Origin of the sequence: Acrocarpospora phusangensis (genome assembly GCF_016862995.1) — a bacterium.
Taxonomy (GTDB): Bacteria; Actinomycetota; Actinomycetes; order Streptosporangiales; family Streptosporangiaceae; genus Acrocarpospora; species Acrocarpospora phusangensis.
In genome coordinates, this window is record NZ_BOOA01000049.1 from 1 (window position 1) to 55877 (window position 55877).

The 55877-nt window shown below is 70.0% G+C and carries 56 protein-coding genes; 29 read left to right on the forward strand and 27 right to left on the reverse strand.

The genetic code is table 11. The features are described 5' to 3' along the window. Positions 1-494: 494 nt before the first annotated feature. Together Aph01nite_RS26460 and Aph01nite_RS26465 are read left to right on the forward strand one after the other, a co-directional pair. A complete protein-coding gene (locus tag Aph01nite_RS26460) occupies positions 495-1160 on the forward strand; it encodes a toxin glutamine deamidase domain-containing protein (protein WP_239161996.1) in 666 nt (221 codons plus the stop codon). Positions 1161-1185: 25 nt separating this feature from the next. Further along, entirely contained in the window at positions 1186-1449 is a 264-nt protein-coding gene (locus tag Aph01nite_RS26465) for an SUKH-4 family immunity protein (RefSeq protein ID WP_204043703.1), read from the forward strand. A gap of 430 nt (positions 1450-1879) precedes the next feature. On the opposite strand, the gene Aph01nite_RS26470 is transcribed toward Aph01nite_RS26465, so the two are convergent. Then, positions 1880-2674, reverse strand: a complete 795-nt coding sequence (locus tag Aph01nite_RS26470) for a thioesterase family protein (RefSeq protein ID WP_204043704.1) — start codon at positions 2672-2674, stop codon at positions 1880-1882. 145 nt (positions 2675-2819) lie between these two features. On the opposite strand from Aph01nite_RS26470, the gene Aph01nite_RS26475 reads away from it, so the two are divergent. Together Aph01nite_RS26475 and Aph01nite_RS26480 are read left to right on the forward strand one after the other, a co-directional pair. Further along, entirely contained in the window at positions 2820-3155 is a 336-nt protein-coding gene (locus Aph01nite_RS26475) for a hypothetical protein (RefSeq protein WP_204043705.1), read from the forward strand. 85 nt (positions 3156-3240) lie between these two features. Then, entirely contained in the window at positions 3241-5067 is a 1827-nt protein-coding gene (locus tag Aph01nite_RS26480; RefSeq protein WP_204043706.1) for a DUF3352 domain-containing protein, read from the forward strand. 111 nt (positions 5068-5178) lie between these two features. On the opposite strand, the gene Aph01nite_RS26485 is transcribed toward Aph01nite_RS26480, so the two are convergent. The 5 genes from Aph01nite_RS26485 to clpS form a co-directional block, all read right to left on the reverse strand. Next, positions 5179-6126, reverse strand: a complete 948-nt coding sequence (locus Aph01nite_RS26485; protein WP_204043707.1) for a PLP-dependent cysteine synthase family protein — start codon at positions 6124-6126, stop codon at positions 5179-5181. Between the two features lie 6 nt (positions 6127-6132). Continuing rightward, positions 6133-6405, reverse strand: coding sequence for a MoaD/ThiS family protein (locus tag Aph01nite_RS26490; protein ID WP_204043708.1), 273 nt, complete (start codon positions 6403-6405; stop codon positions 6133-6135). A gap of 145 nt (positions 6406-6550) precedes the next feature. Continuing rightward, the gene (locus tag Aph01nite_RS26495) at positions 6551-6952 is read right to left on the reverse strand and encodes a M67 family metallopeptidase (RefSeq protein ID WP_204043709.1); all 402 of its coding nucleotides are present in this window, start codon (positions 6950-6952) and stop codon (positions 6551-6553) included. 10 nt (positions 6953-6962) lie between these two features. Continuing rightward, the gene (locus tag Aph01nite_RS26500; protein WP_204043710.1) at positions 6963-7487 is read right to left on the reverse strand and encodes a DUF2017 domain-containing protein; all 525 of its coding nucleotides are present in this window, start codon (positions 7485-7487) and stop codon (positions 6963-6965) included. Continuing rightward, entirely contained in the window at positions 7487-7756 is a 270-nt protein-coding gene (gene clpS / locus Aph01nite_RS26505) for an ATP-dependent Clp protease adapter ClpS (protein ID WP_373872327.1), read from the reverse strand. The genes Aph01nite_RS26500 and clpS overlap by 1 nt, the downstream gene beginning before the upstream one ends. Before the next feature lie 57 nt (positions 7757-7813). On the opposite strand from clpS, the gene Aph01nite_RS26510 reads away from it, so the two are divergent. Both Aph01nite_RS26510 and Aph01nite_RS26515 read left to right on the forward strand, forming a co-directional pair. Then, positions 7814-9091, forward strand: a complete 1278-nt coding sequence (locus Aph01nite_RS26510) for a nicotinate phosphoribosyltransferase (RefSeq protein WP_373872328.1) — start codon at positions 7814-7816, stop codon at positions 9089-9091. Between the two features lie 60 nt (positions 9092-9151). Beyond that, positions 9152-9724 carry an isochorismatase family protein gene (locus tag Aph01nite_RS26515; RefSeq protein WP_204043712.1) on the forward strand — a complete coding sequence of 191 codons (573 nt, stop codon included), beginning with the start codon at positions 9152-9154 and terminating at the stop codon, positions 9722-9724. Here Aph01nite_RS26515 and Aph01nite_RS26520 read toward each other — a convergent pair. The 5 genes from Aph01nite_RS26520 to Aph01nite_RS26540 all read right to left on the reverse strand — a co-directional run bounded on the left by Aph01nite_RS26520 (position 9719) and on the right by Aph01nite_RS26540 (position 15224). Next, positions 9719-11467 (reverse strand): DEAD/DEAH box helicase, encoded by a 1749-nt coding sequence (locus Aph01nite_RS26520; protein ID WP_204043713.1) that lies wholly within the window; start codon positions 11465-11467, stop codon positions 9719-9721. The genes Aph01nite_RS26515 and Aph01nite_RS26520 overlap by 6 nt on opposite strands. 194 nt (positions 11468-11661) lie before the next feature. Further along, the gene (locus Aph01nite_RS26525; protein WP_204043714.1) at positions 11662-12327 is read right to left on the reverse strand and encodes a hypothetical protein; all 666 of its coding nucleotides are present in this window, start codon (positions 12325-12327) and stop codon (positions 11662-11664) included. Positions 12328-12395: 68 nt separating this feature from the next. Continuing rightward, positions 12396-13235, reverse strand: a complete 840-nt coding sequence (locus Aph01nite_RS26530; RefSeq protein ID WP_204043715.1) for a zinc metalloprotease — start codon at positions 13233-13235, stop codon at positions 12396-12398. 103 nt (positions 13236-13338) lie between these two features. After that, complete coding sequence (locus Aph01nite_RS26535) at positions 13339-13584, reverse strand: DUF3039 domain-containing protein (protein WP_204043716.1); 246 nt, start codon at positions 13582-13584, stop codon at positions 13339-13341. 74 nt (positions 13585-13658) lie between these two features. Next, on the reverse strand, positions 13659-15224 hold the full coding sequence (locus Aph01nite_RS26540) for a DHA2 family efflux MFS transporter permease subunit (RefSeq protein ID WP_204043717.1): 1566 nt from the start codon (positions 15222-15224) through the stop codon (positions 13659-13661). Positions 15225-15357: 133 nt separating this feature from the next. Between Aph01nite_RS26540 and Aph01nite_RS26545 the strand changes: the two genes are divergently transcribed. Next, positions 15358-15963: a TetR/AcrR family transcriptional regulator gene (locus Aph01nite_RS26545; RefSeq protein ID WP_204043718.1), complete on the forward strand. Its 606-nt coding sequence runs from the start codon at positions 15358-15360 to the stop codon at positions 15961-15963. A gap of 9 nt (positions 15964-15972) precedes the next feature. Here Aph01nite_RS26545 and Aph01nite_RS26550 read toward each other — a convergent pair whose 3' ends face one another. Next, complete coding sequence (locus Aph01nite_RS26550; RefSeq protein WP_204043719.1) at positions 15973-16551, reverse strand: YqgE/AlgH family protein; 579 nt, start codon at positions 16549-16551, stop codon at positions 15973-15975. 118 nt (positions 16552-16669) lie between these two features. Here Aph01nite_RS26550 and Aph01nite_RS26555 point away from each other — a divergent pair, with 118 nt between their 5' ends. Then, positions 16670-17131: a hypothetical protein gene (locus tag Aph01nite_RS26555; protein WP_204043720.1), complete on the forward strand. Its 462-nt coding sequence runs from the start codon at positions 16670-16672 to the stop codon at positions 17129-17131. Here the strand turns inward: Aph01nite_RS26555 and Aph01nite_RS26560 are convergent, their stop codons facing one another. The 4 genes from Aph01nite_RS26560 to Aph01nite_RS26575 all read right to left on the reverse strand — a co-directional run bounded on the left by Aph01nite_RS26560 (position 17132) and on the right by Aph01nite_RS26575 (position 21822). Continuing rightward, positions 17132-18541 (reverse strand): NAD-dependent malic enzyme, encoded by a 1410-nt coding sequence (locus Aph01nite_RS26560; protein ID WP_204043721.1) that lies wholly within the window; start codon positions 18539-18541, stop codon positions 17132-17134. It lies immediately after the preceding gene. A gap of 76 nt (positions 18542-18617) precedes the next feature. Continuing rightward, entirely contained in the window at positions 18618-19547 is a 930-nt protein-coding gene (locus Aph01nite_RS26565; protein ID WP_204043722.1) for a tetratricopeptide repeat protein, read from the reverse strand. Between the two features lie 57 nt (positions 19548-19604). After that, on the reverse strand, positions 19605-21263 hold the full coding sequence (icmA, locus tag Aph01nite_RS26570) for a coenzyme B12-dependent isobutyryl-CoA mutase large subunit (RefSeq protein WP_204043723.1): 1659 nt from the start codon (positions 21261-21263) through the stop codon (positions 19605-19607). Between the two features lie 43 nt (positions 21264-21306). Beyond that, positions 21307-21822, reverse strand: a complete 516-nt coding sequence (locus Aph01nite_RS26575; protein ID WP_204043724.1) for a MarR family winged helix-turn-helix transcriptional regulator — start codon at positions 21820-21822, stop codon at positions 21307-21309. Positions 21823-22060: 238 nt separating this feature from the next. On the opposite strand from Aph01nite_RS26575, the gene Aph01nite_RS26580 reads away from it, so the two are divergent. Together Aph01nite_RS26580 and Aph01nite_RS26585 are read left to right on the forward strand one after the other, a co-directional pair. Further along, positions 22061-23377 (forward strand): hypothetical protein, encoded by a 1317-nt coding sequence (locus Aph01nite_RS26580; RefSeq protein ID WP_204043725.1) that lies wholly within the window; start codon positions 22061-22063, stop codon positions 23375-23377. 31 nt (positions 23378-23408) lie between these two features. Beyond that, entirely contained in the window at positions 23409-24092 is a 684-nt protein-coding gene (locus tag Aph01nite_RS26585) for a DUF4230 domain-containing protein (protein ID WP_239161997.1), read from the forward strand. Here Aph01nite_RS26585 and Aph01nite_RS26590 read toward each other — a convergent pair. The 3 genes from Aph01nite_RS26590 to Aph01nite_RS26600 are packed head-to-tail and all read right to left on the reverse strand — an operon-like array spanning position 24089 to position 27126. Then, entirely contained in the window at positions 24089-24958 is an 870-nt protein-coding gene (locus Aph01nite_RS26590) for a sulfotransferase family protein (RefSeq protein WP_204043726.1), read from the reverse strand. The genes Aph01nite_RS26585 and Aph01nite_RS26590 overlap by 4 nt on opposite strands. Positions 24959-25012: 54 nt before the next feature. Next, complete coding sequence (gene meaB, locus Aph01nite_RS26595; protein ID WP_204043727.1) at positions 25013-25945, reverse strand: methylmalonyl Co-A mutase-associated GTPase MeaB; 933 nt, start codon at positions 25943-25945, stop codon at positions 25013-25015. Further along, positions 25942-27126 (reverse strand): acetyl-CoA C-acetyltransferase, encoded by a 1185-nt coding sequence (locus Aph01nite_RS26600; RefSeq protein WP_204043728.1) that lies wholly within the window; start codon positions 27124-27126, stop codon positions 25942-25944. The genes meaB and Aph01nite_RS26600 overlap by 4 nt, the downstream gene beginning before the upstream one ends. A gap of 96 nt (positions 27127-27222) precedes the next feature. On the opposite strand from Aph01nite_RS26600, the gene mce reads away from it, so the two are divergent. Together mce and Aph01nite_RS26610 are read left to right on the forward strand one after the other, a co-directional pair. Then, entirely contained in the window at positions 27223-27645 is a 423-nt protein-coding gene (mce, locus tag Aph01nite_RS26605) for a methylmalonyl-CoA epimerase (protein WP_204043773.1), read from the forward strand. Positions 27646-27831: 186 nt separating this feature from the next. Further along, positions 27832-29118 (forward strand): DivIVA domain-containing protein, encoded by a 1287-nt coding sequence (locus Aph01nite_RS26610; protein ID WP_204043729.1) that lies wholly within the window; start codon positions 27832-27834, stop codon positions 29116-29118. A 127-nt stretch (positions 29119-29245) separates the two neighbouring features. Here Aph01nite_RS26610 and Aph01nite_RS26615 read toward each other — a convergent pair whose 3' ends face one another. From Aph01nite_RS26615 to Aph01nite_RS26630, 4 genes are all read right to left on the reverse strand, one after another. Continuing rightward, the gene (locus Aph01nite_RS26615; protein WP_204043730.1) at positions 29246-30196 is read right to left on the reverse strand and encodes a LuxR C-terminal-related transcriptional regulator; all 951 of its coding nucleotides are present in this window, start codon (positions 30194-30196) and stop codon (positions 29246-29248) included. A 238-nt stretch (positions 30197-30434) separates the two neighbouring features. Beyond that, complete coding sequence (locus tag Aph01nite_RS26620; protein ID WP_204043731.1) at positions 30435-31181, reverse strand: cation diffusion facilitator family transporter; 747 nt, start codon at positions 31179-31181, stop codon at positions 30435-30437. Next, on the reverse strand, positions 31181-31516 hold the full coding sequence (gene cmtR, locus Aph01nite_RS26625; protein WP_275419292.1) for a Cd(II)/Pb(II)-sensing metalloregulatory transcriptional regulator CmtR: 336 nt from the start codon (positions 31514-31516) through the stop codon (positions 31181-31183). Before cmtR ends, Aph01nite_RS26620 begins: the two co-directional genes overlap by 1 nt. A 344-nt stretch (positions 31517-31860) precedes the next feature. Beyond that, positions 31861-32586, reverse strand: a complete 726-nt coding sequence (locus Aph01nite_RS26630; RefSeq protein ID WP_239161998.1) for an alpha/beta fold hydrolase — start codon at positions 32584-32586, stop codon at positions 31861-31863. A 196-nt stretch (positions 32587-32782) separates the two neighbouring features. On the opposite strand from Aph01nite_RS26630, the gene Aph01nite_RS26635 reads away from it, so the two are divergent. Further along, positions 32783-33529, forward strand: coding sequence for a hypothetical protein (locus Aph01nite_RS26635; RefSeq protein WP_204043733.1), 747 nt, complete (start codon positions 32783-32785; stop codon positions 33527-33529). Here Aph01nite_RS26635 and Aph01nite_RS26640 read toward each other — a convergent pair. The 3 genes from Aph01nite_RS26640 to nucS all read right to left on the reverse strand — a co-directional run bounded on the left by Aph01nite_RS26640 (position 33526) and on the right by nucS (position 36622). Then, positions 33526-33873: a hypothetical protein gene (locus Aph01nite_RS26640; RefSeq protein WP_204043734.1), complete on the reverse strand. Its 348-nt coding sequence runs from the start codon at positions 33871-33873 to the stop codon at positions 33526-33528. The two genes, Aph01nite_RS26635 and Aph01nite_RS26640, sit on opposite strands and share 4 nt — an antisense overlap. Further along, the gene (locus Aph01nite_RS26645; RefSeq protein ID WP_204043735.1) at positions 33870-35444 is read right to left on the reverse strand and encodes an AbeC-like domain-containing protein; all 1575 of its coding nucleotides are present in this window, start codon (positions 35442-35444) and stop codon (positions 33870-33872) included. Before Aph01nite_RS26645 ends, Aph01nite_RS26640 begins: the two co-directional genes overlap by 4 nt. A gap of 515 nt (positions 35445-35959) precedes the next feature. Beyond that, positions 35960-36622, reverse strand: a complete 663-nt coding sequence (nucS, locus tag Aph01nite_RS26650) for an endonuclease NucS (RefSeq protein ID WP_204043736.1) — start codon at positions 36620-36622, stop codon at positions 35960-35962. Positions 36623-36702: 80 nt separating this feature from the next. Between nucS and Aph01nite_RS26655 the strand changes: the two genes are divergently transcribed. The 10 genes from Aph01nite_RS26655 (at position 36703) to Aph01nite_RS26700 (ending at position 46123) form a co-directional block, all read left to right on the forward strand. Then, positions 36703-38181 carry a 3-hydroxyacyl-CoA dehydrogenase family protein gene (locus tag Aph01nite_RS26655; protein ID WP_275419293.1) on the forward strand — a complete coding sequence of 493 codons (1479 nt, stop codon included), beginning with the start codon at positions 36703-36705 and terminating at the stop codon, positions 38179-38181. Positions 38182-38207: 26 nt separating this feature from the next. Then, a complete protein-coding gene (locus Aph01nite_RS26660) occupies positions 38208-38510 on the forward strand; it encodes an Rv1322 family protein (RefSeq protein WP_204043737.1) in 303 nt (100 codons plus the stop codon). Between the two features lie 11 nt (positions 38511-38521). Further along, on the forward strand, positions 38522-39235 hold the full coding sequence (locus tag Aph01nite_RS26665) for an alpha/beta hydrolase (RefSeq protein ID WP_204043738.1): 714 nt from the start codon (positions 38522-38524) through the stop codon (positions 39233-39235). A gap of 7 nt (positions 39236-39242) precedes the next feature. Next, positions 39243-40001 carry an SDR family NAD(P)-dependent oxidoreductase gene (locus Aph01nite_RS26670; protein ID WP_204043739.1) on the forward strand — a complete coding sequence of 253 codons (759 nt, stop codon included), beginning with the start codon at positions 39243-39245 and terminating at the stop codon, positions 39999-40001. Between the two features lie 81 nt (positions 40002-40082). Next, complete coding sequence (locus Aph01nite_RS26675; protein ID WP_204043740.1) at positions 40083-40916, forward strand: ABC transporter ATP-binding protein; 834 nt, start codon at positions 40083-40085, stop codon at positions 40914-40916. Beyond that, a complete protein-coding gene (locus Aph01nite_RS26680; RefSeq protein WP_204043741.1) occupies positions 40909-41706 on the forward strand; it encodes an ABC transporter permease in 798 nt (265 codons plus the stop codon). Before Aph01nite_RS26675 ends, Aph01nite_RS26680 begins: the two co-directional genes overlap by 8 nt. Next, complete coding sequence (locus Aph01nite_RS26685; protein WP_204043742.1) at positions 41664-42884, forward strand: sensor histidine kinase; 1221 nt, start codon at positions 41664-41666, stop codon at positions 42882-42884. Before Aph01nite_RS26680 ends, Aph01nite_RS26685 begins: the two co-directional genes overlap by 43 nt. Further along, positions 42881-43498, forward strand: a complete 618-nt coding sequence (locus Aph01nite_RS26690) for a response regulator (protein WP_204043743.1) — start codon at positions 42881-42883, stop codon at positions 43496-43498. The genes Aph01nite_RS26685 and Aph01nite_RS26690 overlap by 4 nt, the downstream gene beginning before the upstream one ends. 80 nt (positions 43499-43578) lie before the next feature. Next, complete coding sequence (locus Aph01nite_RS26695) at positions 43579-44790, forward strand: FxsB family cyclophane-forming radical SAM/SPASM peptide maturase (RefSeq protein WP_204043744.1); 1212 nt, start codon at positions 43579-43581, stop codon at positions 44788-44790. A 10-nt stretch (positions 44791-44800) separates the two neighbouring features. Further along, positions 44801-46123, forward strand: coding sequence for an HEXXH motif domain-containing protein (locus Aph01nite_RS26700; protein WP_204043745.1), 1323 nt, complete (start codon positions 44801-44803; stop codon positions 46121-46123). Between the two features lies 1 nt (position 46124). Here the strand turns inward: Aph01nite_RS26700 and fxsT are convergent, their stop codons facing one another. Further along, a complete protein-coding gene (fxsT, locus tag Aph01nite_RS26705; protein WP_204043746.1) occupies positions 46125-48656 on the reverse strand; it encodes an FxSxx-COOH system tetratricopeptide repeat protein in 2532 nt (843 codons plus the stop codon). Between the two features lie 188 nt (positions 48657-48844). Here fxsT and Aph01nite_RS26710 point away from each other — a divergent pair, with 188 nt between their 5' ends. The 6 genes from Aph01nite_RS26710 to Aph01nite_RS26735 all read left to right on the forward strand — a co-directional run bounded on the left by Aph01nite_RS26710 (position 48845) and on the right by Aph01nite_RS26735 (position 55765). Then, the gene (locus Aph01nite_RS26710) at positions 48845-49003 is read left to right on the forward strand and encodes an FxSxx-COOH-like cyclophane-containing RiPP peptide (protein WP_204043747.1); all 159 of its coding nucleotides are present in this window, start codon (positions 48845-48847) and stop codon (positions 49001-49003) included. A 123-nt stretch (positions 49004-49126) separates the two neighbouring features. Continuing rightward, positions 49127-50005: an SIR2 family NAD-dependent protein deacylase gene (locus Aph01nite_RS26715; protein ID WP_204043748.1), complete on the forward strand. Its 879-nt coding sequence runs from the start codon at positions 49127-49129 to the stop codon at positions 50003-50005. Then, positions 50005-52029: an nSTAND1 domain-containing NTPase gene (locus tag Aph01nite_RS26720; RefSeq protein WP_204043749.1), complete on the forward strand. Its 2025-nt coding sequence runs from the start codon at positions 50005-50007 to the stop codon at positions 52027-52029. Before Aph01nite_RS26715 ends, Aph01nite_RS26720 begins: the two co-directional genes overlap by 1 nt. A 201-nt stretch (positions 52030-52230) precedes the next feature. Continuing rightward, the gene (locus Aph01nite_RS26725; protein WP_204043750.1) at positions 52231-53541 is read left to right on the forward strand and encodes an MFS transporter; all 1311 of its coding nucleotides are present in this window, start codon (positions 52231-52233) and stop codon (positions 53539-53541) included. Between the two features lie 56 nt (positions 53542-53597). Continuing rightward, entirely contained in the window at positions 53598-55079 is a 1482-nt protein-coding gene (locus Aph01nite_RS26730; protein WP_204043751.1) for an aldehyde dehydrogenase family protein, read from the forward strand. A gap of 104 nt (positions 55080-55183) precedes the next feature. Next, positions 55184-55765 carry a TetR/AcrR family transcriptional regulator gene (locus Aph01nite_RS26735; protein ID WP_204043752.1) on the forward strand — a complete coding sequence of 194 codons (582 nt, stop codon included), beginning with the start codon at positions 55184-55186 and terminating at the stop codon, positions 55763-55765. The last annotated feature ends 112 nt before the right edge of the window (positions 55766-55877 follow it).

The window sequence follows — 55877 nt, forward strand, 5'->3', positions numbered from 1 at the left end:
ATCTTGCCGTTGCGCAGTGGTCAAGGGCGGGCGGAAGTCCCGCTAGCCCGCTAGCCGCCGCGCAGCGGCAAAAGGGTGGGTGGGTGGGAGATCCACCGCAGCACGGGCAGATGAGAGAACCGCCGCAAGTACAAGCGAGTGGGAAGCGCCGCAAACACGGGCGAGTGGGAGAAGGGCCGTAAAGGATAGGCAGGTGGGAGAAGCATCGTGAGGCGGAGATTTGGGGTGGAGGGTGTGGTTGCGGGGGTGGATGAGGGGTGGTGGGTCTGGGGTTGGCTAGTTGGGGGCATGATTTGGGAAACTCCGCTTACCAGACTTGGGGGGCCTCTACCATCGATAACCTGAGGGGGAGGGGCCTGCAGTTGGTTTTCAGGGGAATGGCCGATCGTCAGTCCCGGTGGCGGCTTCCGTCCGGCGTTTACAACCCCGTCGTTTCGGGTGACGGCCGCCGATGGCGTGATTACGAACAAGCCGCCGAGACACCGGCCCCGACTTTGGACGAACGTCCGCCCCGCCCTCGCAGTCCCGCCTTCCCCGAACCCGGCAACGACTGGTTCGACCGCGGCTGCCGCCCACCCCGCCTCGACGAGGCCAGGCCGTACGGGACCGAGGGGGGCCTGGCCCGCCCCGACCCGCAGACACAGCAGGACCTGCTGGAAGCGGCGGTCGGCCGTTTCCCCGACCCTCGGGGCACCTGGATCCGCCTGATCAACGCGGAGGGCCCGACGGAGGACCCCTTCCGCTCCACCAACGCGATCGACTGCGCGCTGGCCGTACTCTCCACCTGGCACGGCGAACCCTCGGTGGCGGCCCCCCGGCTGCCGGAGTACGACCGCGTGGGCAAGCCCGTACTCTCGGGCGAGACCGGCGGCGTGGCCAGGGCGGAACAGTGGATGGGCCACCGGTTCGAGTACCTGGGCCAGGGCCGCCGAGCCTATCTGTCGATCGCCCAGCGCCTGATCACCGGCGGCCACGGCGCCGCCGCGATGCTCATCACCCGCTGGCCCAACGGCGGCAGCCACGCCTGGAACGCCGTCAACTCACGCGGCGAGGTCCTCTGGATCGACGCCCAGCGCGGCCACATGGCCGTCGAACCCCCCTACGAGAACGTCACCGGCGTCTTCTGCGTCATCATCGACCACACGGGCCAGCGGATTTGACCCACCCACACCCGGAGCTTCCGCGATGACCCCCGAGAGCGCACGAGCCCTGGCCGAGGAGTACTTCAACGGCGGCCGCCCCAACCCCGTCGACGTCGCCCTCTACGTCTTCGACGCCGGCTTCGTCGCCTGGACCCGCGACTCCACCCCCGAGGACCCCACCGTCTTACCCACCACGGTCGGCGGCGGCTGCATCATCATCGACCGCCACACCGGCGACGTCTGCGTCCGCCCCCTCCTCTCCCCCGAACACGTCGCCGCCCAATGGCCGGACCGCACCCCCCGCTGACCCCTGCGCCGGCCAGCAAATCCCACCACTGAACCTTCAACCACGCCCAACACGCACCAACCAGCGAAACTGAGCAACCAGACGACCGGTGAGGCCCCACCGCTGAACCCTGCGGCCGATACGCACCAACCAGCGAGACCGGCCGCACCAGTGGAGTCCCGCCGCTCAACCCTCAGCCACGCCCGCCTCGCGTCAACCGGCGGGACCGAGAGCGCCTGAAAGAGCGGCCCCGAGGCACCCGCCTCTCACCGTTTATCCGGCACCGTTAACGCAGGTGCCACTGCTCACCGCACCGGCGCCAAGAGTGACCGGCTTAGGGGCCCAAGCATCCAAACGACCGGTGAAGTCCCGCCGCTGAATCTTCAGCCGCGGCCGACACGCGCAAACTGGCGGGACTGAGAAACCGAACGGCGGGCTCGTTGTTGGGGGCTCAGGGGCGGCCGACGCGGGCTAGTTGGCGGGATTGGGCGACCAGGCGGCCGGTGGAGTCGTGGACTTCTACGTCTTCGTCGAACCAGTCGTCGGAGATGAGGCGGCCGGAGGCGCGGACGGTGAGCCAGCCGGGGGCGGGGAGGGCGCGCAGGTGCCAGGTCAGTTCGACGGTGGGGGCCCAGCCGCGCAGGCCGGCGGAGAAGGCGACCGGGGGGAGGGCGTCGACGGCGAGGGCGAGGATGTAGGGGTCGGGCGGCTGGGGTTCGGTGAGGCGGAAGTAGGCGCGGGATTCGGGGTGGCGGGTGGGGGTGCCGGTGAGCCAGCCGATGGTCGGGGGGTCGAAGCGCAGGTCGGTCTGGGCGTTGAGGTTCATGCCGGATTCGGGCTTGGGCGCGGGAAGCGCGACGCAGTCGGCGAGTGGGGGCATCGGGGTCGCGGCAGGGGTCGTGTAGAAGGGCTCGGAGTCCGGGGTGAGGGTGGCCGTGGCGATCAGGGCGCCAAGGTAGGGGTCGCCGTTCTGGGTGAGGACGGCCTGGGTGACCGTGGTCGTACGCCCGGATTTGAGGGGGGTGAGGTGGACGAGGGCGGGTCCGGGACGGGCGGAGCGGAGGAACTGCACGCTGGTGGAGACCGGGTGCTCGTGCGGTGAGGCGTCGACGACGGCGCGGAGCAGGGCGGCCATCAGGTAGCCGCCGTTGAGCGGGCCGCCGATGGAGTAACCGTCGTCCAGGCACAGCTCGTATGTCGTGGCGTCCACCCGCGTGGCCCTGGTCGCCTCGTCGAACTTGGTCACGTATACCCCTCATGACACGACCGAATGTTGTTCTGGTGGATACCTTAGGCCATATCCCTTCTTGGCCGGGCCATTGGCCACCATTAGCCACCCGAACAGGGAAAACGCGGCATCCACGGGCAGACTCCCAATGGGGGGATGATCTATGTTGAGTGCCCGCGGCCTGGTCGGCCAGTCGGTCTGGGATGTGCGCGGAGTCTGGGTCGGCCACGTCGTCGACGTGAAGATGATCCGTCAGCGCACGGGCTGGTTCCGCAAACCGGAAGAGCCGGAATCGGCCGGTCTGCTCGTCTCGTGCGTCCGCGCCCCACTCCTGATGGGCATCCACCGGGACGCCAACGGCAAACTCACCGGCCTCCTGCAGAACCTCACCAGCCTCCTGTACGCCCGGAGCAAAGTAGTCCCCTGGGACCTCATCGAGTCCAGCGACACCGGCGAAATACACCTCAAAGGACCAGCTACCGACCTGAAACGGGACTAACGTCAAGCACACTGCAAGCGAATCGCAGGCAATGTGGCATATTTTCAAGCTCGCCGAGATTAGACCTCTTATGTGAGTTGAGAAGATGCCTGCCGAGAACCCCCCCGGCCACCCGTTCCCCGCGAACCAGGACCCGGATCGGACTGTCCACTACCGCACCCCTCAGCCGACGTACGGGCAGCCTTACGGACAGCCGGAGGGCGACCAGCCGACACGCGTGGCGTACCCCGGATCCGGGCAGGATGACCCGACCCGGATGCAGTACCCGAGCCAGCAGCCCCAGTACGACCAGCAGTACGGGCAGCAGTACCAGCAGCAGCCGCAGTACGGCGACCAGACCCGGGTCGACTACCCGAGCCAGCAGCAGTACGGCCAGCAGCCCCAGTACGGCCAGCAGTGGCAGCAGCCCGAGGAGCTGGCCTACGGCCTCCCGCCGGTGCAGCTCGGCCCCGAGCCCAAGCGCGGCGGCATCGGCCGCGGCTGGATCATCGCGCTGATCGCCGCGGTCCTCGCCGGCGTCGTCGGCGGTGGCGGCTTCTACCTGGTCAACGCGCTGAGCGGCGGCGGCACCCAGCCGCACGAGGTGTTACCCGGCAGCGCGTTCGCGTACGTGCGCCTGGACCTCGACCCCGCGGCGAACCAGAAGCTGGCGCTGTTCACGATCGCCCGCAAGTTCAACGCCACCAAGGACGTCTTCAGCGCCGACGACCCGCGCAAGGTGCTGTTCGACACGCTCGCCGAGAGCAGCCCCGACTTCAAGAACGTCGACTACGCCAAGGACGTCGAGCCGTGGCTCGGCAGCCGCGTCGGCCTGGCCTTCTCCCAGACGGCCAAGCCGGACGGCGGGGACGAGCCCCTCGGCGTCGCCGTGGCGATCCAGACCAGCGACGAGAGCGCCACGCGCGCCTTCATCGAGAAGATGGACGGCGACTCGCAGGACAAGACCGGCTACGTCTTCCGAGACGGCTACGTGATCCTCGCCCAGAGCCAGAAGGAGGCCGACAAGTACGCCGACGCCCCCACCCTGGCCCAGAACCCCGACTTCTCCGGCGACATGGCCGCCCTGGGCGAGCCCGGCGTGCTGTCCTTCTGGGCGAGCGCCAAGTCCGTGCTGGAGTCCGGCCTGCCCACCGGGGTGGACCAGGCGCTGGTCGACCGCATCAAGGACGGCCGCTTCGCCGGCGCCCTCCGCTTCGACGGCGACTACGCCGAGATCGCCGGCATCAGCCGCGGCATCGACACCACCGTCGCCGGTGACGTGGAGGCGTCCCGGATCGGCGAGCTGCCGGACAGCACGGCCGCCGCGCTGTCGGTCTCCGGCATGGGCGACATGCTGAGCAAGCAGTGGACCGAGATCCTTGAGGCCACCAACGCGGCCGGTCCCGAGGGCCAGTCCTTCAACCAGTTCCTCAACCAGGCCCAGCAGCAGTTCGGCCTGACCCTGCCCGACGACCTGGCCGTCCTGCTCGGCAAGAACCTGACCGTCGCGGTGGACGAGAACGGCCTCGACGGCGACCTGCCCAACATCGGCACGGTCCTGTCGACCGACCCGGCCAAGGCGCAGGCGGTGCTGGAGAAGCTCGAACTGGCCTTCGCCAACAGCGGCGCCCCGGTCCAGCTCATCAAGAAGGCCGGCGACGGCAAGCTCGTGGTCGCCACCACCGAGGAGTACGCGGGCAAGCTGGCCGCCACCGGCACGCTCAAGGACAGCGAGACCTTCCAGCTCGCGGTCCCGAACGCCGAGGACTCCGCCTTCGCCCTGTACGCGGACCTGGACAAGATCGAGAAGCTCTACCTGAACTCGCTCAGCGGCGAGGAGCGGGCCAACCTGGAGGCCCTGCGCGCGGTCGGCATGAGCGCGCAGTACTCGGGCAGCGAGGTCGGCTTCAACCTCCGCCTGATCTTCAACTAGAACCACCCTCGGTGTCCGGCCGGGTGACCCACCCACCGCCCCGGCCGGGCGCCATAAGAAACGCCCGTCTCCCCTGAGAGTTGGAGACGGGCGTTTCGTTCGACACTCTACTTATGCCCAGAGCTGTCCTTCCAGCCGGTCCTCGGCTTCGTCCAGCGTCCCCTCGTACGCGCCGGTCGACAGGTACTTCCAGCCGCCGTCCGCGACGATGAACACGATGTCCGCCCGCTCTCCGGCCTGTACGGCCTTGCGGGCCATGCCCAGCGCCGCGTGCAGCGCGCAGCCGGTGGAGATGCCCGCGAAGATGCCCTCGGCGGCCAGCAGCTCGCGGGTGCGGGCCAGCGCGTCCGCCGAGGTCACCGAGTAGCGGGTGGTGAGCACGGTCTCGTCGTAGAGCTCGGGGATGAAGCCCTCGTCGACGTTGCGCAGGCCGTACACGAGTTCGCCGTAGCGGGGTTCGGCGGCCACGATGCGCACGCCGGGCACGTGCTCCCGGAGGTAGCGGCCGACGCCCATGAGGGTGCCGGTGGTGCCGAGCCCGGCCACGAAATGCGTGATCGTGGGTAGATCCTCCAGGATTTCGGGCGCGGTGGACTCGTAGTGGGAGCGCCAGTTGGCCGGGTTCCCGTACTGGTAGAGCATGATCCAGTCGGGGTTCTCGGCGGCCAGGCCCTTGGCCACGCGCACGGCCTCGTTGGAGCCGCCGGCCGCGGGCGAGGAGATGATCTCCGCCCCCCACATGCGCAGCAGCTGCCGCCGCTCCTCCGAGGTGTTCTCCGGCATCACGCAGATCAGCCGGTACCCCTTCAGCCGCGCCGACATGGCCAGCGAGATCCCGGTGTTCCCGGAGGTGGGCTCCAGGATCGTGCAGCCGGGGCTCAGCAGCCCGTCCTTCTCCGCCTGCTCGATCATCCACAGCGCGGGCCGGTCCTTGATCGACCCGGTCGGGTTGCGGTCCTCGAGTTTCGCCCAGATCCGCACCTCCGCCGAGGGCGACAACCGGGGCAATCCCACCAGAGGCGTACGGCCGACCGAGTCGATCAGCGAGTCGAAACGCATGGCGGCTCAGCCACCGGCGACGGCGGGAAGCACGGTCACCGTGTCGCCGTCGGACACCGGGGTGCCGAGACCGCCGAGGAAACGCACGTCCTCGTCGTTGAGGTAGACGTTGACGAAGCGGCGAAGCTTGCCGGCGTCCACCAGACGGGCCTGCAGCCCCGGATGCCGGGATTCCAGGTCGCCGATCAGCTCTTCCAGCGTGGCGCCGGAGGCGTCGACGGCCTTGGCGCCGTCGGTGTAGGTGCGCAGGATGGTCGGAATGCGAACCTCGATGGCCATCTCGGGTCAATCTCCTTGATCAGTCGTCGTTGTGTGGAACACAGGGAAACGCGCGCGGATTCCTGTGTCAGCGACAGTCGTAGACGACGTCCGATCGAGAATGCGCGAAGAGGAACTTCTGCACCGCCGAGAACATGGCCCCAGTTTAACCTTCCGGCTCCAGGATCTTGACTTCCTCCTCCTCGATGACACCGTCCACGATCCGGAAAGATCGGAACTGGTCGAACTCGGTGGAGTAGAGCACATAGTGCGCGTACGGCTCGGAGGCGTAGCTGACGTCGGTGCGCGAGGGATAGGCCTCGGTGGCCGTGTGCGAGTGGTAGATCACGACCGGTTCCTCGTCCCGGTCGTCCATGTCCCGCCAGACCCGGAACTGCTCCATCGAGTCGAACCGGTAGAAGGTGGGCGAGCGTTCCGCGTTCTCCATCCGGACGAAACGCTCCGGCACCCCGTCCCGGCCGGCGATGACGCCACAGGCCTCGTCCGGGTGGTCCTCGCGGGCGTGCGCCACGATCTGATCGACCAGCTCCCGTGAGATCGTCAACATGCCGGCAAAGCTACCAAAGGGCCCGTACGAGCGTGTCCTGGAGGTAGGTGAGCCAGTCGTAGGTCACGAAGGCCGGATACCGCGGGTCCTCCTCGGACATGCGCGCGATCTCCTCGTGCACCTCCTCGGTGACCTCCAGGCGGACCCCGAGCATGAGCCGGACGTCGTTCAGCGCCCGCATCCAAGCCGCCGCCTGCTCGGCGGTGAGCTCCACCTCGCCGCCCACGGCGGTGTCGATCAGCGTGGTCGCGTCGGCCCGCTTGGCGTCGCGCAGCGTGGCCTCGGTGTAGCGCCGGAACTCCCCCGCCGCCTCCTCGTCCTCGTACGCCGAGGGGAACAGCCGGGCCAGCACCGGATCACTGGGGACCTCGGCCGTGGCGCCGATGCCGAGCGCGCGTTCCAGCGGGTCGTCGCCGGTGGCACCCGGTTCGACCAGGCCCAGCACGAGCCCGACCAGGGAGCGCAGCACGGACGCCTCGGCCGCGTCCAGCCGGATGGACACGCCGGTCTCGGTCGGCTTGAACCCGGTGCTCATCAGGAGTCCCGCTGGACGGTGGCCCACAGGCCGTACGAGTGGAGGATCTGCACGTCGCGCTCCATCTCCTCGCGGGTGCCGCTGGACACCACGGCCCGGCCCTTGTGGTGCACGTCCAGCATGAGCTTCTCCGCCTTCTCCCGGGTGAAGCCGAAGACGCTCTGGAAGACAAACGTCACATAGGACATCAGGTTGACCGGGTCATTCCAGACGATGGTCAGCCATGGCAGATCCGGCCGCACGTCGATTGCCGGACGCTCGACCTCCATTGGAGCGGTGCTACCCACATTTCCAATCCTGCCCTACCTCGGTCGTACTCTCGACTCGTGGAGATGACCATGAACACCGCGTTGCTCACCGACCACTACGAATTGACCATGCTCCAGGCGGCGCTGACCGGGGGAACCGCCCATCGGCGCGCGGTTTTCGAGGTCTTCGCCCGGCGACTGCCCGCGGGACGGCGATACGGGCTGGTCGCGGGCACCGGACGCATCCTTGACGCAATCGAGAACTTCCGGTTCGGCACGCGTGAGCTGGAGTTTCTCCGCGATGTGGTAGACCGGCGCACCCATGACTTCCTCGCTGGATTCCGGTTTTCCGGGGATATATACGGCTATCGGGAAGGTGAGACCTACTTCCCGGGATCGCCGATCCTGGTGGTCGAGGGCACGTTCGCCGAGGCCGTCCTGCTGGAGACGGTCGTGCTGTCGATCCTCAACCACGACTGCGCCATCGCCTCGGCCGCCGGGCGGATGACGCACGCGGCCGGCGACCGGCCGATCATCGAGATGGGCTCCCGCCGCACCCACGAGCAGGCCGCCGTGGCCGCCGCCCGCGCCGCCTACCTGTGCGGGTTCGGCTCCACGTCCAACCTGATGGCCGGCCTGCGGTACGGGGTGCCCACCGCGGGCACCGCCGCCCACGCCTTCACCCTCCTGCACGACTCGGAGCGGGCGGCCTTCGGCTCCCAGCTGGCGTCCCTGGGCAACGGCACGACCCTGCTCGTGGACACCTACGACGTGGCGGAGGCCGTACGGACGGCGGTGGAGCTGGCCGGGCCCGAGCTGGGCGCCGTACGCATCGACTCGGGGGACCTGGGCCCGGTCGCCGTGGAGGTGCGGAACCTGCTCGACTCGCTGGGCGCGCACCGGACCCGGATCATCGTCACCGGCGACCTGGACGAGTTCGCCATCGCCGGCCTGGCCTCCGCCCCCGTCGACGGGTACGGCGTCGGCACCTCGCTGGTGACCGGCTCGGGCGCCCCCACCGCCAACCTCGTCTACAAGCTCGTGACCAGGGACGACGCCACCGGCACGGCCCGGCCTGTGGCCAAGAGGTCCGTCGGCAAGCCGAGCAAGGGCGGGCGCAAATGGGCCTACCGGGAGCTGCGCGACGGAACCGCCACCGCCGAACTGGTCACCCTCGCCCCCGCCGAGGACGCCGGCCGCCCCCTGCTCACCCCGCTCGTACGCGACGGCGAGATCGTCGGCCGGGAGCCACTCGCGGACGCCCGTGCCCGGGTTCGCGCATCCTTGACCGAACTGCCGCCAATCGCACACAGTCTCTCGCCCGGGGATCCGTCAATCCCTACTATCTTTAAGTGATCGTGGGAGAGCGGCGCCTGAGGACGACGCCGGTCTCCCACGATCTCCTAGTCTGAAAGCATGCCTACTGCGCTAGTCATCGTGGACGTGCAGAACGACTTCTGCGAGGGCGGCAGTCTGCCCGTGAGCGGCGGCGCCGACGTGGCCGCGGCCATCACCGCCCATCTGCAAGCCCACTCCTACGACCACATCGTCGCCACCCGGGACTATCACATCGATCCCGGGCCACACTTCTCCGGCACTCCCGACTACGTCAACACCTGGCCCGCGCACTGCGTGGCCGAGACGCCCGGAGCCGACTTCCATCCGTCGTTCGACACGGCCAAAGTCGAACAAATCTTCAGCAAAGGCGCGCACAACGCCGCCTACAGCGGGTTCGAGGGCACCACGCCGGACGGCGAGAGCCTCGGCGCCTGGCTCGCCTCGCGCGAGGTGACCCACCTGGACGTGGTGGGCATCGCCACCGACCACTGCGTGCGCGCCACCGCCATGGACGGCCTGCGCAACAACTTCAGCGTCCAGGTGCTGCTGGACCTCACCGCGGGCGTGGCCGAGGAGACCACCCACGCCGCCCTGGCCCACCTGGCCGACGCGGGCGCCCGCCTGACCGGGAGCCCGGTCCTGGGGTCATGACTTCCGCTGGGCGGCCCAGCGGCGGATCATCGCGATCCGCTCGCGGATCTGCTCGGCCGAGGCCTGGGCGATGGCCGGCCCGCCGCAGGAGCGGCGCAGGTCGGCGTGGATCACGCCGTGCGGCTGGCCGGTGCGGTGGTTCCAGGCGCCCACCAGGCCGTTCAGCTCCTTGCGGAGCTCGTGGATGACCTCGTGCGGGGCCAGTTCCGGAGCCTGTTTGGGCTGGCGGCGCTTGGCGGCCTGCTGGTCGGCCTGGCGTTTGCGGAGCAGTGAGGCCACCTGGTCGGGCTCCAGGAGACCCGGCAGGCCCAGGAAGTCCTCCTCCTCGGGGGAGCCCGCCGCCGCGGCGGTGCCGAACTCGCCGCCGTCGAAGAGCACCCGGTCGAAGGTGGCGGAGGCCTCCAGCGTCTGGAAGGGCAGCTCCTCGCCCAGCGCGTCGGGCTGCTTGCGCTCCCGCTGCGCCTCTTCCAGCAGCAGGTCGTCGAGGCCGTCCTCGTCGCGCTTGCGGTTGAGGACGTGGTCCCGCTCCGCCTCCATCTCCGCCGCGAAGGACAGCAGCAGCGGCACCGAGGGCACGAACACCGACGCCGTCTCGCCGCGTTTGCGCATCCGGACGAAACGCCCGATGGCCTGCGCGAAGAAGAGCGGCGTGGAGATGCTCGTGGCGTAGATGCCGACGGCCAGGCGGGGGATGTCGACGCCCTCGGAGACCATGCGGACGGCCACGAGCCAGCGGTCGTTGGCGGCCGAGAAGTCCTTGATCTTCTTGGACGCCCCGGGATCGTCGGAGAGCACCACGGTGGCGCCCTCGCCGGTGACCGCCCGCAGGTGCTTGGCGTAGGCGCGGGCCGACTCGTGGTCGGTGGCGATGATCAGGCCGCCCGCGTCGGGCATGCCGCGGCGGACCTCGGTGAGGCGGCGGTCGGCGGCGGTGATGACCTGGCGGATCCAGTCGCCCTTGGGATCCAGGGCCGCCCGCCAGGCCTGGCCGAGCTGGTCCTTGGTGAGCGGCGTGCCGAGGGTGGCGGTGATCTCGTCGCCCGCCCGGGTGCGCCACTTCATCTCGCCGGAGTAGGCCAGGAAGATGACCGGGCGCACCACGCCGTCGGCGAGCGCGGGCCCGTAGCCGTAGGAGTAGTCGGAGACGCTGCGCAGCGCGCCGTCGCCGTCCTCGGTGTAGGCCACGAACGGGATCGGGTTGTCGTCGGAGCGGAACGGGGTGCCGGTCAGCTGGAGCCGCCGGGTGGCGGGGTCGAAGGCCTCGCGCACGCCGTCGCCCCAGGACTTGGCGTCGCCCGCGTGGTGGATCTCGTCGAAGATGACCAGGGTCTTGCGCGCCTCGGTCCGCGCCCTGTGCAGCGCCGGATGCATGGCCACCTGCGCGTACGTCACCGCCACGCCCACGTAGTCGCGCGAGGTCGCGCCCTGGCTGTTCTTGAACTCGGGGTCGATGCTGATGCCGACCCGGCCGGCCGCGTCGGCCCACTGCCGCTTCAGGTGCTCGGTGGGCGTGACGACGGTCACGGCCCGGATCACGCCCCGGCTGATTAACTCGCTGGCGATCCTGAGCGCGTAGGTCGTCTTCCCGGCCCCCGGCGTCGCCACGGTCAGGAAGTCGCGCGGTTCCCGCTGGAAGTACAGGTCATACGCCTCCTGCTGCCAGGCGCGCAGCTTGGGCGCCGTGCCCCAGGCGGCCCGATCCGGGTACGACGGCGAGAGGTGAGACGCCGCGGACACGCTCATCGCGACCACGCTCCCCGCTGATCAGCTGAGCGACCGCCGCCATGGCGGTGGGTTCGCTTGCTCACCCGGCCTCCCCGTTCAGTTGTCCACCCGACACGTCGGCCAGAGTAGCCGCCCCCACCGACAAACATGCCGACCACCGCCGATCCGGTCCCCCTCCGGCCCGCAATCCGCCCCGGCGTCCGGCCTGTCCCTCAGCGCACGCCCGAGGTGATGAGGTCGAGGTCGGCGCGGGATTGCGGCGTGTCCGGATGGGCCAGGCCGAGGATGACGACGCTCCCGCCGGAGGAGGTGGTGAGAAGAGTCACACGCAGATAGGCGGGCCGGTTGACGACGTCCCGGTACTCGGCGTGCAGGGCCCGCGTGTGGCCGGCCCTGCCGTTGACGGTGATGGCCTCGTCCTTGACGACGTCCACCTTGTCGCCGTGCAGGAGCAGCCGCGAGTACAGCTCGGTCAGCTCCACCAGTTCGGCCCGCAGCCCGCTCGGCTCGACCTCGTCACCCGGGCGGATCATGACGATGGCCAGGTCCTGGTTGGTGGCCACCGTGGTGAAGCCGGTGACCGGGGCCAGCACGCCCTGACGCCACCCCGGCGGGAGCGGGTAGGTGACACCGGCGAGGCCGTCGCTCACGGCGACCGTCTCGGCGGGCTCGTCGGGGCCGCCCAGCACCGCGAGCGCCGCCACGGTGACCACGGCTCCGGCCGTCAGCAGGGCCAGGACGCTGATCAGGAGGGTGGCGGCCCAGCGCGGCAGCCGGCGCGGGGGCGCGGTGGGCGTGCCGTACCAGCGGGCGGAGGGGGGCAGGTCCTGGTCGGGCTCACCCCGATCGGCGGGCGGCCAGACCCTCCCATCGTCCATGCCCGGAGTAATTCACGCCGGAGTCGCGGGAGTCAATCCAGACCGGGCTTTCGGTATGCGCCCGCCGGTCAGGTCTTGGGCAGGCGGTAGGCCGTCCACATCTCCTTCATCCGGGCGGCCTGGCCGGCCGTGAACTCGGACATGCACCGGTCGTGGCTGTAGTCCATGAAGTTGTGGACGGGGTCGGTGCCCGGGATGGCCGGGCAGGTGTCCTTGTCCTCCGGGCAGCCGTCGGTGGGAAGGCCCTGGGCGGGGGTGTCGGCCACCGAGTCGCCGGCGGCCTCGCAGCCGTTCTCGAAGGTGTGCAGCAGGCCGAGCCAGTGGCCGATCTCGTGCACTCCCGTGAAGCCGCGGTCGTAGTCGCGCAGCGCCCCGCCGGGGAGGCTGCGCCAGTCGATGACCACGCCGTCCAGCCGGGGGGAGTTCTTGTACCAGTGCGGATAGGTGGAGTACCCCAGCACCAGCTCGCTGAGCTGGCCGACGTAGAGGTTGAGCGTGTCCCTACTGCCGCGCCGCAGGCCGGTCTTCATGGCGTCCTCGTGGCCGAGCGGGTCGCGGAACCACTCGCGGTTGCGGGTCCTGGTGATGCCGCGCAGCTCGAACCTGATCCCGGTGTCGACGCCGCCGAGCTGCCCGCCGTACGCGGAGTTGAGGGTCGCGACCTGGTTCTTGATGGCGGCGTCCGAGGCGCCGCGCGCGCCGTCGGTGAGGGCGTGCACCCAGAGCGGCACGGTGATCGCGGTGACCACCATGCGGTTGGCCAGCCGCCCCTTCACGTACTCGTTGACCCGGGCTATCTCGGCGGGATCAGGCTCCACACCCCGGCCCGACCGGCCCGCCGACGCCCGGCACTCGCGGTCGGCCGCGGCCGGACCGGGCACCACGCCCAGCGTGAACAGGCATGCCAAAGAGACGGCGAGTGTACGCCGGGCCATTCATTTCCCCCGATACGACTGGCGGTCCGGCCTCCAAACGCTAGCCGTATCGGGGACGATCAGCGGGGATCGACACTCACTCGTCGTCGCCGGAGGGGAGACCCTCGTAGATCTCCTTGCACTCGGGGCAGACCGGGTACTTCTTCGGGTCCCGGCTGGGCGTCCAGACCTTGCCGCAGAGCGCGCGGACCGGGATGCCGGTCACGTAGCTCTCGGTGATCTTGTTCGCGTCCGCGTAGTGCGAGAAACGCTCGTGGTCGCCGTCCCCGTGCGACAGGTTCGGCGTGACATCGCTCTCGGGAAGAATCTTCGTACTGCTCATCGCACCGAGTTTAGTCGGCGCGTACGGGTACGGCTCCCGCCCGCGAAGGCGAGAGCCGTACGGAAAATGGAAGATCAGCCGATGTGGACCGGGGCGCCCTCGGTCTTGCGGCCGGCCTTGACCAGCAGGGCCAGGACGGCGGCCACGACGGCGACGCCGGTGCTCACCACGAAGCCGAGGTGCAGGCCGTCCATGAAGGACAGGTGCGAGGCGTTGGTGATGACGCCGGCCACCTGCTCGGGCAGCCCGGACGGGGCCATGCCGACCGAGGCCAGGCCCTTCAGGCCCTCAAGCTGGTCCGGCGGGATGGTGGCGGCGGCCGGGCCGAGGTAGCCGGCGTACACGTCGGAGACCTTGGCGGCGACGACGGCGCCGAGGATGGCGGTGCCGAGGGCGCCGCCGACCTGCATGGCCGAGTTCTGCACGCCGCCGGCCACGCCGGCCAGCTCCTGCGGCGCGTTGCCCACGATGATCTCGGTCGCGCCGACGAACACCGGGGACAGGCCGAAGGCGAGCAGGGCGAACGGGATGGCGCTGTCGATGAACGCGGCCTCGATGCTCAGCCGGGACATCAGGAACATGGCCGTGGCGGTGATGAGCATGCCGCCCGCGATCGGGATGCGCGGCCCGAGCTTGCCGATCAGCACACCCGCCAGCGGGGACGCGACGATCATGCCGGCGCTCATGGGGAGCATGCGGATGCCCGACTCCAGCGGGGTCAGCCCGTGCACGCCCTGGAAGAAGAAGGTGAGGAAGAACATCGCGCCGAACATCGAGAAGGCCATCAGGATCATCAGGCCGGTGCCGATGGAGAACGACGCGTTCTTGAACAGGGTGAGCGGGAGCAGCGGCTCCTTGGCCCGGCTCTGCCAGAACAGGAACGCCGCGCCGACCACCACGGTCACGGCCAGGAAGGCGAGCGTCCCGGTGTCGCCCCAGCCCCACTCGGGCGCCTTGATGATGGCCCAGACCAGCGAGAACATCGTGATCGACAGCAGCACCACGCCCGGCCAGTCGATCCGGGAGAGCAGCCGCGTACGGCCGTCCCGCAGCACCCACAGGCCCATGGCCAGCGCCACCGCGCCCACCGGCACGTTGATGAAGAACACCGACTGCCAGCTCACGTTCTCCACCAGCAGGCCGCCGACGATCGGCCCGGCGGCACTGGACAGACCGATGATGCCGCCCCACGCTCCCATGGCCATGTTGAGCCGGTCACCGGGGAAGGCGAGCCGGAGCAGCGCCAGCGCGGCGGGCTGGAGCAGCGCGCCGAACAGGCCCTGCAGCACGCGGAACGCGATCAGGGCTTCCACCGAGGAGGTCAGGCCGATGGCCAGCGAGGTCAGCGCGAAGCCGGCCACGCCGATCAGGAAGACGCGCTTGTGCCCGAACAGGTCGCCCAGCTTGCCGGCCGTGATCAGGAAGACCGCCAGGGCGAGCAGGTAGCCGCTGGTGACCCACTGCAGGTCGGCCAGGGAGGCCCCGAGCTCCTGGCCGATGACCGGGTTGGCGATGGCGACGACGGTGCCGTCCAGCATCACCATGATCACGCCGAGCGAGACGGCCAGCAGGGTCAGCCAGGGCCGGCCCTGGCCGGGTTTCGCCGGCGCCTCGGATGGTGCGGCCAGTGCTTGGGCCATGACGGGATACCCCCCAAGTAGAAGTCAACGTGTCGTAATTTATGTCAGCCTCTGCCAGATGACAAATCCTTTTATCCGACATAAGGTGACAATCGGCAGTTCGTGAACTTTGGGTTTCAGGGAGGTGACAGGGATGGGTCTGCGCGAGCGCAAGAAGCAGAAGACGCGGCTGGCATTGATCGACGCGGCGCTCGACCTGTTCCTCGCACGCGGGTACGAGGCCACGACCATCGATCAGATCGCGGCGAGCGTGGACGTCTCACCGCGGACGTTCTTCCGGTACTTCGCTTCGAAGGAGGACGTCGCGCTGGCTCTGCAGGCCGACGCCCTGGACATATTTGTAGCGGAGCTGTCCGCCCGGCCCGACGCCGAGTCCCCCTTTACCGCGATGTCGCAGGCCATGCGGGCGGCGCTGGCCACCGTCGGCCACAACGACGAGGCCGATCACGAGCGGTTCGCGAAGACGTGCGAGCTGCGGGACCGCCATCCGGCGCTCGTGGCCGGGCAGGCGCGGCTGATGATGGCCCACGAGCAGCGGCTGCTGGCCGAGATCACCCGCCGCAGGGGCGCCGACGACCTGCGCTCACACTTCGTGCTCGCGCTGTTCGCGGCGGTCGCGCGGACCTGCTTCGAGCAGTGCGGGCCGGGCGAGATACGCGACGTCGCGGCCCTGGCCAGGCGCCTGGACGAAACGCTGGTCGTCGCGGGGCAGTCCCTGCGGCCGGGCTGGGACGAGTAGGCGGGAACCTCAGTTGAGCTTGGGGTCGTCCGGGTAGGTGGCGACCATGGCCAGCTCGCCCTGCTGGCGGCGCAGGACCGAGCGCCAGAGCGTGGAGGGGTCCGGATGAAACGTGTCCCCGGGTTCCGAGTCGACGACGTACCAGGCGCCTTCCTGGACCTCGTTCTCCAGCTGGCCGCTGGTCCAGCCGGCGTACCCGGCGAAGATGCGCATCTGGGAGATCTCGCCGGCCAGGATCTCGGGGGGCGCGTCGAGGTCGACCGTGCCGAGGCGGGAGACGGCGGGGCGGCCGGAGTGCAGGCGCCGCCAGCCCAGCGGTTCCTCGCCGCTGCGGACGGCGGCCAGCGCCAGCGCGCTGTCGGTCTGGACCGGTCCGCCCTCGAAGAGGACCGAGGGGCCGGAGACGAGCGCGTCCCAGACCGGGAGGACCTGGGTGACGGTGATGTCGCTCGGACGGTTGAGGACCACGCCGAGGGTGCCGCCGTCGTCGTCGTGCTCCAGGACGAGCACCACGCTACGCCGGAAGTTCGGGTCGTCGAGCAGTGGCGTCGCTACGAGCAACCCGCCGACGTAGATCGCGTCCGCCATACATCCATGATGAGGCAGGAAGGACTAATCGCGCACGTCACCATGACCCGTCACTCTATGTTACGAATTGCACACATATGGGCACTGTACGTAGCATGGATCATGATTCGGGGGGATCATGCTGAAGGTCGCGGTGCTCCTGTTGCCGTTCGGGCTGGCCATGGGCCTGCCAGCCGTCGCGGGGGCGGCGGCGCCGCCCCTGGTGGACTTGTCCGTACAGGACAGGGCTGAGTGTCCGGCGAGTAAGTCGAGCGTCACCATGGCGGCCGGCGCGGGCCACGGCCAGGTCGGTTTCACCATCTACCGCGACGGCGAGTACGTCCAGGACGGCCTCCTCAGCCCCAACTCCCGGCGCACCGTCAAGGTCAAGATCCCGCCGGACGCCGCCTCGAAGATCTCCGTCCAGCTGGCCGGCCAGGGCACGGCCAACTACACGGTCGAATCCCACTGCCGCGCCCGGCTCCCCTTCACCGGCCCCGCGACCCGCCTGTACGGCAGGCTCGCCACCGCGATCGGCCTGCTCATCACCGGCGCCATCTTCTGGTGGTACGCCGGCATCTGGCCACGCCAGACCCGGTGATCACGCCTCGGTGAACCCCCGCGCCTTCCCACCCGCGGACTCACGCACCGCGGCGGCCACCGCGTTCGCCACATCCGGGTGGAACACGCTGGGCACGATGTAGTTGGGACCCAGCTCCTCGCTGGTCACCACGGCGGCCAGCGCCCGGGCGGCGGCCAGCAGCATGTCCTGCGTGACGCCGTCGGCCTGCGCGTCCAGCAGCCCGCGGAACACCCCGGGGAAGGCCAGCACGTTGTTGATCTGGTTCGGGTAGTCGGACCGGCCGGTCGCGACCACGGCCGCGTGCTCGCGGGCGTCGTCGGGGGACACCTCGGGCTCGGGGTTGGCCAGCGCGAAGACCACCGAGTCCGGCGCCATCATGGCCACGTCGTCGCCGGTCAGGATGCCGGGAGCGGAGACGCCGATGAACACGTCCGCGCCCTTCACCGCGCCGCGCAGGTCGCCGGAGTAGCCCTCGGCGTTGGTGTGCTCGGCGATCCAGCGCAGCGAGTCGTCCAGGTCGTCGCGCCCCAGGTGCACCGCGCCCAGGTAGTCGCAGACGACCACGTGCCGGGCCCCGGCCGCGAGCAGCAGCCGCAGCACGGCGGTCCCGGCCGCGCCCGCGCCCGCCAGCGTGATGCGCACGTCGGCCAGCTCCTTGCGCACCACCCGCAGCGCGTTGGTGAGCGCCGCCAGCACCACGATCGCGGTCCCATGCTGGTCGTCGTGGAAGACCGGGATGTCCAGCAACTCGCGCAGCCGGCGTTCCACCTCGAAGCAGCGCGGCGCGGAGATGTCCTCCAGGTTGATCCCGCCGAACCCGGGGGCGATGGCCCGGACGATGGAGACGATCTCGTCCACGTCCTGGGTGTCCAGGCAGATCGGCCAGGCGTCGATCCCGGCGAACCGCTTGAACAGCGCCGCCTTGCCCTCCATCACCGGCAGCGCGGCGGCGGGCCCGATGTTGCCCAGCCCGAGCACGGCCGACCCGTCGGTGACCACGGCCACCGAGTTCCGCTTGATGGTCAGGCGCCGCGCGTCCTCCGGGTTGCGCGCGATGGCCATGCTCACCCGGGCCACCCCCGGCGTGTACGCCATGGACAGCTCGTCACGGTTGCGCAGCGGGACCTTGGACTGCATCTCGATCTTGCCGCCGAGGTGCATGAGGAAGGTCCGGTCGGAGACCTTGTGGATGACCACGCCCTCGATCGCGCCGAGCCCGTCCACGATCGCCTGCGCGTGGTCGGTGTCCCTGGCGGCGCAGGTCACGTCGATGCGCAACTTCTCGTGACCCGCGTTGGTCACGTCGAGAGCGGTGACGATCCCGCCGGCGTTCTCCACCGCGTGGGTCAGCAGGCTGACGGCCTTGCCCCCGGCGGGAACCTCGAGTCTGACGGTGATCGAATAAGAAACACTCGGCACGGTGGCCACGTCAATCCGCTCCTTTGCGCATTGGGTGTGGACCTATCGTGCCACCTCTCGCGGACTGCATCGGGCCGAAATGTGGCTAGAAGAGCGCCGAGGCCAGGCCCCTGCGGGCTTTCGCCACCGCGGGGTCGTCCGCCGGGAGGGTGTCGAACAGGCCGAGCAGGTGGCGGCGGGCCTTGTCGCGGTCGTCGCCCGCGGTGCGGCGCACCACGCCGATGAGCCGGGTGAAGGCGGCGTCCACCTCGCCCGCGAGCATCTCCACGTCGGCGGCCTGCGTCTGGAGCACGACGTCGGCGGACGCGTCGGCGGCCCGGCCGAGCACGTCGGCGGGGTTCAGGCCGGTGGTGCGGCGGACCAGGCCGACCCCGGCGAGGCCGATCTTGGCCTCCTCGTCGTTCGGGGAGCGGGCCAGCAGGCGGCCGAAGGCGGCCTCGGCGGCGTCCAGGTCGCCGTCCTCGATCGCCATGTCGGCGGCGAGCAGGTCGGGGTCCACGGGCGGCTCGGCGGGGCCCTCCTCACCCGGCGCGGCGGGCGGGCCCAGCTCCACGCCGAGCTGCTCGAAGACCTGGGTGAGCGCCTGGCGCAGCTGCGCCTCCGGCAGCGGGCCCTCGAACAGCGGCATCAGCTGGCCCTGCACCGCCAGGTAGACGGTCGGCACCGCGCGCATCCGCAGGGCCTGCGCCAGCTCGGGGTTGGCCTCCACGTCCACCCGGGCCAGCAGCCAGGACCCGCCGGCCTCGGCGGCCAGCTTCTCCATGGCCAGGCTGAACTGCTGGACCTGCTCGGCCCTCGGCACGGTGGCCTCGACGATGACCGGAACGCTCATCGAGCGCTCCACCACCTCCGCGGTGAAGGTCGCCGCGGTCGGCTCGATGAGCTCGGGCGTGCCGGGCGCCGCGGGGTTCTTGGCCGCCGCCTCGCGCCGGGCCTGCGCCTCCAGCGCCTGCTTGCGCGCGCCGAGGTCCACGGCGCCGTAGAGCGATCCAGGTCGAGAGAAGTCCGCTGCCATACCCCAATCCTGCCGCATCCCGGGGGGAGCACGTTCCATCCCCTCGGATCTGGGCGGTCAGAATCGCGGCGGTTCGGTGTATGTGCCCCATTCATCGCGGAGCACATCGCAGATTTCGCCCAAGGTGGCCTCGGCCCTGGCCGCCGCCAGCATCGGCTCGATCATGTTCTGCTCGGTCCGCGCCGCGGCCAGCAGGCCGGCCAGCGCCGCGTCCACGGCCTGCCGGTCACGCCCGGCCCGGCGCTCGGCCAGCACCCGCCGCTGCTCGGCCTCCACCTCGTGGCTGACCCGCAGGATCTCCAGCGGCTGCTCGGTGGTCCCGGTGTGGCAGTTCACCCCGACCACCCGCTTCTCCCCCTTCTCCAGCTGCCGCTGGTAGTCGAAGGCGGCCTCGGCGATCTCGGCCATGAACCAGCCGTCCTCGATGCCGCGCAGCAGGCCGGAGGTGATGTCGCCGGTGCCCATGTCGCGGATCTTGGTGAAGATCTCCTCGGCCTCGGCCTCCAGGCGGTCGGTGAGGGCCTCCACGTACCAGGAGCCGCCGAGGGGGTCGACCACGTTGACCACCTCGGTCTCCTCCATGATCACCTGCTGGGTGCGGAGGGCGATCTCGGCGGCCTTCTCGGACGGCAGGGCCAGCACCTCGTCCAGCGCGTTGGTGTGCAGCGACTGGGTGCCGCCCAGGACCGCGGCCAGGGCCTCGACGGCGGTCCTGACGATGTTGTTGTCGGGCTGCTGCGCGGTGAGCGAGACGCCGGCGGTCTGGGTGTGGAAGCGCAGCCACTGGGCCTTCTCGGTGCGTGCGCCGTACACCTCGCGCATCCAGCGGGCCCAGATGCGGCGGGCGGCGCGGAACTTGGCGATCTCCTCGAAGAAGTCGATGTGCGCGTCGAAGAAGAAGGACAGGCCGGGCGCGAAGACGTCCACGTCCAGGCCGCGGGACAGACCCAGCTCGACGTAGCCGAAGCCGTCGGCGAGGGTGAAGGCCAGCTCCTGGGCGGCGGTGGAGCCCGCCTCCCTGATGTGGTAGCCGGAGACCGACAGCGGCTTGTAGGCGGGCACCTCGCGGGCGCAGAACTCCATCAGGTCGCCGATCAGGCGCAGGTGCGGCTCGGGGGCGAACAGCCACTCCTTCTGCGCGATGTACTCCTTGAAGATGTCGGTCTGCAGCGTCCCGTTCAGCTGCCGCAGCGGTACGCCCTGGCGCTCGGCCGCCACCACGTACATGCAGAAGATCGGCACGGCCGGGCCGCTGATGGTCATGGACGTGGTGACCTCGCCCAGCGGGATGCCGTCGAAGAGCAGGTCCATGTCGAGGGCCGAGTCGATCGCCACGCCGCAGTGGCCGACCTCGCCGAGCGAGCGGGCGTCGTCGGAGTCGCGGCCCATCAGGGTCGGCATGTCGAAGGCGACCGAGAGGCCGCCGCCGCCCGCGCCGAGGATCATCTTGTACCGCTCGTTGGTCTGGCGGGCGTTCCCGAACCCGGCGAACTGGCGGATCGTCCAGGGCCGCCCCCGGTAGCCGGTCGGGTGCAGCCCCCGGGTGTACGGATACTCCCCCGGCCACCCGATCCGCTCGAACCGGGGATCGGGGTGGCCGGGCCCGTAGACCGGGTCGACCGAGATGCCGGACAGGGTCTTGAACTCGCGGTCGCGCCTGCTCGCCGCGTCGTACCTGGCCTGCCAGCGGGCGCGTCCGGCCTCGATGTCGTCCATAGCCGAAATACTAGGACGTCCTAGTAATAAGCGCCAGCACCGGTCAGGCGTTGCCGGGCGCCTCCGCGAAGTCGCCCGCCGCCACCCGGAGGGTTCTGAGCAGGTCGAACATCTCGGCGAGGTCGTGCTCGCCGTACATGCCGAGGCCGAAGTCGGCGGCCATCAGGTCGGCGGTGGCGGCGCGGACGGCGTCCCGGCCCTGGTCGGTGATCTCGGCGAGCACGCCGCGCCCGTCGTTGGGGTTGCGGCGGCGGACCACCAGGCCGGCCCGCTCCAGCCGGTCCACCGTGTTGGTCACGCTGGTCGGATGCACCATCAGCCGCTCCCCGATCTTGGAGAGCGGCAGCGCGCCGGCCCGGCTGAAGGTGAGCAGCACCAGCGCCTCGTAGCGCGCGAAGGTCAGATCGTACGGCTTGAGCAGCGTGTCCAGTTGCGCGAGCAAGATCTGGTGCGCTCTCATGATCGAGGTGACGGCCGCCATGGCGGACGAGGGCCCGAAGCGCTCCCGCCAGGTTCCGGCGGCGCGCTCGATGGGATCGAACGGCAGGTTGAGAGGCACAGCGTTACCGTAGCGCGGCGATCGTCCGGATTCGCACTTCACGTAGCGTGACCAAACTCATTCCTTGACCAGGGAATCCCTCCACCAAACATCACGCTCCGTTATGGTTGTCATCTCGAACAGTGAGGCGACGGCAAACTCGCCCCGCGCCACGGGGAACTGGCGCGGCAGGGCGGTCACGACGACTCGCACAGGCACGGGGGGTGCTTGATGGGCAGGGCGGCGACATGGCTGGGCCGTGCGTGAGCATAGGGGCGTCTCACGCGAGGAGCTGAAGAACAGCGCGATCGTCACGGTGACCGTGCTGATGGTGCTCGGCCTGGTGGCGGCGTGGAGCGTCCTCATTCCCGGCGTGATGGTCTGGGACAACGTCATGGTCGCGGTGATCGGCTCGCTCCGGCTGACCGGCCCGGTCGCGGCGGCGTTCGCCGCCTGGGTGGCGGTCCGCAAACACCGGGCGATCCGGGGCGAGCTGACCGCGTGGCGGGCGTTGAAGGCGCCGCTGGCCATCCTGGCCGTGGTGACGGGCTCCTTCGGGGCCACCGTGCTGCTGCTGACGCTGCGCGCGGTGCTGAGCGAGCAGGCCGGCCGGCTGCTGCCGAGCGGTCTCGCCATGGGCGCCGCCGGGCTGGCGCTGTACGTCGTGCTCGGCTGGATGCTGGGCTGGGGCGTGCCGTACGCGATCACGCCGCTGCTGGCGGGGACCGGGACGTACGCGCTGTTCACCTGGATCGCGGACGGGTCCGGGTGGGCGGATCGGCTGGCGCCGGCCACGCCCGAGCCGTACGACCTGTTCCAGGGGCTGAGCGCCGGGGCGTTCCTCAACCAGACGCTGTGGCTGCTCGGGATCAGCGCGGCGCTGCTGCTCGGCTGGGCGGCGGCGGTGACGCGGCAGCGGCTGGCGCTCGCGGCGGCGATGGTCGCGGTGCTGACGGCGGGCACCGGGGTGGCCCGGCTGCTGGCCGAGCCGCGGCCGTTCGCGACCGCGCAGAAGGTGGTCTACAGCTGCCAGGAGTGGCCGATCACGGTGTGCGTGCATCCGGGCATGCGCGGCGGGCTGACCGAGCTGGGCAGCGCGTTCACCGGCATCGCGGCCCGGCTGTCCGGCACGCCCGCCGCGTTCCAGCGGGTCGAGCAGCGCTCCCGGCTGGCCGCGGGGGACGCGCCGCAGGGCGTGATCCCCATCCACGTGGACGACCTGGACGCCGGCTACGCCGACCGCGCCGCCGCCGAGTTCGTGGAACGGCTGTCGCGGCCGTGCGCCGACGCCGTGGCCGGCGGGTATCGCGCGATCGTGGCCGCCTGGCTGCGCGGGGAGCCGCTGCCGGCCGGGCCGCTGGCGGCGCACCAGAACGCCTCCACCTGGTTCTCCGGGCTGAGCGAGGAGCAGCGGCGCGAGTGGCTGCGCATGTTCTACGCCGACTTCGCGGGCTGCCGGTTGAGCGCCGGCCACTTCGGCGGGTTCACGTACGCGCCGAGGCCCAGCCCGACCCCGCTCATGCCCGCGGGGCCGAGCCGGTGGGAACCGGGCGGAATGCCGTCCCCCGCGATGTGATAGCCGCCGGTTAGCGGGAAGATGTCCCTTCGTGAACCGCCAGACCCGCGCTCCCCTGACCGAGCCGACCCCCGTCACGCGCAGCTCGCGCCGTGGCTGGCGGCGGCTGGCCGGAGTGCTCTTCGTCGCGCTGCTGCTGCTCGTGGGTGCCCGCCTGGCCTGGTCCTGGCTGGACCCGTTCGGCGAGACCACCATCGACCGCAGCCAGCCGGTGCTGCTCCAGTCCATCCACAACCTCAGCCGCTTCGAGGCCGCGACCGGCAACTTCCAGGTCGTGGTGGATCTGGAGAAGGACGCCGACTTCCTGCCCGACGCCATCAAGGGCACCCGCACGCTCTTCGTCGGCGCCGGCAACGTGGACGCCTACGTCGAGTTCGGCGGCCTGGGCAAGGACGCCATCACCGTCTCCCCCGACCGCACCTCGGTGACGGTACGGCTCCCGCGCGCCCAGCTGGAGAAGCCCAACCTGGACAACAAACGCTCCTACGTCTACCACCAGGAGCGCGGCCTGCTGGACCGGGTCGGGGAGTTCCTGTCCGACTCGCCCGGCAACCAGCAGGAGCTCTACGTGCTCGCCGAGAAGAAGATCGCCGAGGCGGCCGTCGCCAGCGACCTGCGCGCCCGCGCCGACGCCAACACCAAGACGATGCTGGAGAACATGCTCAAGGCGCTCGGCTTCACGAAGGTCACCGTCACGTACACGGACGAGCCCTAGAGATAGCCCCACTTGGCGGCGATCTCGCGTAGTTCCTCGGGGACCTCGGCGGGGGCGGGGAGCGGGCGGCCGGGCTGGACCGTACCGGTCTGGATCTTGTCGCGCCAGTCGCCGATGCCCTTCACGAAGGTGCCGTGGTCGTGGTCGCCGTACCGGAGCATGCCGGGCTCCCACGGCACGCCGAGGCGGTCGCAGATGGCCCGGAGCTCACCCTCCGGGTCGCTCGTGAGCCTCTCGTACGTGACGGTCAGGCCGCCCACCTTCTGCCGGGCCTCCTCCAGGTAGGTGGCGTACCTGAGGGCGTGCGGGATCGCCTCCGACATGGGCCTGGCCTCCGGGTCGGCCTCGTGCCAGGAGGTGGCGATGGACAGCGGATGCCTGATCAGGTAGATGAAACGGGCGTCCGGCCAGCAGGTGGCGATGCGCTTCCACGCGAAGACGTTGCTCGGGGTCTTCTCCACCAGGATCTTCTTGCCGCTGCGCAGCAGCTCCCGGTGGAGCATGCGGTCCCACAGGATGTGCTCGACGTCGCTGTGGGTGTGGCCGAGCGCGGTCAGCGCCTGCTGGAGCGGGTCGGTGGGCAGGTTGACGGTCATCCGCCGGAAGTGCGTCTCGTGCGGGGCGTGCAGGTGGGAGTGGCTGTTCAGCATCACCCGCAGCAGGGTCGAACCCGAACGCACGGAGGCCAGCAGGAACACCGGCTGGCGCAGCAGCCGGTCGGCCGCCGGGTCCACCGGGCCGCGGATCCTGTCATCGGGCATCCGGGGCGGCAGCGGCGGCACGGGCTTGGCCGGGAGCCGGACCCGTTTGATGGCGTAACCGGTGACCCCTTCCAGGGTCGAGTTCAGAACCTGCTTCCACTTCATGGCCCGAAGGTAGGGAGGAGGGGTTAAGCGAGGGTGAACAAGGGCTGGGAAAAGCTAGAGCGACGCGATGACCTGGTCCGCGGCCGTGTACGGATCGACCTCCCCCGCCAGCACCCGCGCCGCCATCACCTCCAGCCGCTCGAGCCCGTGCACCCGCCCGCCGATCCGCGCCCGCAGCTCGGCCAGCACGATCACCTCGATCTCGTCCCGTGCCCTGGCCAGCCTGCGTTTGCGGCCCTGACCCGACTCCGCCAGGTAGGTGGCGTGCGCGTCCAGCGCGGCGACGACGTCGGCCACGCCCTCGCCCCGTACGGCCACGGTCGGCACGATCGGCGGGCGCCACGAGGCGGTGGACAGCGCGACCATGTTCCGCAGCTCCCGGATCGTCGCCTGCGCGCCCTCCCGGTCGGCCTTGTTCACCACGAACACGTCGGCGATCTCCAGGATGCCGGCCTTCGCGGCCTGCACGCCGTCGCCCATACCCGGCGCCAGCAGCACGATCGTGGAGTCGGCCAGCGAGGCCACGTCCACCTCGGCCTGCCCCACCCCGACGGTCTCGACCAGGATCAGGTCGTACCCGGCGGCGTCCAGCACCCGGATGGCCTGCGGCACCGCCCAGGCCAGCCCGCCCAGATGCCCGCGCGTGGCCATGGACCGGATGAACACCCCGGAGTCGGTCGCGTGCTCCTGCATGCGCACCCGGTCGCCGAGCAGCGCGCCCCCCGTGAACGGCGAGGACGGATCCACCGCCAGCACGCCGACCTTCTCGCCGCGCTTGCGCGCCGCCTCGATCAGCGTGCCGGTCGAGGTGGACTTCCCCACCCCCGGCGACCCGGTCAGCCCCACCACCTTCGCCCGGTACGGCTGCCGCGTGCCGAGCTCCGCGATGAGCTCGCGCAGGCCCGCGCCGGCGTTCTCCACCAGCGAGATGGCGCGGGCGACGGCGCGCGGCCGGCCGGCCAGGACGTCGTCGGCCAGGCCGGTCACGCGGGAACGCGGATGATCAGCGCGTCGCCCTGGCCGCCGCCGCCGCACAGCGCGGCCGCGCCGAGACCGCCACCGCGGCGGCGCAGCTCGTGCGCGAGGGTGAGCACGATGCGCGCGCCGGACGCCCCGATCGGGTGGCCGATCGCGATGCCCCCGCCGTTGACGTTGATCTTGTCGAGTGACAGCCCGAGCTCCTTCGCCGACTGGAGCACCACCTGGGCGAACGCCTCGTTGATCTCGACCAGGTCGAGGTCGGCCACGGTCAGGCCCTGCTTGCCGAGCGCGTGCGCGATGGCGTTGGCGGGCTGGGAGTGGAGCGCGTTGTCGGGACCGGCCACGTTGCCGTGGGCGCCGATCTCGGCCAGCCAGGTGAGGCCGAGCTCCTCGGCCTTGCTCCTGGACATCACCACGACCGCGCACGCGCCGTCGGAGACCTGGGAGGCCGATCCGGCCGTGATCGTGCCGTCCCCGGTGAAGGCGGGGCGCAGGTTGGCGAGGATCGCCTCGGTGGTCTCGGGCCGTACGCCCTCGTCCACCGTGAACGGGACGGGGTCGCCCTTGCGCTGCGGGATGGGGACGGGGACGATCTCGTCCTCGAAGAGGCCGTTCTTGGCCGCGGCGGCGGCCAGCTGGTGGGAGCGGGCCGCGAAGGCGTCCTGCTCCTCGCGGGTGATGCCGAAGCGCGCGTTGTGCCGCTCGGTCGACTCGCCCATGGAGATCTGGTCGAAGGAGTCGGTCAGGCCGTCCACGGCGGTCGCGTCCAGGATCTCGGCGGAGCCGTACTTGACGCCCTTGCGCAGGCCGGGGAGGAGGTGCGGGGCGTTGGTCATGGACTCCATGCCGCCCGCCACCACGATGTCGAACTCGCCGGCCCGGATCAGCTGGGCGGCCAGCGCGATCGCGTCCAGCCCGGACAGGCAGACCTTGTTGATCGTGAGCGACGGCACGCTCATCGGGATCCCGGCCAGGACCGCGGCCTGCCGTGACGGGATCTGCCCGGCACCGGCCTGGAGCACCTGCCCCATGATCACGTACTGTACGTCCGACGGCGCGACACCGGCCCGTTCCAGCGCGGCCTTGATGGCGATCCCGCCGAGCTCGGCGGCCGACTGACCGGCCAGCGAGCCGAGCAGCCGCCCGATGGGGGTACGTGCTCCGGCGACGATGACGGAACTGGACATGCGCGGGCCTCCTCGATAGACCAGGGGCGACGGTGTCACCATACCCAGGAGCGGTCGGCCGATCGCCGACGAGGGGGGACGACGAGGATGGACTCAGTGTTTCAGCGGATCGATCACGTGGGCATCGCGTGTCACAACCTCGAAGAGAAGATCGAGTTCTACGAGTCGACGTTCGGTCTGGTGGTCGTGAGCCGCGAGGTGAACGAGGAGCAGGGCGTCCGGGAGGCCATGCTGCACGTGGCCGACGGCGACGGCGGGGCATCGTACATTCAATTGCTCGAACCCCTGCACCCGGACACCGCCGTGGGGAAGTATTTGAGCAAGCGCGGGGAGGGCGTGCATCACATTGGATACGGCGTCGCCGACGTGGCCAAGGCCATGGCGGACATCGCCGCCAAGGGAGTGCGTCTCATCGACGAACGCCCACGTCACGGCTCTATGGGTGCCTCTATTGCGTTTCTCCATCCCAAGGATGTGGGAGGAGTCCTAACAGAGCTGGTCGAGACACCGAGGCATTGAGCAAACACAAGAAAGGTTCATACGTAACAAGTAGCGCAGAAAGTCCGAGGAGGCCGACAACACGGCAGCACCGGAGTACGCTGGCCTACCACCGGACGTGGATCCCGCAATGGGCTCCTCGCCTCGGATGTCCGAAACCCCCCGTCCGGCCCGTGTAGCCGTCTCGACAACCCAGGATCGAGCCTCATGCAGTCCGACATCGACGCCCAGTTGAACAATTTCTTTGAAGACGCCCCCTCCCGGGAATTCGACGTGGTGCTCCGCGGCTATGACCGGCACCAGGTCCACGACCACCTGAAGACGCTGGACACCGACCTGCGTCAGGCCCGGGAGCAGGTCTCCGCCCTTCAGCGGGATCTTTCCGACTCCCAGCGCCAGCTCCAGGAGCAGGAGCGCCCGACCTACTCGGGGCTGGGCGCCCGCATTGAGCAGCTGCTGCGTCTGGCGGAGGAGCAGGCCACCGAGCTGGTCCAGGCCGCCCGGTCCGAGGCCAACGAGATCAAGGCCGCCGCGAAGGTGGACGCCGCCGACGTCCGCGCCGCCGCCGAGAACGAGGCCGCCGAGAAGCGCGCCCTCGCCACCCGCGAGGCCGACGAGATGCGCACCACCGCCGAGCGGGACGCGGAGGAGATCCGCTCCACCGCCAAGCGCGAGTCGGACGAGCTGACCAACACCACCGAGCGTGAGGTCGCCAAGCTCCGCGCCACCGCCGATCACGAGGTCGCCGAGAAGCGCGCCGACGCCGAGCGTGAGATCGCCAAGCTGCGCACCACCACCGAGCGGGAGGTCGCCCAGCTGCGCGCGTCCACCAAGCGGGAGCGCGACGAGGTGCTGACCACCGCCAAGCGGCAGGCCGACGAGATGCGCGCCCAGGCGCAGCGGGTCCTGGAGGAGTCCGAGGCCAAGCGGGCCCAGGACGAGGCCGAGTTCGAGATCCAGCTGGCCGCCCGCCGCGAGGAGGCCGAGCGCCAGGAGGCCGAGCGTCACGCCACCGCGCAGGCCAACACGCAGAAGCTGGTCGCCGAGGCGGAGCAGCGCGCCGCCACCGCCGAGCAGCGCGCCACCAAGGCCACCCAGCAGGCCGACCAGACCCGCCGCGAGGCCGACACCCACGCCAAGCAGCTCCTGGCCAACGCCCGCAAGAACGCCGACCAGCTGGTCGCCGAGTCCAAGTCCAGCGCCGAGTCGATCGTCAGCGACGCGAAGGCCGAGGCCGAGCGGACCCGCACCAACATGCAGCGCCAGGTCGACGAGCTGACCCGCCAGCGGGACAGCATCACCAGCCACCTGGCCCAGCTCCGCCAGTTGCTCGGCGGCGCGGCCCTGCCCGGCATGGACCCGGAGCCCGCCCCCGTGGTGGCCGCTCCGATCAAGCCGGCCCTGTCCGCCGCTCCGGTCAGCGAGAAGCCCGCGCCGAAGCCGGCTCCGCCCGCTCCCAAGGCGGACGACGACGCCGAGTGGTGGCAGGAGTAGGACTCTCTTTCCTCGGGGCGACGGCTACACGCTGAACAAATGCCCGGCAGATCTCGATCTGCCGGGCATTTGTCACGTTCCCGAACTATTCACCGTTAGGTTCCGCTTCTTCGGTTCGCCCCTTAAGTCAGATCCAGCCTTTACGGGCGGCCTGCACGCCGGCCTGGAAACGGCCGGTGGCGCCGAGGCGGTCGAAGAGCGAGGCGATCCGGCGGCGCAGGGTCCGTTCGGATATGCCCAGCTGGCGGAGGATGGATTCGTCCTTCATGCCCACGGACAGCAGTTCCAGGATCTGCTGGTCGACGCCGTCGCCGTGCGCCGCCGCGGAGGCGCCCCAGACGGGCGACGACTCCCGCCACAGGGTCTCGAAGAGGGCGACCAGGGCGTTGGTGAGGGCGCTGCGGCCCACCACGACGGAGGTGAAGCGGGCGCCCTCCTCGTGGTCGGTGAGCGGAAGCAGCGCGGTACGGCCGTCCACCAGGATCAGTTTGATCGGGACCCGGGAGCGCACCCGGGCCTGCTCGCCCAGGCCGGTCATCCGGCGGATCTCGTCCAGCTTCTGCGGCAGGTCCAGGACGATCGAGGAGTAGATGGCCCGGCAGCGCACCCCGCGCGCCAGCGCGGCCTCCTCGGCCCCCAGCGACGTCCCCGTCGCCGCGTACGGCGGGGCGTCCAGGGCGAGCACCTCGCGGGTGGCCCCCGCCAGCAGCTCGACCACCCGGCGGCCGGCCGCCTCCGACCCTTCGACGACCTCGATGACCCGGCCGGGGTCGGCCCGGAGCAGGCCCTCCTGGAAGTCCGTGGCGAGTTCCTCGGCCGCCATGGCGAGTCGGTCCAGTTCCGCCCGCCGCCGCCGGATCGCCGACGACAGCGCGATCCGCGGATCCGCCGGGCGGTACCCATACGGTCCGTCCGATTCCAGCAGCCCCAGCTCCTGCAGGCGGGCCAGAGCGGCCCGAACGTCAGCGTGGGACGATTCCAGCCGCCGGGTGGACTCCTCGGGAGAACACTTGGGATCGCGCAGCAGAAGGCGGTACAGCCGCTCCTCCAACCCGGACAAGCCGATCGCTTCCCACATACCCCTACCTTGGCAGATTCCGGCCACTGACCGGTACCGGCCACCCCAATCGGTACATCGCACGCCGGAACCACGTCATGGTTAAAGAGTCTTTAGGGGCAACACCCCGAGGGAGGAAGACCCACGGCCGGCGCAGAGGGAGGCGCCGGCCGTTGTGTTATCTCCATGACCGCCGCATTACGCCCGTGCCCCCATCGCCGGCGCGACACCACCCGACCGGCTGGCCCTCCTCCGTGCCCTACGCGCAACATCCGCACGCGGAACCGGCCGCACGACCGTCGCCGGTCACGAGCGAGCCCGCCGGAGAGGCGCAACATGCGGAACCGGGCTCGCGACCGTCCTCGGCCGCGGACGCGACTGCCGGAGCGCAGCAGGCTTCGCCGCGCCAGGCCTGCCGGCCCTCCTTGACCGCCATCGCGGCGATCACCAGGGCCGCGATCGGATCGGCCCATGACCAGCCGAACAGCGTGTTCACGACCAGCCCGGCCAGCAGAACCGCCGACAGGTACGTGCACAGCAGCGTCTGCTTGGAGTCGGCGACCGCGCTCGCGGAGCCCAGTTCCCGTCCGGCCCGGCGTTGCGCTCCCGACAGCAGCGGCATGACCGCCAGGCTCACCGCGGCCAGCACGATGCCGACCGTGGAGTGCTCCGCCGTCTCCCCCTTCACCAGTGCCCAGACCGAATCGGCGCCCACGTAGGCGGCCAGGGCGAAGAAGGACAGGGCGATCACCTTTAACGCGGTCCGCTCCCGGGACTCGTGGTCCGGGCCGGAGAACTGCCAGGCCACGGCGAGCGCCGACGCGACCTCGACCACCGAGTCCAGGCCGAACGCGATCAGCGCGCCGGACGAGGCGACCGTGCCCGCCGTCAGGGCGATTACGGCTTCTCCGACGTTGTAGACGATGGTCGCGGCGACCAGGAGTCGTACCCGCCGCCGCAGCACCGTCCGCCGTCCTGCCGTCAACTCCGGAGCGAGAGCGGCCATCAGCAGGCTCCTCCCGGCTCGTCGTCCAGGCAGGGCGCGCCCGAATCGACCGCCAGAACCACTCCGAGGAGGTCGTCGATCGCACGGGCCAGCCGCCGATCGGCGATCTCGTACCGGGTCTGGCGTCCTTCCCCGACGCCGACCACCAGGCCGCAGCCCCGCAGGCAGGCCAGGTGGTTGGAGACATTCGACCGGGTCAGATCCAGCCGCTCGGCGAGCCGGGCCGGATACTCGGGCCCTTCCAGCAGGGCGATCAGGATGCGGCATCGGGTGGGGTCGGCCAGGGCCTTGCCCAGGCGGGCCATCGCGTCCATACGCGTCGCGGTCGTCAGCACACCTCGGACAGTACAGCCGTAACTGTATTACAGTCCAGGCTGAATTCACTGCCAACTGATCAATTGTCGGGTTCGCGCCGTTATCCGGCGCCGTTAACGCAGGTGACGCGTCTCGCCGCACCGGCGCCAAGAGCAGCCAGGCGGTCTCAGGGCCAGTCAATCTCTCAGAGCCCGCCGATCTATCAGGGCCGGTCGATCTCTCAGAGCCCGCCGAACTCTCAGAGCCGGTCGATCTCTCAGAGCCCGCCGAACTCTCAGAGCCCGCCGAACTCTCAGAGCCGGTCGATCTCTCAGAGCCCGCCGATCTGTCAGGGCCGGTCGATCTGTCAGGGCCGGTCGATCCGCTAGAGCTGCTGGAGTCGGGTGAGGAAGTCGGTGAGGGAGTGGTTGAAGGATTCGGGGGTTTCGATTGCGGAGAGGTGGCCGGCTTTGGGGAGGATCTCCAGGTGGGCGGTGGGGAGGGCGTCGCGCATGGCTTCGGCGTCGGCGGGGGTGGTGAGCCGGTCTTCTTCGCCGACCAGGACGAGAGCGGGAACTCTCAGGGAGCGGAGGGTGTCGAAGGAGTCGGGGCGGGTGGCCATGGCGCGGGAGGCCCAGGCGACGGCGTCGGGCGGTGCGGACTGCACGAGGCCGCGAATCCGGCCGAGAACCATCGGGCGGCTGGTGAGCGTGGTCGAGCCGACGAGGTTGGGGACCGTGTCCGCCAGGGTTTCGCCGGACAGGACGCGCTGAGCGGTCTTCTCGCGATTGGCGGCCGCTTCCGGAGTGTCGGGAGCGGCTTTCGTGTCGGCCAGGATGACCGCCCGCACCCGGTCGGGATGGCGGCGGCACAGCGCCATGGTCACGTACCCGCCCATCGACTGACCGCCGATCACCGCCCGGTCGATGCCCTCCGCGTCGAGCAGTTCGGCCACGTCGTCCGCCATCGCGTCCAGGGACGGCTGATCGTCACCCAGACGGGAGCCGCCGAACCCGCGCAGATCCGGGGTGATGACCCGGCAATGCGACGCCAGCCCTTCACGCTGCCCCAGCCACATCGCCGAAGAGAACGGGAACGCGTGAAGAAGCACCAAGGGCACACCGCTACCGGCCACTCGCGAATACAGCTGCACCCGGCCCACGGTAACTTCCACCGCCTCCAGCCGCCATGCACGCGCCGCATGCACGGACCTACGGCGTTGAGGGAAGCTGGCCGTTGTCTGTTCAGGGGCGTTCCCCTGACAGTGCGTATTCGAATCATCCATCATTGTGATGGGAGGTGTCGGAATGCGCTGTCACGTCTGCGGCACCGAGACGGCCGAGCAGGTTCGCTGCCTTCGATGTGGTGCGAGCCTTGTTCCCGAGGCGCAGGCCGTACCGGTACGGCGGCGTTCGCGGCCTGAGCGCGGGCGGCTGGTGCGGGCGCTGGGCGCGGTGGTCGTGGCGGGGGCCGTGGCGGCGGGCGCGCTGTGGTTCACGCGATCCGGCGACGACGGGGTGGCCGCGGATGACGCGGGCGGGGTCACGGCGCCGACGGAGAGTTCGCCCACAGCCGTGGCGGTGGAGGAGACCCGGTCCGTCTGGAACGAGGCTGCGGCTCAGGCGACGGAAGTCGATGTGCTTCTCGATTCCAGCCGCGCCAGTCGGGGCCGGCTCGGGTCCGCGCTTCAGTCCCTGCTGAACTGCACGTCCGTCCGGTCCGCCACGCGGACCGTCGCCACGGTGACGGAGTCCCGGCGCGAGCAACTCGCTCGCAGCCGGACGCTGGTCGTCGACGACATCCCCGGCGGGGCCGAGTTGAAGAGGGCGCTGGTTCGCGCCCTCGACGCCTCGTACCAGGCCGACGTTTCATTTCCTGCGGTGGGCCAGGAAAGGGTGCGCGGGGGCGGGCGACACCAACTTCCGGCGCGGGGAGAGGGAGTCCGAGCGGGCCACCCGAGCGAAGCGGGAGTTCGTCGACCTTTGGACGCCGATCGCCCGTTCGTACAGCCTCGCCACCCGGACGGAACCCGAGATCTAGGAGCCGAGATCTAGGAACCGGGGAGCAGGAGCGTCGCGAGGGTGGCGACAGCTTCGGCCAGGACCGCGATGGAGGCGACTCTCTGCGCCAGGCGCTCCAATCGTGAGCCGATGACGGTGTGGTCCGGGTTGGGCAGGGCGAGTTCGGAGCCGATGCGGCGCAGGTCGGCGTGGGCGCCGGCGGGATCGTCGAGTTGCCGCCCGTGGCGGGTCAGCAGCGTTTCGATCCTGGCGATGAGATCGTCCGCCGCGGGGGTCTGACTGATGTTCTGGACCGCCCGGGCATGGTCTCCCGCCGCGACCGGTCCGGAGATGTTGCCGCCCGAGATGGTGACGCCGTAGTTGGCCGGTTCGGTCACGATGCTCCTGCCTGGGTCTGCATTGCCTGGGCGCTGGCCCCGGCGGCGACCGGGCCGGTGACCTGGCCGCCGGTGATCAGGGCGCCGTAGTTCACGATCATGGCGGCCTGCTGCCGGTAGGCGGCGGTGTCGATCTCGCGGTCTTCGAGGAAGTCGAGCACGGCCTCGGTGAGCCGCTGCGAGATCAGCTTGCTGTACTTGTCGATGTCGAGGACCTGCATGAACGTGGTCGGCTCGGCTTCGGCGCCCATTTCGCGCACGCTCTGCCGAGCGCCGAACGGATACGCCAGGAACCGCTCGGGGCGCGGCCTGGACGCGGCGTTCCTGAACTCTGTGGCGAGCAGGCGGACCAGGCGGAACGGGGCGAACAGGACCTCCCCTGCGAGGTTCAGCCTGATCGCCCGCAGCGCCCGCCAGGCGACCTGCGGAACCGACAGCGCCGGCAGGACGTCGATGACGTGGTACTCACGCTTGCACGGCGGCAGTACGGCGACGACGAACTGGGTGTACATCATGCGGCCCTCGACGGCGAGGTAGATGAACGCGGAGATGTCGATCTCACGATCGATGCCCGGAATGACCGGCTCACCGTCCGCCTTGGTGATCGCCGGGCCCTCCGCGCCGACGGTCACGCGCTGGTAGTACCGCAGCGCGCCCTGCGGATGCCGGATCACCGCCGCGATCGCTTCTTCGTCGAGCGCGTACTTGGGCAGGCCGTTGGAATCGATCATGGGATGGCTCTGGTCCAGCCACGGCTGGCGGGGGTGCATGGCCCGCCAGTCGGCGCGCTGGAACGTCCCCCGGGTGGTCAGGTGATCGCTGACGAGCAGCCGCGAGATGCTCTCGTACGGGTTGACCACGTCGTCCCGCATCTGGGTGAGCCGCTCACGGATGAACCGGTGCAGTTCGACGGGGTCGACGGTGACGTTGCGGCGGGCGCCGGAGATCGCGCCGGGCGCCGAGCGGCGACGGTCGAGTTCGACCACTATCGACCAGGTCCGGTTGGTCGGCCCGGCTCCGATGAAGGGATCCTCACCGTCGTAGAGGGTGAGGTTTCCCCACTGCGCGGTGTTGACGTAGTGCTGGCGATCCCGGTGTACCCCGTGCGTCTCCGAGGGCGCATGGTGGGAGTCTCCGGGCCGGAACGCGCTGGAGAGCAGGACGTACTGGAACACCCAGTAGGCGATGGCGGTGACGAAAGAGCCGATCACGAAAATCGTGCCGAGGGTGGCCAGGTCCTCGGCGATCGACTGCTCCAGGCTCGGCGCCGGGGACAGCGACGACGGGAACGGGTTCGATCGGAGTCCGCTGGTGACCGTCGCCACCAGCATGGCCACGAAGGCGGCGGCGACGAGTGTGAGCGCGGTCCAGGCGGCCCAGATGATCACAACGATCCGCAGTGTCCGGTTGCGGCGCACCAGGGGCAGGGCCAGGATCGCGAGTGGCAGCACGAGGTACAGCGTGCTCAGCGCTCCTGCCGGATTGAGCAGCAGAGCCATGAAGAGCAGCAACGTGATGACCGAGTCACGGATGATCGTGAGCCGTCTCGCGCGCAGGCAGTGCGAGAGCACCGGTTGAACGTTGGTCCCGCCGTAGGAGGGGGCGACGGCACGGTGGGGGTCTCCGAGCAGTTCGTCGATGACACGATCGCGGAACTCCGCGTCTATATAGGCGGCAGCGCAGAGATATCGCGTCGCGTTCGATAGAACCGACCTTCGCGGAGCCACATAATTGTCGGCCGTCGCCTCGACGGACATCATGCCTCCTGGCGAGAATCAGTGAGGCATATCGTAGAGAAATATGGTGACAGCAACAGCACAAAACGGAACTTGGAGTCACCACCTCTTCATGGCCCCAGTCGCCCGAGGCATAGGAAACGGGTTTTCCGCGCCTTCTGCGGCAAGGAGGCCGACCACGTCACCGGCCATCACGTCCGGCGACGACTCGCCGTCACCCAGGTGCGTGGAGACTCTCCAGCCGCCTCGCCGAAGAGGACGGAAACGTGGAGAAAAACCGCCGGAAGGCCGTTACCGGTCGTTCGTGAATGGATTTGCACTCATTACGCCGTACCCACCCATAAATAACGTCAGAACAGGGTGGGATTTTCCGGTTCGATACCGCGCAAGGCCGCGTAGTCGAGGGTGACGCAGTCGATGCCGCGGTCGGTGGCCAGGACGCGGGCCTGGGGCTTGATCTCCTGGGCGGCGAAGATGCCCCGGACGGGGGCCAGGAGGGGGTCCCGGTTGAGGAGTTCGAGGTAGCGCGTGAGCTGTTCGACGCCGTCGATCTCGCCGCGGCGTTTGATCTCGACGGCGACCGTGCCGCCGTTCTGGTCGCGGCAGAGGATGTCGACCGGGCCGATCGCGGTCATGTACTCGCGCCGGACCAGCGTGTAGCCCGCGCCCAGCGTGCTGATGTGCTCGGCCAGCAGTTCCTGGAGGTGGGCTTCGACGCCGTCCTTCTGCAGGCCGGGGTCGACGCCGAGCTCATGGCTGGAGTCGTGCAGGATCTCCTCGATGGTGAGGATGAGCTTCTCGCCGGTCTTCCCCTGGGTGACCGTCCACTGGCCCTCTTCCTCGCGGACCTTGCACGGCGGGTTCATCCAGTTCAGCGGCTTGAACGCCCGGTCGTCGCAGTGGATCGACACCGAGCCGTCCGCCTTCATGAGGATCAGCCGGGGCGCCATCGGGAGATGGGCCGTCAGTCTTCCCACGTAATCCACGCTGCACCGCGCGATGACCAGCCGCATGACCCGCAACCCTACCCGCGCGCGTGGCTGTACCAGGACACTCTGGGAGACTACTGAGTGGTAACCCGAGGAGGCGTACGGTGGAGACGGTCGGAGTCGTCGGGCTGGGGATCATGGGCGCCGGGATCGTCGAGGTGTTCGCCCGGGCGGGGCTGCGCGTGGTGGGCGTGGACGTCGACGAGGCCGCCGTGGGCCGGGGGCGCGGGCATCTGGAGCTGTCCACCGGCAGGGCGGTCGACCGGGGCAGGCTCGCGGCCGAGGAGCGCGCGGCCATCCTGGACCGGATCACGCTGACGCCCGACCGGGGCGCGCTGGCCGACGTCGATCTGGTGGTCGAGGCCGTGCCCGAGGTCATGGAGCTGAAGCGGGCGCTCTTCGCGGACCTGGACCGGATCTGCAAGCCGTCGGCCGTGCTGGCGACCAACACCTCCTCGCTGTCGGTGACCACGATCGCGGCCGGCACCTCCCGGCCGTCCCAGGTGGTCGGCATGCACTTCTTCAACCCGGCGCCGGTCATGAAGCTGGTCGAGGTCGTCACGACCGTGCTGACCGCGGACGGCCTCGCCGCGCGGATCGCCGACCTGGCCGTACGGCTCGGCAAGACGCCGATCACCGTCGGGGACCGGGCCGGGTTCGTGGCCAACCGGCTGCTGCTGGGCTACCTCAACCACGCCTGCCGGCTGCTGGGCGAGGGCGTCTCGGGCCGCGACGACATCGACGTCGCGATGCGGGAGGGCGCGGGGCTGCCGATGGGGCCGTTCCAGCTGCTCGACCTGATCGGCCTAGACACCGCGTACGAGATCTGCGAGGTGCTCTTCCACGAGACCAAGGATCGCCGGCACGCGCCCTCCCCGCTGCTGCGCGAACTCGTCGCCGCCGGACGGCGCGGCCGCAAGACCGGCGAGGGCTTCTACGCGCGTACGGAGACGCCCACCCTCCTCGACGAAGGCCCGAAGGTGGCCGTGACCTCGGTCGGCATCGTAGGCCCGCATCCGGAGCACCTGCTGGAACGGCTGGACGCGGCGGGGTTCAAGGCCACCGCGGGCGACATCCCCGACGACGCCGACGTGGTCCTCGCCATCTGCCCGCCGCCGGTGGTCGAAGCCGCCGTACGGCTCCCGCATCCCGACCGGGTCGTGGGCCTGCACCTGGCCGGGGACCGGGTGGGCGAGGTGGCCTCGACCGTGCTGACCGCCCCGGAGGTCGCCGCCGCCGCGCGGGATCTGGTCCGGGTGGTGGGCAGGGTACCCGTGGCCTGCGCCGACCGGGCGGGGTTCGTGGTGGACGCGCTGCTGTTGCCGTACCTGAACGACGCCGTTCGGATGGTCGAGTCGGGGTACGCGTCGTTCGCGGACGTGGACACGGCGATGAAGCTCGGCTGCGGTTACCCGCAGGGCCCGTTCAAGATGCTGGAGCGGCTGGGCCTGGAGACCGTACGGGATGGGCTGCGTGCCCTGTACGCCGAGTACCGGGAGCCGTCGTTCGCGCCCGCGCCGCTGCTGGAGCGCCTGGTCGCGGCCGGGGTGCGCAGCACCGGCGACCTCACCCCGAATCGGTGAAATACCCTCTTTACTGTGGAGGAACGATGAGCCCGCGCCGGGCGAAACGGCGGGACGAGGGTCCCGGCTTCGGTGAGCGGCCGGCGGCGCGCCTGGGCATCGGCGAGGTCGAGGAGTGGCCCGACGGTGAGTGGCAGGTGCGGCGGATCGTCGGCGGCGCGGCCGATAAGGTCTACCGGTGCCCGGGGTGCGATCAGGAGATCCGGGTAGGAATGGCGCATCTGGTCAGCTGGCCCAACTGGTCCGGCGGCGAGGGCGAGCGGCGGCACTGGCACACGGCCTGCTGGCGCAACCGGATCAAGCGCGGACCCGGCCGCAGCAGGTACTGAGAGAGGCATTCATGGAGATCCGCGCGTCCACCGTGCTTCCGGCGAAGCGGGAGAACATCGAACTGCAGACCGGCGACGGCCTGACCCTCGTGGGCGAACTGGCGCTCCCGCAGCGGGACCCGGTCGCCACCCTGGTCTGCCTGCACCCGCTGCCGACCCACGGCGGCATGATGGACAGCCACCTCCTGCGCAAGGCGTCCTTCCGGCTGCCCGCCCTGGCCGACCTGGCCGTCCTGCGCTTCAACACCCGGGGCACCGCCTCCGAGCGCGGCACCTCGCAGGGCGCGTTCGGCGACGGCGAGGGCGAACGCTTCGACGTGGCCGCCGCCCTGGAGTACGCCGACTTCCACGACCTGCCGCGCCCGTGGCTGGTGGGCTGGTCGTTCGGCACCGAACTCGCGCTCAAGTGGGGCCGCGACCCCCTCGTGGAGGGCGCCATCCTGCTCTCTCCCCCGCTGCGCCGCGCGACCGACGCGGACCTGGACGCCTGGGCGGAGTTCGGCCGCCCGCTCACCGCGCTCGTCCCCGAGTTCGACGACTACCTGCGACCGGAGGAGGCCGCCAAACGGTTCGCCCGCGTCCCGCAGGCCGAGGTCGTCGGCGTCGACGGGGCGAAGCACCTGTGGGTCGGCGAGCCGTACGTGCGGATCGTGCTCACCGAGATCGTCCGGCGGATCAACCCGGGGGCTCTGCCATTGCCCACAGAGGTACCCACAGGGGTATAAAGAGGCTGTGCAACAGGCATTCGATCTTTCCGGCCGCAAGGCGTTCGTCACCGGCGCGTCCCGCGGCATCGGGCGGGCCATCGCGCTCGCGTACGCGGCGGCCGGCGCCGACGTGGCCCTCGTCTCCCGCTCCGCGGACACGCTCGCCGAGGTCGCCAAGGAGGTCGAGGCCCTGGGCCGCCAGGCCGCCGTCATCCCGTGCGACGTCATGGACCGGGACTCCATTCCGGCCGCCGTACAGCAGGGCATCGACGCGCTCGGCCACCTGGACATCGTGGTCAACAACGCGGGCGGCTCCAACTTCATCGTGGAGTTCAAGGATCTGCGGCTGTCCGGCTGGGACAAGCTGATCAGGCTCAACCTCGACTCCGCCATGGCGGTCAGCCACGCGGTCGCCGGCCACCTGCTGGAACGCGGCGACGGCACGCTGATCAACGTGGCCTCCGCGGCCGCCAAGGGCGCGCCCTTCCTCGCGCCGTACTCGGCGGCGAAGGCGGGCGTGGTGGCGCTGACCAAGTCGCTGGCGCTGGAGTGGGCGTCCCGGGGCGTACGGGTGAACTGCCTGTGCCCGGGGTGGACGGCCACCGACCTCAACCGGGCGCTCTGGGAGAACCCGGGCGACACGACGGTGGCCTCGGTGCCGCTGGGCCGCTGGGCCACGCCGGAGGAGATCGCCGCTCCCGCGGTGTTCCTGGCCGGCACCGCCGCCAGGTACATCACCGGGCAGGTGCTCTTCGTGGACGGCGGGCTCACCACCGCGCAGTAGCGCGCTGTCCTCCGGATGGAGGACAGCCGCGTCGGTCGGCCGATGGTGCCGCGCGAGCCGCGCGCGGCGGACGCTTGACCCATGACGACAGCGATTCATGTCCAGGGGCTGACCAAACGCTACGGTGACGTGCAAGCCGTGGCGGGGATCGACCTGGAGATCAAACAGGGCGAGGTGTTCGCCATCCTCGGCCCCAACGGCGCGGGGAAGTCGACCACCGTCGAGATCCTGGAGGGATACCGCACCCGCGACGCGGGCGAGGTCCTGGTGCTCGGCACCGATCCGCAGAAGCCGACCCGGGAGTGGCGGACGAAGCTGGGCATCGTCCTGCAGACCGCCAACGACGCGGCCGAACTCACCGTCCGCGAGATGGTCCGGCACTTCGCCGGCTACTACCCGAGGTCCCGCGACCCCGACGAGGTCATCGCCAAGGTCGGGCTCACCGAGAAGGCCGACGTCCGGGTCAGGAAACTCTCCGGCGGCCAGCGGCGGCGGGTGGACGTGGCGCTCGGCGTGATCGGCAACCCGCAGCTGCTCTTCCTGGACGAGCCGACCACCGGCTTCGACCCGGAGGCGCGCCGGCAGTTCTGGGACCTGATCAAGGGCCTGGCCGCCGAGGGCACCACGATCCTGCTCACCACCCACTACCTGGACGAGGCCGAGGCGCTCGCCGGGCGGGTCGCGGTGATCGCGAAAGGCCGCATCGTGGCCGAGGGCGACCCCGCCACGTTAGGCGGCCGGTCCTCCGCCAAGGCCCGGGTGAGCTGGCTCGGCGGCAGCGAGGAGACCGACACCCCGACGCGGCTGGTCCAGGAGCTGGCGGACCGCTTCGACGGCGAGATCCCCGGTCTGGCGGTCTCCCGCCCCACCCTTGAGGACATCTACCTGACCCTGATCGAGGCCCCCCATGTCTGACACCCTCGCCCTAGGCGTCTCCCGCGCCGGGCTCGAAACCAAGATGTTCTTCCGCGAGAAGGACGGCGTGATCTTCACGTTCTCCTTCCCGATCATCCTGCTGGTGCTGTTCGGGTCGATCTTCTCCGACCAGTTCGAGGGCACCGGCATCACCGTCTCGCAGGTCTACACCGCCGGCCTGATCGGCGCGGGCGTGATGGGGGCCGCCTTCCAGAACATGGGCATCGGCATCGCCATCGACCGGGAGGACGGCACCCTGAAGCGGCTGGCGGGCACGCCCATGCCGCGCAGCGCGTACTTCATCGGGCGCATGCTCAGCGTGCTGGTCATCTCGCTGCTGGAAGTGGCCATCCTGCTCGCCGTCGGTGTCATCCTGTACGGCCTGGAGCTGCCCTCCGACTTCTCCCGCTGGGTCACCCTCGTCTGGGTGCTGCTGCTGGGGCTCGCGGGGGCGGCCCTGCTCGGCATCGCGGCCAGCAGCGTGCCCCGCTCGGCCAAGAGCGCGGCGGCCGTGATCACGATGCCGTTCGTGGTGCTCCAGTTCATCTCCGGCGTCTACATCCCGTTCACCCAGCTGCCGCCGTGGCTGATCAACATCTCCTCGGTGTTCCCGCTCAAGTGGATGTGCCAGGGCCTGCGTTCGGTCTTCCTCGGCCCGGAGGGCGCTCAGCTGGAGCTGACCGGTTCGTACGAGCTAGGCAGGGTTGCCCTGGTTCTGGGAGCCTGGGTCATCGGAGGTCTGCTGCTGTGCCTGACAACGTTCAGATGGAAGAGCCGGCGGGACGGATGAACGACAGCGTCGCCTTCCTCGGCCGGCGGCCCGAGCAGGGCGACGCCTGGAGGTCCTTCCGCGGCTGGGAGACCCTGTTCGGGCTGTCCTGGCTCGTCTCCGTGGTCTTCGTGATCGCCGGCGACACGCACGCCCTGCACATCCGGGCCATCGTGGTGGCGCTGCTGGTGCTGTGCGCGGCCGGGTACCTGCTGCTCGGCCGCCCGGCGATCAGGGAGGACGACGACGACAGCCACCGGGCGGTCTGGTACTTCGGGCTGATCCTGGTGGCCTTCGTCCCGGCCGCCCTGCTCGTCCCGGCCGCCTGCTTCTGCCTGTTCGCGCTCGGCCCGCAGGTGTTCATGCTGTTCAGCGGGCGGCGCGCGGTGGCCGCGACCCTGCTCCTCAACCTGGCCCCCGCGATGCGTTTCCTCACCGAGCCGGGCCTGAGCCTCGACCAGATCCTGTTGTTCGCCGGCTCGACGCTGATCGCGATCACCTTCGCGCTCGTGTTCGGGCCGTGGATCTCGCGGATCATCCACCAGAGCGCCGACCGGGCCTGCCTGATCGAGGAGCTGGAGGCGAGCCGGGCCGAGGTGGCCAGGCTCTCCGCCGAGAGCGGCGCGCTGGCCGAACGGGAACGCCTGGCCGGCGAGATCCACGACACCCTCGCCCAGGGCTTCACCAGCATCATCATGCTCATCCAGGCCGCCCAGGCGCAGCCCGACTCCGCCCGCCACCTGGACCTGGCAATCCAGACGGCGCGGGAGAACCTGGCGGAGGCCCGCGCGCTCGTCGCGGCCCTCGGCCCCGTGCCCCTGGACGGCTCCACCCTCGACGACGCCCTGCGCCGCCTGTCCGTACGCCTCTGCGAGGAGGGCGGCGTCACCGTCGCCTGCACCATCGACGGCGAATCCCGCCCGCTCCCGCCCAGCACGGAGGTGGTCCTGCTGCGCTCCGCCCAGGAGGCCCTCGCCAATGTCCGCCGCCACGCCGCCGCCTCCTCCGTACGCGTGCGCGTGCGCTACTGCCCCGACGACGTGACCCTGCTCGTGGAGGACGACGGCACCGGCTTCGACCCCGGCAGGGCGTCCGGGTACGGCCTGCGCGGCATGCGCGCCCGGATCGAACAGCAAGGCGGAACCCTCACCGTGACCAGCTCCCCCGGCCTCGGCACCTCGCTCCAGGTGACCATATGATCCGCGTGATGATCGTGGACGACCATCCGGTGGTCCGGGAGGGCCTGCGCGGCATGCTCGACGCGGATCCCGGCATCACGGTGGCCGGCGAGGCGGGCTCCGGCGACGAGGCGGTCATCAGGGACCGCGACCTCAAGCCCGACGTCACGCTGATGGACCTGCGCATGCCCGGCGGGGACGGCGTCAGCGCGATCACCCGCATCCTGGCCGGCCGGCCGGAGGCGCGCATCATCGTGCTCACCACGTACGAGAGCGACCAGGACATCGTGCGCGCGGTCGAGGCCGGCGCCGCCGGGTACCTGCTCAAGGACACCTCCCGCGCGGACCTGCTCGGGGCCGTCGCCGCCGCCGCCCGCGGCGAGACCGTGCTCTCCCCCTCGGTCGCCACCAGACTGGTCACCCGCCTGCGCGCGCCGGTCGCCGAATCGCTCTCCCCGCGGGAAACCCAGGTGCTCTCGCTGGTGGCCCGCGGCTTGACCAACGCCGAAATCGGCCGTGAACTGTTCATCAGCGAAACGACCGTCAAGACCCACCTGCTGCGCGTGTTCGGCAAACTCGGCGTCTCCGACCGCACCGCCGCCGTAACCACGGCACTCCAGCGCGGCCTCCTCTGAAGCAATTTCTATATATGTCGCCCATCGCGGGTTAATATGCCGTTGTCAGCGAAAGTCTGACCGGTCGGGAGCGTCCCAACGTGAGCGACGAAACGCACGGCCAACCGCAGCGCGAATGGCCTGCCACCCTCGCGATCGGCGATCTTCTCGCAGGCGGCTGGCAGCCGGTGCCGTTCCGCCAGTTCATCCTAAAGATCCATAGCAGGTGCAATCTCGCCTGCGACTACTGCTATATGTACGAGCTCGCCGACCAGAGCTGGCGTGACCGGCCCAAACTCATGGCGCCCCGCCACGTCACCGCCACCGCGCACCGAATCGCCGAGCACGCCCGCGACCATAAGCTCCGGTCCGCGCGCGTGATTCTGCACGGCGGCGAACCCCTTCTGGCCGGGCCTGAATACATATCGGATCTGGTCCATGAGATTCGCGCCGCGACCTCCGGTGTGGCCGTGGATTTCATAATGCAGACCAACGGCGTACGGCTGACCGAATCATTCCTGCGCGTGTTGCTGAACCTCGGCGTACGGATCGGGGTGAGCCTGGACGGCGGCGAGCGGGACAACGACCGGCACCGGAAAACCCGCACCGGCCGCGGTTCGTACGCCACGGTCGCCCGCGCCCTGCGCCTGCTCGGCCGCCCCGAGTTCCAGCCCGTGTACGGCGGCATCCTGTGCACCGTGGACCTGGCCAACGACCCCGTCGGCACGTACGAGAGCCTGGCCGCCTTCAAGCCGCCGGCCATCGACCTGCTCCTGCCGCACGGCACCTGGGCCGACCCTCCCCCGGGGTGGACGGGGGACCCGGGGCACACGCCGTACGCCGACTGGCTGATCGCGGTCTTCGACCGCTGGTACGGCGAGGGGAACCCGCCGGTCGGCGTGCGCCTCTTCGAGGAGATCATCCACCTGCTGCTGGGCGGCAGGTCGGGCGTGGAGGCCGTCGGGCTGACCCCGTCCACGCTGGTGGTCGTGGAGACGGACGGCACGATCGAGCAGTCCGACTTCCTGAAGGTGGTGGGGCAGGGCGCGGCCGCCACCGGGCTCAACGTCGTCGAGCACGCCTTCGACCGCGCGCTCTTCCATCCCGGGGTCGCGGTCCGGCAGCTGGGCCTGGCCGGGCTCGCGGAGCAGTGCCAGACGTGCCGGTTCGGGCAGGTCTGCGGCGGTGGGCTCTACGCGCACCGGTACCGCCCCGGCAGCGGCCACCTCAACCCCTCCGTCTACTGCGCCGACCTGTTCCGGCTGATCACGCATATTCGCGCTCGGCTCGTACGGGATCTCCCTGCGGAGTGAGGACTTACTGATGCGCCGAATCACGGTTCCGGGTGACGTTTTCGCCGCGCTCGCGGCGGGCGCGGGGGGCGAGCACGCGGGACGTTTCCTCGCCGGCGCGGAGCGGAGCAAACACCTGCTGCTGGTCAGGAACGTGGTGGCCACCGCCGAGCAGATCGGCCACGAACGGGCGTGGGAGCTCGCCGAGGCGTACGACCTGCTGGCCGGGCTGCACGAGGACCATCCGGAGGCGGTGGAGCGGGTGCTGCGGCATCCGCCGGTGGGCACCTGGGCGCTGCGCATGATGAACGTGCTGCCGCGCAAGAGCGGCGGCGGTCCGCTGGCGTTCAGCTACCTGCCCGGCATGGCGATGGCCGCGGCGGTGCTGGCCGGCGCGACCACGGCGCTGGACCTCACCGCCTCCGGCGGCCGGGTGCTGCTGCCGTCCCTGGGCGCGTGCCGCCTGGCCACCGCCCACCACCGGTACACCACCCGGGTCACGCTCAGGACGGGCCCGGAGGGCGGGGAGGTCTCCGGGGCCGGCGGCGTGGCGTACATCCCGAGAAGTCCCGAACTGTACGCGGAGGGCTGGAGCGGGGTGCGCCGCCTGTCCACCGAGCACGGCGGGCGGCGGTTCAGCGTGCTGCTGGACGACCTCGACCCCTACCGGCTGCCGGAGGGCTGGCCGGCCCCGCGCCAGCGCCCGGCGGCCATCCGGCAGTGGCAGGAGCACCTGCACTCCGCCTGGTCCCTGCTGATCGAGCACCACCCCGGCTACGCGGACGATGTCGCGACCTGCGTCACCACGTTCGTCCCGCTGCACCGGCCGGGCGGGCGCACGGTCAGCTCCACCTCCCGGCGCGCCTTCGGCTCCTTCGCCGCCTCACTGCCCACCGACGGGCGCGTCCTGGCGGCGCTGCTCTCCCACGAGGTCCAGCACGGGAAGCTCTGGGCGCTGCTCGACCTCGTCCCGCTCACCGTCAAGGAGGAGACCCCCACCCTCTGGTACGCCCCCTGGCGCGACGACCCCCGCCCGATCATGGCGCTGCTCCAGGGCGCGTACGCGCACCTCGCGGTGGCGGCCTTCTGGCGGGTCCAGCGTTTCGTGGACCGAGGCGAGGCGGCCCTGCGCGCCCACACCGAGTACGCCCGCTGGCGGCAGCACACCCGCGACGCCATCGAGACCCTGCGCACCAGCGGACGCCTCACCCACGCCGGGTACGACTTCGTCACCGCGATGGCCGCCACGATCGACGGCTGGCGCGGCGACGCGGTCCCGCCCAGCGCCGCGCGGCGCGCCGAAGCCTCCTCGGCCGACCACCGCCGGGCCTGGCTGCGGCGCAACCAGCGGTAGCTCAGACGGCGGGGGGCTCGAAGTCGAAGTCCAGCCGCTCGTGGTGGGCGACCGCGATCACGTCGGGGTAGTTCTCCCCCAATGTCCGGCCGAACCGCTTGATCACGTCGTCGCGCAGGTCCCGCGCCCGCTCGGCCTCCCCGACCGCCTCCAGGTCGAGCGCCAGGTTGGCCGCGCAGGCCAGCGCGTGCGGGTGGTCTTCCCCGAGCACGTCCCGCAGCCCCGCCGCGGCGGCCTCGCCGATCTTGCGGGCCTCCGCCACCTCGTCCCGGCCGGACAGCACGCTGGCCAGGTTGGTCGCGCAGGTCAGCGTGTAGTGGTGGCGCTCGCCGAGCGTGGCGGTGAAGCGCGCCAGCGCCGAGCGGAGCGTCGTCTCCGCCTCGTCGGACTCGCCCAGCAGGCGCAGCGCCAGCGCGGTGTTGAGCGCCGCGCCGAGCGTGAAGGGATGGTGGGGTCCGAGCACCTCGCCGTACCGCTCGGCGGTCTCGGTGGCGAACGCGGCCGAGGGGTCGTAGTCCTTCACCAGGCGCTGGCAGTTGGCCAGGGTCAGCGCGGCCGCCAGCGTGGTCGGGTTGGCCCGGCCGTAGGTGTCGCGCTGCCGATGGAAGACCTCCCTGGCCAGGCTCAGGGCCTCGTCGAACGCGCCGGCCTTTCTGCGGGCGATGGCCAGCTCGCGGGCCTGGTTGAGCACGTCCGGGTGGTTCACACCGAGCACACGCTGGCGGACCAGGTCCTGGTAGATGCCGTACACCCGCTCGCTGTGCTCCCGCGCCTCGGCGTAGCGGCCGAGCAGGCGCAGGTCGCGCGCGACCGCGTTGTTGCTGAACGCCACCCGCCAGTGGGCGTCGCTGCCGTAGTAGTCGCGGCGTAACTCGTACCCCCGGCGGTCCAGGGCCAGCGCGTCCTCGTACCGGGTGGCGAGGGTGTTGTCGATGGCCAGGTTGCTCAGCACGCGCTGCGTGTTGGGGTGGTTGGTGCCGAAGACGCGCTCGTGCAGTTCCAGCGCGTCCTGGTCCGCCTCCAGTGCCGACGCGAACTGACCGAGCCACCGCAGGATGCCGCCGTGGATGTTGGTCATGATCAGCGTCTCGTCGTGGTCGTAGCCGTACGCCGCCTGGAAGCGCTCCAGCGTGTCCCGGCTGACCTCCAGCGCCTGCTGGTGGTAGCCCTGCACCAGCAGGAGGTTCGCCTTCAGCCGCCGCAGGATCAGCAGGTGCAGGTCGTTCTCCTTGCTGGTCCGCTGCCAGTCCTCCAGGGCCCGGTCGACCCACTCCGCGCACGCCTTGAGGTCGCCCTTGACCAGCAGGTAGCGGGCCATGTTGGTGACCAGCCGCCGAGCGTCCTGATAGGTGCACTCGATGATCTGCGACGGGTAGATGTGCGGCAGCAGGTCCTCGTACGCCTGCCAGCTGTCGAGCTCGTCGGGCCGGTCGGGGTCGGCGGCGGCCAGCAGCAGGTGCACGTCGTGCCGGACGGCCTTGCCCTCGTTCTCGGAGAGTCCCTCCTTGATGAGGGTCTGGATGATGCGGTGCATCTGCAGCGAGCGGCGCAGGTTGTCGATCCGGGCGAGCGCGTACCGGCCCAGCTCGCGGATGGCGTTGCTCATCCGGTAGGGGTCTTTGATGGTGTTGCGGAGCTCGGAGTCGGACAGCACGTGCCGGCCCAGGTTGATCAGGTCCAGCGGGATGGGCTCGGGGCCGAAGTAGGCGATCCGGTAGAGCAGCTCCATCGCGGAGGGCTCCTGCCGGGTGATGCGCTCCAGCGAGATGCTCCACGCCGCCGCCACCGGGACCGGGTAGTCCAGCGGGGTGCCCTGCGCGAGGATCTTGCTGGCCGCCCGCTCCAGCTCGCTGAGGTAGGTCTCCACGCTCATCGCGGTCTCGGCCATGAGGGCGCCGGCCTGCTCCAGCGCCAGCGGCAGGTCGCCCAGCTCCTCGGCCAGCCGGTCGGCGTCGTAGTCGGAGATGCCGGGGACGCGCCGGCGCAGGAACTCCATGCTCTCCACCCGCATGAAGACGTCCACGTCCAGCACCATCGCCCGGGACTGCCAGCGGTGGTTGCGCGAGGTGATGAGCACGTGCCCGTTGGCCTTGGGCAGCACGTCCTGCAGGTCCTCCGGCTGGTCGGCGTTGTCGAACACCACCAGCCACCGCTTGTACGGCTCGCCGCGGCGTAACTTCTCCCGCACCGCGTCGATCACGTCCTCCTGCCGGCCCGCCGGGATGTCGGTGATCCCGAGGCGCGGCGCGAGCGCCGCCAGCGAACCCCGCAGCAGCGGCGGCTGGTCGGCCGGAACCCACCAGATCAGCTCGTAGTCGCCGGAGAACCGGTAGATGTATTCGATCGCCAGGTGGGTCTTGCCGACGCCGCCGTATCCCTGGAGCGCGTGCAGGACGACCGCGTCCTTCTGTTCGACCAACTGGGAGCGCAATCGGTAGAGCAGATCCGACCGTCCCGTGAAGCTGGCGTTCCGCTGTGGCACGTTGCCCCAGACCGCCGGCGCGGCGGTTCCATACCTGTCAGAATCAGCCACTCGAGGCCTCCCATGGAGGATCGCTGGGGAAGATAGTAACTCAAGAAATCCCCGCGAATTGGGTGCGCATCTCCAGGGTAACCGAAATACGCCATTTTCAGTTGCCTCAATTCGGAGGGCTGGACGGGACCCGCCGCGTGCCTTATCAAGGAGGTGACGGATAGCCCACCACCATGAAGGGCAGCGGTGTGAGCGATCTAGAGAGTGGCCTGATCGACTTCGGCGGTTTCCGGCTCGGTGATCTCGCCTCGGCGGGTGACAGCGTCATCACCAGGGCCGCTCGCCGGGTGCGGGACGAGGCCAGCGGCACCGATGATCCACTGGCCCGTTTCGACGCGTCCCTCTGACATCGACGGCATCGACGAAAATTGGTGTCGCATCGCTCCTGAACGATCACCTCGCCGTGATTGAATCCTTCCACCGTTGACGGGGCCTCGGTATCGCCCTCACGTCTCGGATCGGTGGGATGCATGAAGGAGCTTGACTGGCAGCGGCTGGTCGCCGGCTTGGAGAGCGGTGACTGCACGCCCTTTATCGGTGCCGGGATGTGTTCCGGCATTCTTCCCACGGGGCGCGAGCTGAGCGCGGAGTGGGCCAGGAGGGTCCGTTATCCGTTCGAGGACAAGACCGCCCTGCCCGAGGTGATGGATTTCGCCGCCATCCACAACGGTGACGCGGTTTTCGTGAAACAAGAGGTGCTCAAGAGGCTGGCCGGCTGCGGCACGCCGGATTTCGACGACCCGCACGAGCCGCACGCGCTGCTGGCCAAATTCCCGCTGGCCGTCTACTTCACCACCAACTACGACAAGTTCATGAGCCAGGCGCTGACCAAGGAGAAGAAGCAGCCGAAGGGCGTCATCTGCCCCTGGTACCTGAGCTCGGCGGACATGGCCGCCCACTTCGGCGAACCGCTGCGCCCGACCGCCGGCGAGCCGGTCGTCTTCCATCTGCACGGGAGTATGGACGAACCGCGCTCACTGGTGCTCAGCAGAAGCGACTACGTGAGTTTTCTGATCAATCTTTCCAAGGACTACGCCTCCGACGACCGCAAACTCGTCCCCGTTTCGCTGCGTCCCTGGCTCACCGACCGCCCGCTGCTCTTCATCGGATACAGCCTTCAGGACTGGACGTTCAACGTGCTGTTCCAGGGCCTGCGGCAGACGTTGTCGGAGGTGCACCTGCGCCGCCATGTGAGCGTGCAGTTGCCGCCGCCCGACCTGCCGCCGCACCGCCGCCGGCAGGCGCAGAGTTATCTCACTAAATACTTCGACCGATGGAAGATATCGATATATTGGGGTACAGTAAATGATTTCTGTGCCGAGTTACGCCTCCGCATGGGGTGGGTCTGATGGACAACCCGTACGTGGGACTGCAGTCCTTTGACGCAGACCACGCCGAGCAGTTCTTCGGGCGGTCGCGAGAGTCCAGCGAACTCGCCGACCTCTGGTGCAGCAACCAGCTCGTGATCCTTTACGGCCCCTCCGGAATCGGGAAGACCTCACTTCTGCACGCGGGCGCGCTGCCCCGGCTCCGCCGCGACCACATCGATTTACTACCGGTGGGCCGCGCCGTCCCCGCCGCGGTCCTGCCGGCCCCCACCATGGCGACCCACAACCCTTTTACTTTCTCGCTGCTCTCGTCGTGGTCGCCCGCCGATTCCCCGGTACGGCTCGCCGGGAAAACGGTCTCCGATTTCCTGCTCGACCGCCCGGCCAAAAAACACCGGGACGGTGAGGACCTGCCATTGTTCGCCGCCATCGACCAGTTCGAGGAGGTTCTGGTCGCCACCTCGGTGTGGCGAAAACAGGCCGACGACTTCCTCACTGAACTGGGACGGGCGACCAAGGACGTGCCGCACCTGCGGCTGGTCATCTCCATCCGGGAGGACGCCGTCGCGGCGCTGCTGCCGTACGAGTCGTTGCTGGCGGGGCACGCGCGGGCCCGGATGCGGCTGCTGGCGCTGCGGCCGGACGACGCCGTGGCCGCCGTGGTGGGGCCGTCCAGGAGCACGCCGCGCTCGTACGAGGAGGACGCCGCGGAGAACCTGGTCCGCGATCTGCGCACCGTGCGGACGCGCAACACGCTCGGCAAGATGACGGCGGTGGAGACCGACCAGGTCGAGCCCTGGCAGCTCCAGGTGGCCTGCGCCGCGCTCTGGGACCGCCTCCCCGCGGACCGTACGGTGATCACCAAGGAGGACGTGCGCGACTTCGGTGACGTGAGCCTCGCCCTGATGGACGTCTACGAGCAGGCGATCGCGGCGCTCACGGCCGAGTTCGGTCTCTCCGAAGGCGTGTTGCGGAAGTGGCTGGAGGAAAGTTTCATCACCGATCTCGGCACCCGGGCGCAGACGTACGAGGGCCGGGACCAGACCAGGGGCCTGCCCAACGGGGTCGCGCGGGCCTTCGAGCGGCGCCACATCCTCCGCTCGGAACGCCGCTCGGGCGCCCGCTGGTACGAACTCCAGCACGACCGCCTGATCGAGCCCATCCAGCTGGCCAACCGCCCGTGGACGGGCTCCGGCACGGTCCGCGACACGGTCGAGCCCCGCGCGTCCGACTACCAGCGCTCGGCGGAGGCCGCCCTGGCCGAAGGCGACTTCACCAGCGCCGCCCGGTACGCCACGCAGTGTGTGCGCACGGCCGAGCGCGGCACCGACGAGCCCTCGCTCCGCACGGCGGCGGAGGCCAACTCCCTCCTCGGTGACATCACGTTCCTGCAGGGCCGCCCCGACGAGGCCGAACGCCGGTACCGGGACGCGTTGCGGCAGTTCGCGGCGGTCTCGGCCTGGTCCGCGGTGGCCCGATTGCAGCAGGCGATCGGCCGGATCCATTTGGGACGGCGATTGCCAGACCAGGCTTTGGAGCAGTTCCAGGGCGCATTGCACCATTTGCCCAATGACCATTCGATTCGGATCGATCTGGGACGGGCGAGCTGGCATTCCGGCCGCCTTGTCGCCGCGCTGAGCCTTTTCAACAGCGTTCTGGTCGCGAGCCCGGATAACGAGCATGCCCTGGCCGACCGCACTGAGATACTTGCCGATCTCGGTGATTATGTGGCGGCATTAGAAGATTTCGCCCGCTTATCCCGAATGTACCCAGACCGTGCGTCATCACCCGAAATACAGGCCGCGGCCGGCCTCGCCCTGGCCGGATTGGGGCGGGGCGACGAGGCGGAGAACCACCTGGATGGAGCCCTCGTGGACGCGCCTGATAGTGGGCCGGTACTACTACGCGTAGCCAAGGCCGCCGCTCTTATGGGTAAGATCAGGCGAGCAAAAGCACTTGCGCAAACGGCCCTTGACTCATCCAACCCTCCGCTTTTCGCCCACCACTTTGACCAGGCGACGGATATGCTCAGGGCCTTCGACTAATGGATTCGTCACCCGAATCATCGTCGGAGACCCGATAGGGGCGACTGACGCCCCCTGGAACGTCCCGCGTGGTCTTACAGGCTCGGTGGGTCGGAATTGGCCGGTGCCGTCTGGGTGTGAGGACTGGGACGTATCCCGGGGACAGGTGACGCAGGGTATGGAGCTCCGACCTCCAGAGGGCGATCGCGGGATCTCCCGCGCATGAACGCTTTCGTCAGGGCGTGCGCGGGTTCGTTCGCCTCCATGCTCGCCTCGCGAATCTTCGGAGTCACCTACCCGCTGCTCGCCCTGTCCATCTCCGGCTCGGCCACCGAGGCGGGATGGGTGGGTTTCGCCTGGGCACTCCCCAATGTCTTGTTCTACGTCCTGGCTGGCGCGCTGGTCGACCGCTGGGACTACCGGCGGGTGATGCTGATCGCCGACCTGATCCGGGGGGCCGCGGGGCTCAGCCTCGGGGTGGCGCTGCTGCTGGGCTTACCGACCTTCGGCCATCTGGTCGTGGTCGCGTTCGTGGAGGGCTCGCTGGGCGTCTTCCACAGCCTCGCCATCTCGGCGATGCTGCCCATCCTCACCGACGGCCCCGAACTGCGCTCGCGGCTCGGCAGCCACGAGGTGGCCACGCACGTCGCCGTCCTGCTCGGCCGGCCGCTGGGCGGCCTGCTCTTCGGCGTCCTGATGTGGATCCCGTTCGTCGCCAACACCCTCCTCTGCTTCGCCTCCCTGGCCGCCGTCTCGACGCTGCCGGCCGACGAGCGCCGCCCGGCCCGTACCCGCCGCCGCCTGCTCCGCGAGATCGTGTACGGCTTCCACACGCTCTGGCGCTTCACCATGCTGCGCACCGCGACCATCACCACCGCGCTGACCAACGTGGTCTTCCACGCGCTCACCATGATCTTCTACGCGCACGCGGCCAGTTCGACCTCGCCGATCTGGATCGGGGTCGTGGTCGCCATGGCCGGGCTCGGCGGGGTGCTGGGATCGAGCATCGCCCGGTTCAGCCAGGACCTGGCCAGGGAGATCTTCGGGGGCCGCCCGCGGATCCGGCTGGGCCGCTTCGAGATCCGGCTGAGCAGCCGCGAATGGCCGCGGGTGTCGATGTGGCTGCTGCACCTGTGGCTCTGGGTGCTCGCCCTGGCCATTCCCTGGTTCTGGGGGCCCACCGTCTGGGCGTTCGCCGGCGCTCTTGCCATCATGGGGATCTCCGGCGGTAAGAGCAACGTCAACATCCGGATGCTGGTGGCCGAGGGCGTCGACCAGAACGCGGCCGGGCGGGTGCTCAGCGTGTCCCGGCTGATGGGGTTCGGCGCGATCACCCTCGGGCCGCTGCTGGGCGGCTTCCTGGTCGGCTACCTGGGCGTCGCGAACGCCATCTACGCCCTGCTGATGGTGATGGTCACCGCCGCGCTGGCCACCACCGCGATCCCCCGCCTGCGCGTCCTCTTCTTCAAGCAGCCCCAGGGGGAGCCCGTCGTCCTCCCCAACGGACGGCATCTCCTGCCCGATCCGCAGTAGGGCTGTTGTAAGCGCGGCCTTACCGGCGTTATCGTGCCTCGCAGGAGGATGGTGACATGTCGCTCACTGAGCTGGAGACGTTCGATTCGTTGAATCCGGCCACGGGAGAGGTGCTCGCCTCCTACCCGCGGGACGGCGCGGCAGCCGTAGGGGACGCGGTGGCGCGGGCGGCGACGGCCGCCGAGTGGTGGGGCGGCCTCGGGTTCCGGGAGCGGAAGCGGCGGCTGCTGGACTACAAGGCCGTGCTGACGCGCAACCTCGCCAAGGTGGTCGCCGTGGTCTCCGAGGAGACCGGCAAGCCGGAGGGCGACGCGATCCTGGAGACCGTGCTGGCGATCACCCATCTGGACTGGGCCGCGCGGCACGCCGCCTCGGTGCTGGGCCGCCGCCGGGTGCCGAGCGGGCTGGTCGCGATGAACATGGCCGCCACGCTGGAGTACCTGCCGCTCGGCGTGATCGGCGTGATCGGGCCGTGGAACTACCCCGTCTTCACCCCCATGGGCTCCATCGCGTACGCGCTGGCGGCCGGCAACGCCGTGGTCTTCAAGCCCAGCGAGTACACCCCCGGCGTGGGCGTGCTGCTGGCCGAGCTGTTCACCGAGGCGGTGCCCGAGCAGCCGGTCTTCCAGGTGGTGACCGGGCTCGGCGACACCGGCGCGGCCCTGGCCGGGAACCCCGGGATCAAGAAGATCGCCTTCACCGGGTCCGCGCCGACGGCGCGGCGGGTGATGGCGGCCTGCGCGCAGAACCTCACCCCGATGGTGGCCGAGTGCGGCGGCAAGGACGCGTTCATCGTGGACGCGGGCGCCGACCTGAAGGCCGCCGCGGACGCCGCCCTCTGGGGCGCCATGTCCAACTCCGGGCAGACCTGCGTGGGCGTCGAGCGCGTGTACGCGGTGACCGAGGTCTACGACGAGTTCCTGCGCGAGCTGACCGAACGGGCCAGGGGCATCCGGGCCGGCGAGCACTACGGCCCGATCACCATGCCCAAGCAGCTGGACATCATCCAGCGGCACATCGAGGACGCCGCCGGCAGCGGCAAGGCCGTCGTGGGCGGCCCCGAGTCGGTGCGCGCGCCGTTCGTGGACCCGGTGATCGTCACCGACGTCCCCGAGGACTCGGGCGCGGTCCGCGAGGAGACGTTCGGCCCGACGGTGACCGTCAAGCGCGTCGCCGACGTGGCCGAGGCCCTGGAGAAGGCGAACGCCTCCGCATACGGCCTGGCCGGCACGGTCTTCTCCGGGAACACCGGGCGAGCCGTGGAACTGGCCCGGCGCATGGTCACCGGGATGACCGCCATCAACTCGGTCATCTCGTTCGCGGGAGTGCCGGCGCTGCCGTTCGGCGGCGTGGGCGAGTCGGGCTTCGGGCGCATTCACGGCGCGGACGGCTTGCGCGAGTTCACCCGGCCGAAGGCGGTGTCCCGGCAGCGTTTCGCCGTACCGGGAATGAACCTGACGTCGTTCGGGCGCACACCCGCGGAGCTTGACCGGCTGGTCAAGATCGTGACATTACTTCATGGCCGCAGAAAGCGCTAATTTCCCGATACTTCCACAAAAAAGATCTTGCGACCATAATGGTGGCTTCTGGGGGGCCATGACGGCGTGAGGTGAAGATTTTGACGGGACGGGACTATCGGGGGATGTCGGCCGAGGAGCGCCTGGCCGACCGGCGAGAACGGTTGATCCTGGCCGCGTACACGCTCTTCGCGAGCCCGGGATTCCACGCGACGACGATCGAGCGGCTCTGCGCCACGGCGCGGATCTCCAACCGCGCGTTCTATGAGTGCTTCTCGGGGAGGGAGGCACTCATGCGCGCGGTCTACGACCGCTGTGTCGAGGAGACCCTGCAGGCCATCACCAAGGCCATCGACCAGGCGCCCCCCGAACTGGACGCCCGGATCGTGGCCGGCATCACGGAGTACGTGAAGTTCGTGACGGCGGACGAGCGGCGCGCCCGCATCATGCATCTGGAGGTACGCCGGGCCGGGGACGTGCTGAGCAACGCCCGCCAGCGCGCGGTCCTGGACTTCACCAAGATCATTGAAGGGACGGTCAACGACCTGCCGGTGCACCAGCCCACGGAGCTGCACCTGCTGTCCCTGGCCCTGATCGGCGCGGTCACCGAGTTACTGATCGAGTGGGTGGTCTCCGACCATCCGCCGGCCACCGAAGTGATCGTCAAGACGGCCGTCCACGTTTTCCGCCGCGCATTTATCCGATGAATGTTCTTGGCCCGCCTTCAACGAGCGGAAGGCGGGCCAGCATATAGAGACGGGCCCGAACCCGAGCCCGAACAGATAACCGCAAGGACGACAAGACACGCGAAAAGCGCGT

Excerpts from the sequence above, each read along its gene's own strand:
- Aph01nite_RS26465 (WP_204043703.1), top strand. The coding sequence starts at position 1,186 with ATGACCCCCGAGAGCGCACGAGCCCTGGCCGAGGAGTACTTCAACGGC.
- Aph01nite_RS26475 (WP_204043705.1), top strand. The coding sequence starts at position 2,820 with ATGTTGAGTGCCCGCGGCCTGGTCGGCCAGTCGGTCTGGGATGTGCGC.
- Aph01nite_RS26480 (WP_204043706.1), top strand. The coding sequence starts at position 3,241 with ATGCCTGCCGAGAACCCCCCCGGCCACCCGTTCCCCGCGAACCAGGAC.
- Aph01nite_RS26485 (WP_204043707.1), bottom strand. The coding sequence starts at position 6,126 with ATGCGTTTCGACTCGCTGATCGACTCGGTCGGCCGTACGCCTCTGGTG.
- Aph01nite_RS26490 (WP_204043708.1), bottom strand. The coding sequence starts at position 6,405 with ATGGCCATCGAGGTTCGCATTCCGACCATCCTGCGCACCTACACCGAC.
- Aph01nite_RS26495 (WP_204043709.1), bottom strand. The coding sequence starts at position 6,952 with ATGTTGACGATCTCACGGGAGCTGGTCGATCAGATCGTGGCGCACGCC.
- Aph01nite_RS26500 (WP_204043710.1), bottom strand. The coding sequence starts at position 7,487 with ATGAGCACCGGGTTCAAGCCGACCGAGACCGGCGTGTCCATCCGGCTG.
- clpS (WP_373872327.1), bottom strand. The coding sequence starts at position 7,756 with ATGGAGGTCGAGCGTCCGGCAATCGACGTGCGGCCGGATCTGCCATGG.
- Aph01nite_RS26515 (WP_204043712.1), top strand. The coding sequence starts at position 9,152 with ATGCCTACTGCGCTAGTCATCGTGGACGTGCAGAACGACTTCTGCGAG.
- Aph01nite_RS26520 (WP_204043713.1), bottom strand. The coding sequence starts at position 11,467 with ATGAGCGTGTCCGCGGCGTCTCACCTCTCGCCGTCGTACCCGGATCGG.
- Aph01nite_RS26525 (WP_204043714.1), bottom strand. The coding sequence starts at position 12,327 with ATGGACGATGGGAGGGTCTGGCCGCCCGCCGATCGGGGTGAGCCCGAC.
- Aph01nite_RS26535 (WP_204043716.1), bottom strand. The coding sequence starts at position 13,584 with ATGAGCAGTACGAAGATTCTTCCCGAGAGCGATGTCACGCCGAACCTG.
- Aph01nite_RS26540 (WP_204043717.1), bottom strand. The coding sequence starts at position 15,224 with ATGGCCCAAGCACTGGCCGCACCATCCGAGGCGCCGGCGAAACCCGGC.
- Aph01nite_RS26545 (WP_204043718.1), top strand. The coding sequence starts at position 15,358 with ATGGGTCTGCGCGAGCGCAAGAAGCAGAAGACGCGGCTGGCATTGATC.
- Aph01nite_RS26550 (WP_204043719.1), bottom strand. The coding sequence starts at position 16,551 with ATGGCGGACGCGATCTACGTCGGCGGGTTGCTCGTAGCGACGCCACTG.
- Aph01nite_RS26555 (WP_204043720.1), top strand. The coding sequence starts at position 16,670 with ATGCTGAAGGTCGCGGTGCTCCTGTTGCCGTTCGGGCTGGCCATGGGC.
- Aph01nite_RS26565 (WP_204043722.1), bottom strand. The coding sequence starts at position 19,547 with ATGGCAGCGGACTTCTCTCGACCTGGATCGCTCTACGGCGCCGTGGAC.
- icmA (WP_204043723.1), bottom strand. The coding sequence starts at position 21,263 with ATGGACGACATCGAGGCCGGACGCGCCCGCTGGCAGGCCAGGTACGAC.
- Aph01nite_RS26590 (WP_204043726.1), bottom strand. The coding sequence starts at position 24,958 with ATGAAGTGGAAGCAGGTTCTGAACTCGACCCTGGAAGGGGTCACCGGT.
- Aph01nite_RS26600 (WP_204043728.1), bottom strand. The coding sequence starts at position 27,126 with ATGTCCAGTTCCGTCATCGTCGCCGGAGCACGTACCCCCATCGGGCGG.
- Aph01nite_RS26610 (WP_204043729.1), top strand. The coding sequence starts at position 27,832 with ATGCAGTCCGACATCGACGCCCAGTTGAACAATTTCTTTGAAGACGCC.
- Aph01nite_RS26615 (WP_204043730.1), bottom strand. The coding sequence starts at position 30,196 with ATGTGGGAAGCGATCGGCTTGTCCGGGTTGGAGGAGCGGCTGTACCGC.
- Aph01nite_RS26620 (WP_204043731.1), bottom strand. The coding sequence starts at position 31,181 with ATGGCCGCTCTCGCTCCGGAGTTGACGGCAGGACGGCGGACGGTGCTG.
- Aph01nite_RS26635 (WP_204043733.1), top strand. The coding sequence starts at position 32,783 with ATGCGCTGTCACGTCTGCGGCACCGAGACGGCCGAGCAGGTTCGCTGC.
- nucS (WP_204043736.1), bottom strand. The coding sequence starts at position 36,622 with ATGCGGCTGGTCATCGCGCGGTGCAGCGTGGATTACGTGGGAAGACTG.
- Aph01nite_RS26660 (WP_204043737.1), top strand. The coding sequence starts at position 38,208 with ATGAGCCCGCGCCGGGCGAAACGGCGGGACGAGGGTCCCGGCTTCGGT.
- Aph01nite_RS26665 (WP_204043738.1), top strand. The coding sequence starts at position 38,522 with ATGGAGATCCGCGCGTCCACCGTGCTTCCGGCGAAGCGGGAGAACATC.
- Aph01nite_RS26675 (WP_204043740.1), top strand. The coding sequence starts at position 40,083 with ATGACGACAGCGATTCATGTCCAGGGGCTGACCAAACGCTACGGTGAC.
- Aph01nite_RS26680 (WP_204043741.1), top strand. The coding sequence starts at position 40,909 with ATGTCTGACACCCTCGCCCTAGGCGTCTCCCGCGCCGGGCTCGAAACC.
- Aph01nite_RS26690 (WP_204043743.1), top strand. The coding sequence starts at position 42,881 with ATGATCCGCGTGATGATCGTGGACGACCATCCGGTGGTCCGGGAGGGC.
- Aph01nite_RS26700 (WP_204043745.1), top strand. The coding sequence starts at position 44,801 with ATGCGCCGAATCACGGTTCCGGGTGACGTTTTCGCCGCGCTCGCGGCG.
- Aph01nite_RS26715 (WP_204043748.1), top strand. The coding sequence starts at position 49,127 with ATGAAGGAGCTTGACTGGCAGCGGCTGGTCGCCGGCTTGGAGAGCGGT.
- Aph01nite_RS26720 (WP_204043749.1), top strand. The coding sequence starts at position 50,005 with ATGGACAACCCGTACGTGGGACTGCAGTCCTTTGACGCAGACCACGCC.
- Aph01nite_RS26725 (WP_204043750.1), top strand. The coding sequence starts at position 52,231 with ATGAACGCTTTCGTCAGGGCGTGCGCGGGTTCGTTCGCCTCCATGCTC.
- Aph01nite_RS26730 (WP_204043751.1), top strand. The coding sequence starts at position 53,598 with ATGTCGCTCACTGAGCTGGAGACGTTCGATTCGTTGAATCCGGCCACG.
- Aph01nite_RS26735 (WP_204043752.1), top strand. The coding sequence starts at position 55,184 with ATGTCGGCCGAGGAGCGCCTGGCCGACCGGCGAGAACGGTTGATCCTG.